Genomic DNA, 57,671 nt, shown 5'->3' with positions numbered 1-57,671 from the left:
CGATGAGCGCCGCGCTGAGAATATGGCTTTACTTAACGACCTTTGCGACACCATGGTTGATGGATCTTTATGTGCAATGGGCAGTATGACCCCAATACCAGTACGTAGTGCTTTCACTGATTTCCCTCAAGATTTCTATTTAACGACACAGGTAAACAATCATGATTAATTATTTTGATCCGGCAACAAACACAACCTCTAATAAGCCAATCGATTTTAATAAGGATTATGGCACTCCTGCCAGCACTTCAACACAAAAAGTGTCTATCGAAATTGATGGAGTAACAATAACAGTTCCTGCAGGTACCTCCGTTATGCGTGCTGCTGCAATGGCTGATATTAATATTCCTAAACTGTGTGCTACAGATAACATTGAAGCATTCGGTTCATGTCGTTTATGTGCTGTACAAATTAAAGGTATGCGAGGCTACCCAACATCTTGTACGACACCAGTAAAAGAAGGCATGGTAGTGTCTACTGAAAATAATGACATTGCAAAACTGCGCCGTAATATTATGGAGCTATACATCTCGGATCACCCACTTGATTGCTTAACCTGCTCAAGTAATGGAGATTGTGAATTACAAGATATGGCCGGAGCCGTTGGCTTACGTGAAGTACGTTATGGCTTTGATGGTGATAATCATCTTGACGCTAAAATTGATGAGTCGAACCCTTATTTCACTTTCGAACCGAGTAAATGTATTACCTGTTCTCGTTGCGTTAGAGCCTGTGAAGAAGTCCAAGGTACCTTTGCCTTAACTATTGAAGGTCGAGGTTTTGCTTCAAAAGTGAGTGCTGGTACTAGCGAAAACGACTTCTTATCTTCTGATTGTGTCTCTTGTGGTGCCTGTGTACAAGCTTGCCCTACTGCCACACTCACAGAAAAGTCAGTTATTGAAAAAGGCCAGCCAGAACATAGCGTTATTACAACATGTGCATATTGTGGTGTTGGTTGTTCATTTAAAGCTGAAATGAAAGGCGAAGAAGTGATACGAATGGTGCCCTACAAAGGCGGTAAAGCTAATCAAGGCCACTCTTGTGTAAAAGGTCGTTTTGCTTTTGGTTATGCTACCCATAAAGATCGCGTCACCGAACCTATGATCCGTGACAGCATTGATCAACCTTGGAAAGTTGTTAGCTGGGACGAAGCATTAGCGTTTTCAGCTAACAAAATTAAAAACATTCAAACTAAATATGGCCGAGAAAGTGTTGGCGGTATTACCTCATCACGCTGTACTAATGAAGAAACCTATTTAGTACAAAAGCTTATTCGCGCTGCTTTTGGTAATAATAATACCGACACCTGCGCACGTGTATGTCATTCGCCTACCGGTTATGGACTAAAAGCTACTATTGGTGAAGCAGCAGGAACACAAACCTTTGACTCAGTGATGAAGTCTGATGTGGTCATGGTTATTGGCGCAAATCCAACTGACGCCCATCCAGTATTTGCTTCACAACTACGTAAACGTTTACGCCAAGGGGCTGAGTTAATTGTAATAGATCCAAGAAGTATTGACTTACTAAATACCGCTCACATAAGTGCTAATCATCACTTACCATTAAAACCAGGCACAAACGTTGCCATGATCAATGCCATAGCACACGTAATACTTAGCGAAGGTTTAGAGGACAAAAACTTCATTGAACAACGTACCGATGAATACAACGAGTGGCGTGAATTTATTCTTGATGAGATCAATTCTCCTGAAGCAATGGAAAGTATTACCACCGTAAGTGCTGAACAAATTCGTATTGCTGCTCGTGCGTTTGCTAAAGCAAAAAATGGTGCTATCTATTATGGTTTAGGCGTTACCGAGCATAGCCAAGGTTCAACCATGGTAATGGGTATTGCCAACTTAGCATTAGCTACCGGCAATATTGGCCGAGAAGGCGTGGGTATTAACCCTTTACGTGGTCAAAATAATGTTCAGGGTTCATGTGATATGGGCTCATTCCCACAAGAGTTACCAGGTTATCAGCATGTTAGTGATGATGTATTACGTGCAAAATTTGAGAAAAATTGGGGAGTAACCCTAGACAACGAACCAGGGTTCCGTATTCCAAATATGTTTGATGCAGCTATCGAAGGAACGTTCAAGGCCATGTATGTACAAGGTGAAGATATTTTACAATCAGACCCTAATACCCAGCATGTACAAGCCGCACTAGCATCGTTAGAATGCTTAATTGTTCAAGATATTTTTCTAAATGAAACAGCATTATACGCTCATGTATTTTTACCTGGCTCTTCATTTTTAGAAAAAGATGGTACTTTTACCAATGCAGAACGACGTATCAATCGAGTGCGTAAAGTAATGAAGCCATTGGCTGAATTTGCCGACTGGGAAGTTACCCAAAAGTTATCTAATGCATTAGGCTATCCGATGAATTATCAACATCCATCTGAAATAATGGATGAAATTGCATCATTAGTACCAACGTTCAGTAAGGTTAGTTACGAAAAACTGGACAAGCAAGGTAGTATTCAATGGCCTTGTAACGACGAGTTTCCTGATGGCTCACCCATCATGCATGTGGACAACTTTCCAATTGGTAAAGGGCGTTTTGCGATCACGCCATACCTTGCCAGTGAAGACCGTGCTAATAAAAGATTCCCACTATTACTCACTACTGGGCGAATACTCAGTCAATATAATGTAGGAGCACAAACACGACGTACCGACAATCAAACTTGGCACAAAGAAGACCTACTTGAAATACACCCTAATGATGCCGAAGAAAGAGGCATTAATGACGGTGACTGGTTAGGTATTACGAGTCGGGCTGGCGATACTGTCTTAAGAGCTAAAGTTAGTGAACGTATGCAAAGTGGTGTGGTATTTACTACTTTCCATCACCCGATAAGTGGAGCTAACGTTATTACCACCGACAGTTCAGATTGGGCAACAAATTGTCCTGAATATAAAGTTACCCCTGTACAGGTTGAAAAAGTCACCTCTCCATCAGATTGGCAGACGCGTTATAAAAAGTTTAGTGCTCAACAAAAAGAGCACTTTAAACGTTCACCTAAAAAACAAAAAGCTAGCATAGGAAGTTAAGTGTGACACTGGAAGATGAACCAAAATTACAAGCGAGCTATTTAACACTACCGGTAACTTATTGGAAACAAGGTAGTGGGCAAGAGCAAGTAAATCTTGACTGTATCGCCGAAGAAGTCCCTATTGCAATGGTTTACAATGGAATTTCTCACGCGGTTATGATGGCCTCGCCTGCTAATTTACATGAATTTTCTTTAGGTTTTAGCTTATCTGAAGGCATTATCAATAACGTAACAGAAATGTATGATATTGAGCTTGTAACCAGTGAAAAAGGGATAGAAGTACGTATTGAAATTAGTTCTGAACGTATGATGTCTTTGAAATCACACCGACGTAATCTTACCGGCCGAACAGGCTGTGGTTTATGTGGGAGTGAATCACTGGAAACAGCTATTCGGCCGATTAAGAGTGTAACGCCACAACCGTTACCTTCTTCCCAAGTCATTCAGTATGCCCTGTCACAATTAAGTGAACATCAAAAACTACAAGCGCTAACTGGCGCAGTTCATGGTGCAGCCTGGTGTGACGCAGCGGGGAAAATAACTTTATTATGTGAAGATGTGGGTCGACATAATGCTTTAGACAAGTTAATTGGTAGTTTAGCACTACGTAAAATCAATACCCAAAGTGGCTTTGTTGTGATTTCAAGCAGAGCAAGTTATGAAATGGTACAAAAAGTGACAAGTGTCAATATAGCTACCTTGGTCGCAGTTTCGGCACCAACAGGGCTAGCTATAACCTTAGCAAACCAAGCCAATCTTAACTTGATTGGCTTTGCTCGACCAGGTAGACATACTTTTTATACCACATTCGATAAATAGTTAAAAATAGGAAGATATAGTGATGAGTAGTTCTCAAATTGAAAACTTAGTTAGTATGCTCAATCAAATTGCTAATAATAATAATTATAAAAAAACAGATGAAGAAACGGCAAAAGTCGTAGCTAATCATGTAAAAAGGTTTTGGGCACGTTCCATGAAAGAAAACATACTCAAGTATGCTGCTAATGATGGTTCACAGCTATCTCCCACCATAAAACTAGCATTAGCTCAACTATAACGTTATCCCTCGACTTAATAGAGGGAATATTATCAGTTCAACTTTAATGTTTTTATCAGACAACCAATTTGCAACCTAATAAATAATTGTCTGATAATAACAACCAATAGATTATTTGCATTCATATAACAGTATATTTAAGTTTCAATAGTTGAAAACGAGCGAGTGAATACTTATTCGAAGTAAAATATAAAGAAGAGTTTTAGAAAACCGTTTGAGCTATTTAAAATAATTCAAACGGTTACTAAAATTTGTGAGATGACACATAAGCCGGGTTTTGTATCTTCCATAGGAAGTGACAATCATTCGTCTAGGCCTTAAATCACTCTAAGGCTCAAGCAACCTACCCGGTTTCCACGCGAGCCACGCTTATATTACCAAAACTTGCGTTTTAATAATCATGAAACCCTATTTGGTCTTGCTCCAGGTGGAGTTTACCCTGCAATTACTGTTACCAGCAATCCGGTGCGCTCTTACCGCACCCTTTCAGCCTTACCTGTTCTATATTAATAAATTAAGATAGCCATCGGCGGTCTTCTCTCTGCTGCACTTGTCGTCGGCTTGCGCCGCCCAGGCGTTACCTGGCACCCTGCTCATCGGAGCCCGGACTTTCCTCCCCCCACTAAATAAATTCAGTAAGCAGCGATTGTCTAGTCAACTCGAGCGCATTTTACCTGTTAGTATTCTAATGAGCAAGGATCTGTTTCTCTAAACGCACTTATAACGATAAAGAAATATAATAATGAACACTCAATATAGCGATGTAATGCTTTATAGCTCTATACTTTTAAACTTAGTGCAATATCATAAAGTGCATTCTTTTTTACACCATAAATTTCAGCAACAATAGCACAGGCTTTTTTCGGTTTCATTTCAACTAACAATAACTTTAAGGTTTTAATGACTTCTGCAGAGATTTCATCTGGATCAGCTTTATAACCTTCAATAATTAACACCATTTCACCTTTAAGTTGATTAGCATCTTGTTCGAGCCAAGCAAGAAAATTTTCAGCGGTATCTGAATGGATAGTTTCAAAAGTTTTTGTTAATTCGCGAGCAATAACCACATAACGTTCGCCACCTAATGTAGCCACTATGTCTTTTACTGTGTCAATAGCTCGTCTAGGAGCATCATAAAAAACCATCGTTCTCGGCTCATTAATTAATGCTAATAACGTACTTTGTCTTGCACCAGACTTTGAAGGTAAAAAACCTTCAAACGAAAATCGATCTGTCGGTAGCCCAGCAACACTTAACGCAGCAATAGCAGCACAAGCACCAGGAATAGGCGATACAGGTAAATTTAAGCTACGACAATGTCGAACTAAATGAAAGCCAGGATCACTAATTAACGGCGTTCCCGCATCAGAGACTAAAGCAATACTTTTTCCTTCTTGCAATAGTTGCGCAATATAATCTTGTCGTTGGCGTTCGTTATGATCATGCATTGATAATGTTTTATTCTTAATTGCATGCGCAGACAATAGTCTTTGTGTATGGCGAGTATCTTCACAGGCAATAATATCAACTTGAGTTAATACCGATAACGCTCTTGAACTGATATCACCTAAGTTTCCAATAGGCGTAGCCACTATATACAAAGTACCGGGATTTATTATGTTTTCACTCATTTCAACTTACTTCTTTCATTGATACTTATTAAGGTGCAGGATTTAGTTGAGACTCACTGCAATGGCGTTTATTATAACCCTACACAGAGTTAAAAATGCATGGATTTTTCCACTTGAGTCAAACTAATTTTCTAGTGTTTAATTTATTTAAACAAAAGCACGCCAATGTATCTTTTATACTATTGATATTGATAGCCTTATTTATTTCGGCTTGTAGCTCGAAACCTACAACCCAAAAAGAAAGTACGCCAGTTTCTCAAGCGACGCTTAAGGAAGTCAAAACAACTGCAACAGCGGAAGAAAAACTCGCTGCGGCACAATCATTAAATGCTAAATTGCCTCGTGATGAAGAGTCATTACTTGCACAACAAGCAGTCGTTAATAAATTATTAATTGAAGCAAGTGAGCTTTTTCTTCAACAACAGAATTATGCTAAAGCACTTTTGTTAGCAAATGAAATTACAGCGTTTTATCAGGAAGACTATCAAAAAACTTACACATTATTAGTAATAAAAGCTCGTAGTTTATTCGCATTAAATTATTTACCGCAAGCTCTACAACAATTAGAACTAGCTAATGAATTGGTGACCTACACTACTAATGAGAGCACAATTCCATCACTACAACCATCTTTTGAATATTACCAAGTATTGGGTCAAGTATTAGCGAAAAAAGGATACAATGTATCAGCACTTACTGCGCAATTGAGTGCTTTCACTTTAAACGCTACCCCTACAAATGATGATATTCAAGCTATTTGGCATAACCTTGAAGTATTACCACAGTGGCAATTAAAACAACTTATTAACAATAAGCCACCATTAATTAAAGGCTGGGCAAGATTACTCAATTATAGCCATCAGTTCGGTGCTAATCCCGAACAGTTTTCACGTTATTTAAGTTTATGGCAGCAACAAAACCCTGAACACCCTGGCATCAACATAATAGAGCAATTAAAAGCAACCAATTCCGCGATCCATAGCCCTGAGCGTATTGTCGAAAACAACATTGAAGATATCTCTGAAAATCGAAATAAAATTAACAACATAGCTATCTTGTTACCACTAAGTGGCAGCCAACAAAAAGCAGGCCTAGCCGCCCAACAGGGAATATTAGCCGCTTATGAAAGTGATAATCAAAACAACGCTGAAAATCACTTGAACAGCCATGAAAAAAGTAATATTTACTTTATTGACACTAACCAACTTGACTGGGAAAACTTAGCAGCACAATTTTCTGAACTTAATATTAATCAAGTCATTGGTCCCTTATTAAAACCAAATGTTGAACTATTTTTAGCATCAAGCATGCAAAATTTAGCTCTTCAAGTGCCAACATTATTATTGAACTTGCCCTTTGAACATCAACTTTCTGAAATTCAAGTTGCCTTATCTATGCGCCCAGAAGATGAAGCGGTTCAAGCTGCTGCCACACTCAGCCAGCAAGATTATCATAACCCAATGATATTAAGTCATAACGATAGAGTATCAAAACGTATAGCTCACGCTTTTAGACTACAATGGCAAGCCTCTACAGGAAAATCGGTAGAAATAGTTTATTTCACTCAAGGTAAACAAATGCAGGCAAGTTTGAAAGAAAATCTAGATATTAATGCTAGCCAAGATCGCATAAAACAATTAAGTAGCAGCCTAAAAAACAATATAAAATCAGAAACAAGAAATCGTCGTGATATTGATATGATTTATCTTATTGGTAGTGCTGCTCAAACTCGCTTAATTAAACCTTATATCGATGTAAATATCAGTCCATTCGCTAAAGTCATCCCTGTATATGCTAGTTCTAGAAGTCATAGTAATTTTAATGATAAATACAATGCAAGTAGTACTAATGATTTACATGGCCTTACTTTTACCCAAATACCTTGGTTGCTAGCATCAAAAGAGCAAAATAAGTCATTAAGCGAACTTAGCGATAGTTTATGGCCTAAACGTTCAGATAGCTTATCAAGAATATTTGCTATGGGATTTGACAGTTATCAACTTTTAAATAAACTCCCACTTATGAAAAAAGCGCCTTATATTCGTCATTTTGGTCAAACAGGTGAGTTGACTTTAAATGATGAAAACATACTTACTCGAAGTCTTATATGGGGTCAGTACAAAAATAACAAGGTGACACAAATTGGCATGGAATAAAACGCCAACAAGTCAGAGTAAAGGCAAAGCTAGTGAAGGCTTTGCCCAGCAATATCTAACCCAACAAGGTTTACTTTTTATAGATAAAAACTTTCACTGTCGAAAAGGTGAAATAGATCTTATTATGAAAGACGGAGATACACTCGTCTTCATTGAAGTAAAATATCGTAAAAATAACAACTTTGGCGGTGCCATTTCTGCCGTTTCTCAATCAAAACAACAAAAAATTAAACATTGTGTTGCATTTTTTCTGCATAAAGCCAATTTAAATGAATATAATACCCCTTGTAGGTTTGACGTTATTGCTCTAGAAGGTGATATTAACCAACCACAAGTTACTTGGCTAAAGAATGCTTTTTAGTCAATGTTTAAGCGATAGCAAAATACTGGAGTTATTTAGCCCACATGTTAGAACAGATCCAAAATAATTTTACCGAAAGTATTCAAACACAAATAGCAGCAACAGAGGCTATTTCTAGCGCTATAGAGCAAGCAGGCATGATGATGGTGCAATGTTTGTTAGCGGGTAATAAAATGCTTGCTTGTGGTAATGGTGGTTCAGCTGGACATGCTCAACACTTTTGTTCGCAATTACTGAATCGTTTCGAAGCAGAACGACCAAGTTTACCTGCTATATCACTCGTTTCAGGTAGTGTCGTAATAACTTCTATCGCTAATGATGGCCAGTATAATGAAGTCTTTTCAAAGCAAATTCGTGCCATTGGTAATAATGGTGACATTTTACTAGCTATCTCAACCAGCGGAAACTCACAGAATGTAATTAAAGCAGTTGAAAGTGCAGTATCTCGTGACATGCCTATCATTGCATTAACAGGTCATGACGGGGGTGATATTGCCGGTTTATTAGGTGAAGGAGATGTTGAAATTAGAGTACCATCTTCTAGAACTGCGCGTATTAACGAAGTGCACCTCATTGTGCTGCACTGTTTATGTGAAATTATTGATACAACATTATTTCCACAATCGGAGCTTTGATTAACTATGGCTATTTTATCTAAAATTTCGAAGAATCGACCAACAAAAATTGTTAGCACACTACTCCTATTAGGTATTTTACAAGGTTGTACAGCAGTCACAGTAGTCGCTATTACTGCTGGTGCAAGTATGGCAACAGATCGTCGTAGTATAGGTAATCAAATTGACGACCAAACTATTCAAGTTAATGCTTATAATCGTATCGCAAAAAATAAAGCCTTAAGTGACAATACAAATTTACACCTAACAAGCGTAAATGGTTCGGTATTGATTATTGGGCAAGCACCTACCACTTACCTTAAAGATCAAGCAATCAAGATTATTAGCGAAATTGAAGGGGTAGTACGTGTACATAATCAAATACGTATTGGTAGTATTACTTCGGTAACTACACGCACCAATGATATATGGCTAACTTCAAAAGTAAAAACGGCCTTATTTTCTGATAGTAGTGTTAATGGTAAGAACATTAAAGTTATCACAGAAAATGGCGAGGTTTTCTTAATGGGAATTGTATCTAAAAAAGAGGCTGATGCTGCGGTAAATATTACTCGTAACATTAGTGGAGTTAATAAGGTATTTAAAGCGTTTGAATATATTTAACCGTTAACTGTATTGTTAACAACCCAAACATTAATCAATGCTGATATTCGTTATAAGACGATGTATTCTGTCGGTTACAGAATACATCGTATCTACGCTTTGAGAATGCTTTTATCATTAGTAACTAAAGCATTATCCTCTTAAATAAAGACTTATGGTGTAAATAAGATTCTTTACTCAAACTAGAGTCCATCATCCTAATATAATTAAAAACCTTACTATTTAAAGTTCAATAAAAAGGTTTTATATAAACAAGTTATAGAACGAGAGCCCTATTTTTACTTAATAACTTTTAAACTAGCTTTACTTTTAGACGACTTTTTCAATTCTGCTGGTTTATCACCAGAGGAAACACTACTCAGACTCGGCTTAATTTTTGCCTTGGCTTCAGTCTCATCAGTAATCAAACTATCTTTAGCATTAATCTCATCATCACTTGGGTGCTCTACTGCAAATGAAGTACCAGCACCATTTTCTTTAGCATAGATAGCTGAAATTGCGCCATAAGGTACGGTCATATGCTCGAGTTTTCCGCCAAAACGCGCACTAAACTCAATAGCTTTTTCACCCATAGCAATACTGCCAACAGCAGGTGATGCTATATTTAATACAATTTGACCATCATTGACATAAGACATAGGCACCAAAACACCGTAAACACTCACATCTACTACAATGTATGGCGTTAAATCGTTGTCTGAAATCCAGTCATAAAAAGCCCCAACTAAATAAGGCTTATTAGAAGTCATTTTTATAGAAGTCGCGTCAACCATATTAAGCAGGATGACCAAAACGTAATTCACGTTCATCTTCAGTTAATGAAGCTTGAAATGATTCACGTTCAAATAAGCGTAACATGTAAGTTTTCAGCTCTTTTGAGCCATCAAGACCTTCAAGTTCAATACCAAAAGCAGGTAAACGCCATAGTAATGGTGCTAAGTAACAATCAACTAAGCTGTACTCTTCACTCATAAAATAAGGAGCTTCATTTAATATTGGAGCTACACTCAACAAGCTTTCTTTTAACTCTTGACGTGCTTTTTGCGCTTGCTCAGCACTACCCGTTAAAATAGTTTTTGCTAAGCTATACCAATCATTTTCAATACGGTGCATCATTAAGCGACTACGGCCACGTGATACTGGGTAAACAGGCATTAATGGTGGATGAGGAAAACGTTCATCTAAATATTCAATAATAATTTTAGCTTCATAAAGGGCTAATTCACGATCAATCAATGTTGGCACTGTTCCATAGGGATTTAAATCAATCAAATCTTCCGGTAAGTTTGCCAAATCAACATAATTAATATCAACACCAACACCTTTTTCTGCTAATACTATACGTGTTTGATGACTATACATATCATCAGCATGCGAGAATAACGTCATTACTGAACGTTTATTTGCTGCTACGGCCATAGGGCCTCCTATTCTTTATAAAACAAAAGCGCGATGAAGTTTCCTTACGTGGAAACCCGTCGCGCTATAATATCACCTTAAAGTAAGCCTAATTACTTTCTTCAAGTTAACCGTCTACATTGTTATTAATGTATGTCTTTCCAATATTCTCTCTTAAGGAAATAAGCAATAATAAAGAAGACAAACAAGAAAATTAATACTTTGTAGCCTAAGCTTTTACGTTCTAACTTACTTGGCTCACCAACGTATTCTAAAAAGTTAGTTAAATCACGAACAACAACATCATACTCTTCTGTTGTTAAACTACCACCCATCGCAGGTGTCATGTGCCCATGTTCGTCAAGTGAACTAACACCTTGCAGATCTTGTAACACATGTGGCATACCAACATCTTTAAATACTTTGTTATTTACACCAAATGGACGACTATCATCCATATAAAAAGAACGTAAATAAGTATATATCCAATCTGGGCTACGTAAACGTGCTTCTAACGTTAAATCAGGTGGCGCTGTACCAAACCAACTAGCGGCTTCTTTTTTAGGCATAGTGTTGGTGATATGATCACCAACTTTTTCGCCTGTGTACATGTAATTTTCAACACCATCTGCATTATCAATACCTAAATCAGTAAAGGTACGATTATAACGTTGATACCCTAATTGGTGACAACCTAAACAATAATTAACATACGTTTTAAAACCATTTTTTAATGATTCTTTATCTGATAAATCATTATTTGCTTTGTCTAGTTGCATACTTGGACCTGCCGCCGTGGCAAATAATGGAACAAGCGCACATAAAATTAACAGTAATTTTTTCATTAGTGAGAAATCCTCGTTGGTACAGGCTTACATTTTTCATTCTTAGAATAGAACCAAAGTGCTACGAAGAAACCAAAGTAACCAAAGCTTGCAATAGTACCAATTAAATTAGCTACAGGTGTTGCTGGTAAAGTACCTAATACACCTAGAATAATAAAACAAATTGCAAATTGAATTAAATTAAACAAGTGCCATTTAGAGCGATACTTAACAGATTTCACTACACCACGATCAAACCATGGTAATAAGAACAATACAATAATGGCACCAAACATAGCAATAGCACCTAATAACTTATCAGGAACAACACGTAAGATTGTATAGAAAGGACCAAAGTACCAAACAGGTGCGATATGTTCAGGTGTTTTTAACCCATTAGCAGGTTCAAAGTTCGGAGCCTCAATAAAGTAACCCCCACCTTCAGGCGCAAAGAACATCACCCAACAGAATAAAATTAAGAAACCAGCAACACCCATAATATCTTTTACAGAGTAATAAGGGTGGAATGGTATTGCATCCACAATATCGTATTTATCCGTATATTGCTTATGGAATTTAAACTTGCTTAATTCTTCAGGTTTAACACTACCTTTAGGTTGTTTTACATCTGTACCTTCAGGGTTATTTGAACCAACTTCATGTAAAGCAAGAATATGTAAGAACACTAAAATAACTAAAACTAATGGCATCGCGATAACATGTAGTGCGAAAAAGCGATTTAATGTAGCACCTGAAATAACATAATCACCACGAATCCATAATGTTAAATCATCACCAATAACAGGAATAGCACCAAAGAGGGAGATAATAACTTGTGCTCCCCAATAAGACATATTACCCCAAGGTAATAAATAGCCCATAAAAGCTTCAGCCATTAATACTAAGAAGATCAACATACCGAAGATCCACAGTAATTCACGTGGTTTTTGATACGAACCATACATAAGGCCACGCATCATGTGTAAATAAACAACCACAAAAAATGCTGACGCACCGGTAGAATGCATATAACGTAATAACCAACCATAATCAACGTCACGCATAATATATTCAACACTGGCAAATGCACCATCACCAGATGGTTCATAGCTCATGGTTAACCATACGCCGGTTAAAATTTGATTTACAAGTACTAACATAGCTAAAGAGCCAAAGAAGTACCAAAAGTTAAAGTTTTTCGGCGCAGGATATTGTGCAACATGCTTATTCCAAGCATCCGTTACTGGTAAACGCTTATCTATCCAAGCCATAAAGTTTGCCAACATTATGCTTCTCCTTCACTAACACCAATTAATAATGTGTTGTCATTAGTAAATGAATGCTCTGGAACCATTAAGTTTAATGGTGCAGGAACCCCTTGAAATACACGCCCAGCCATATCAAATTTACTACCATGACAAGGACAAAAGAAACCATCTTTCACGCCGTCAACAAACTGTTCGTAGTCGCCACCATGATAAGTTGGAGCACAACCTAAATGAGTACAAACTCCTAGCGCAACTAAAAATTCAGGTTTAATAGAACGATAAGCATTAGTAGCATAATCTGGCTGTTGAGCTTCTTCTGAATTAGGATCACGTAGTTTATCATCATGCTTGGCTAAGCTATTAACTGTTTCTTCAGTACGTCGTACGACATAAACAGGTTTACCACGCCACTCTGCACGGATTAATTGACCTGGCTCTATTTTACCTACATTGACTTCTACTGGAGCACCCGCAGCTTTCGCGCGAGCACTTGGATTCCACGAACCAATGAAAGGCACAGCCACACCGACCACACCGGCACCACCAACAACAGCAGTAGCCGCCGTTAAGAAGCGTCTGCGGCCGTTATTTACAGGCACATTGCTCATTCACACTCTCCAATTCATATTGATTACCAAACAATTATTATTAGCCTTATTGCTCATCCATTATCTCAGGATGAATAAGCAACATGCCTTATTTTTGTTTGATCAAGTTTATACCAAGGGGTACATCGACAAAAAATTTTTATGATCATAAAGAAATAGGTCGTTTTTTACAAGGTAAAAAGTCAGCTAAGTGTGGTAGATATCAAAATATTTTGATATTGATCATCATAAAAAGTAACTTACACGAAAAAGATTGGGATATTAATGAATAAGATTTTGAATCAAGTTACAGGTGACAACAGTCTCCCTTACAGAAATGCCCTACGAAAGAATTGAATACCAACATAGTAGGGGCGAATTTATTCGCCCCTACTACGCCTACTAATAATGGGATATAACATAATACAGATGTTATTGACGTGTATTTGTGTTCAGGCTACTGAAGTTGCCCCTACAAAACGCTCCACAAAACACCCATGAAAGAATTGATTACCAACATAGTAGGGGTGAATTTATTCGCCTACTACGCCTACTAATAATGGGATATAACATAATACAGATGTTATTGACGTGTATTTGTGTTCAGGCGCTTGAAGTCGCCCCTACAAAAACGCTCCACAAAACACCCATGAAAGAATTGATTACCATCATAGTAGGGGCGAATTTATTCGCCCCTACTACGCCTACTAATAATGGGATATAACATAATACAGATGTTATTGACGTGTATTTGTGTTCAGGCGACTGAAGTCGCCCCTACAAAAACGCTCCTACAAAACACCAATGAAAGAATTGATTACCATCATCGTAGGGGCGAATTTATTCGCCTACTACGCCTACTAATAATGGGATATAATATAATACAGATGTTATTGACGTGTATTTGTGTTCAGGCGCTTGAAGTCGCCCCTACAAAAACGCTCCACAAAACACCCATGAAAGAATTGATTACCATCATAGTAGGGGCGAATTTATTCGCCTACTAAATTTATTCGCCTACTAAATTTATTCGCCTACTAAATTTATTCGCCTACTAAATTTATTCGCCTACTAAATTTATTCGCCTACTAAATTTATTCGCCTGCTAATTAATGGGATATAACATATTACAGATGTTATTGACGTGTTTTGTGATCAGGCGATTGAAGTCGCCCCTACAAAACGCTCCACAAAACATCCATGAAAGAATTGATTACCAACATCGTAGGGGCGAATTTATTCGCCTACTACGCCTACTAATAATGGGATATAACATATTACAGATGTTATTGACGTGTATTTGTGATCAGGCGACTGAAGTCGCCCCTACAAAAACGACCCTACAAAACACCAATGAAAGAATTGATTACCAACATAGTAGGGGCGAATTTATTCGCCTAATTCGTGATTTCGTTGTTCACCTAAACGCAGCGCTATAACGCTATAACGCTGTAAAATTGAGGATAACGCTGCAAACCTCACGAGGGGAAAAATAAATAATTTACCGAAAAATTAATATAAAAAAACCGACACAAGGTCGGTTTTTTGAATTCGATATATAAAATATAAAGAAATTAACGTTTTGAGAATTGTGGTTTCTTACGTGCTTTGTGTAAGCCCACTTTCTTACGTTCAACTTTACGAGCATCACGAGTAACAAAACCAGCCGCGCGTAAACCGCCACGTAAAGTTTCATCAAACTCCATTAATGCACGAGTAATACCGTGACGAATTGCGCCAGCTTGACCAGAAATACCACCACCTACTACAGAGATATTAAAGTCAAACTTTTCTAACATTTCAACTAACTCTAACGGTTGACGAACAACCATACGAGCTGTTTCACGTCCGAAATACTCAGAAATGTCACGTTTGTTAATTGTGATTGCACCGTTACCAGCTTTCATGAACACACGAGCAGTTGAGCTCTTGCGACGACCAGTACCGTAATATTGATTATCAGCCATTGCTTAAAGCTCCAAAAGTTGTGGTTGTTGTGCAGTATGCATGTGCTCAGAGCCTGCATACACTTTTAATTTGCGGAACATTTCACGACCTAAAGGACCTTTAGGTAACATGCCTTTCACTGCAAATTCAAGAACACGTTCTGGTGCTTTTTCAATTAACTTTTCAAAGCTAATTTGCTTAAGACCGCCAGGGAATTCAGTATGCGAATAGTAAATTTTACCTTTCGCTTTGTTACCAGTTACACGTACTTTCTCAGCATTAATTACAACGATATAATCGCCAGTATCAACATGAGGTGTATATTCTGGTTTATGCTTACCGCGTAAACGGCTTGCAATTTCAGTAGCGATACGACCTAAAGTTTTATCTTCGGCGTCCACTAAGAACCATTCGCGTTGTACGCTTGCTGGTTTAGCTACAAAAGTTTTCATTAAAAAACCCAAATTAAAAAATGTTACTTAAATGACAAAACAAACTTATGTTTTATTTGTCGGTTAATAATAGACTACGCAATTACCCCTTCGAGTATCGAGCCTAACGCCTTTAAACCACCCACATCTAAGAATCAGCTATATAATTAAAGCAAAAATCTAAAGAAACAGACTATTTAAAAGACAGTTTGTAACGTAGGGAGCGCGGATTATACAGAAGATTAATAAGAAGATCACGCCCCTTTTCAAAAAAAGCACAAAAAAAATACTAAATAGCTATTGTTACACTATAAAGTTTGAACTATTTAAATAACGAAATATATAAAGCTATTGTTGAGCAATGAATCGTACATAGAAAATAGTTAATAAACTGTTAACTATTTTCCTTAGTGTTAATTAACTTCATCGCCTAAGTAAAGAAAAGATTAAATACTTAATTTAAGTCAAAAAAGTTGCAACATTATTTTACATTTATAAATATATGTCGCATATTAAATGTAGCCCCCATATAAATTAATGGAAATTATGACAATGAAAAACTTAAATACAATGAAGAATATATCTAAACAAGCACAACAAGGTTTTACCTTAATTGAATTAATGATCGTTGTTGCGATTATTGGTATTTTAGCAGCTGTGGCGTTGCCTGCTTATCAAACGTATACAGCTAAAGCACAGTACTCAGAGGTTATACTCGCATCTGGCCCTTATAAAAACGCTGTTGAAATTTGTACTTTAACTCGTGCACTAACTGAGTGTGATGGAGGTGCACATGGTATACCTGCGACAATGTCATCAACGGTAGTTTCAAGTGTATCAGTTACGAATGGGGTAATTCTTGTAACACCAAAAGCTGTTGGAGGTATTACTGCTGATCATACCTATCAACTCACACCTACAGGTGGAAATGGTGCAGCCGTAGCATGGGCAACAGCTTGTGCCGCACCTACTGGCGGTACTCCTCTTTGTTAGGGCAAATAAGTGGGATAAGAGTAACTTTTACTTATTTTATTTGAATTAATTTTTAAAAGCTCCTTCGGGGGCTTTTTTATTGTCTATAATTAGCCAACATTTTTTGAGCTTTAACATTAATTCTACAACTAAGTAAGTTGCTGTAATAAATTTTTGTTATTTTATAGTCTTTTGCGCTACACTGAAATTTGACATTTTCATTGAATTTATTCAAAAGGTTATCTGTAAACATTATGAAAGGCAATCACCAGCAATCCAGTGTTTTATCGGCTTTGTCTACAGAGCATCTTATACCGCTTACTAATGTCGATGATATTTTTAATGACTTCACAGGGAAAGATAAACCTTTTATTCGCTACTTAGTTGAAGATAAAAAAATCGACAGCAAAAAGATTGCTGCTATTTTATCTTATAAGTTCGGTTATCCTTATATACAACTTAGTAATTTTGATACAACTTTGGTGCCTGATGGGGTTCGTAATGAAAAACTCATTACTAAACATAATGCCTTGCCGTTATTTTTACGTGGCAAAGTGCTTTTTGTCGCCATGTCAGATCCTACCGACCTTGATGCCTTAGAAGAAATACAATTTAATACTGGCTATAGCACTGAACTGATATTAACTGATGAGCTTGGCTTACAAGCTTGTATTGAAAAAGTATTAGAAGATGAAGGTGGCTCCCTTAATATTACTGATATTGATTCTAATGAGTTATCGGGTATAGACGTTCAAGAAGATCAAAGTGACGATGATCCGGTTAGTACAGGTGAAGATGACGCACCTATTGTTGTTTTTATCAATAAAATTTTATTAGATGCCATCAAAAAAGGCGCCTCTGATTTACATTTTGAACCTTATGAAAAGTCTTTTCGCATTCGTTTTCGTATTGATGGCATTTTAACTGAAATTGCGCGTCCACCAGTAAGTCTATCATCACGTATGTCAGCTCGTTTGAAAGTGATGGCAAAACTTGATATCGCTGAACGGCGCGTACCACAAGATGGCCGCATAAAGTTATCACTTTCTAAGAAAAAGTCTATTGATTTCCGAGTCAGTACCTTACCCACAATGTGGGGTGAAAAAATAGTAATGCGTATTTTGGACTCTTCCAGCGCTATGCTCGGTATTGATATGTTGGGCTATGAACCAGCTCAGAAAAAAATATACATGGAAGCACTAGAGCAACCACAAGGCATGATTTTAGTCACCGGACCAACAGGCTCGGGTAAAACTGTTTCGCTATATACAGGGTTGAATATTCTCAATACCGCTGAACGTAATATTTCTACCGCAGAAGACCCTGTAGAGATTAATTTAGAAGGTATTAACCAGGTACAAATTAATAACCGAGCGGGTTTAACATTTCCTAGCGCGTTACGTTCTTTTTTACGTCAAGATCCTGATATTGTTATGGTTGGTGAAATTCGAGATTTAGAAACCGCAGAAATCGCAATAAAAGCCGCACAAACAGGGCATTTAGTATTATCGACCTTGCATACTAACTCGGCTGCAGAAACCTTAACTCGTTTACTTAATATGGGAGTGCCTGCTTATAACGTTGCGAGTTCAGTGACTACTATTATTGCACAACGATTAGCAAGGCGTTTATGCTCACAATGTAAAACCCATGAAGTACTTTCAGAAGCACAACTTGCCGAACAAGGTTTTCCTATAGATAAGTTAAGTGAAATAAAACTGTTTAAGCCTGTTGGTTGTGAACACTGTACTGGTGGTTATAAAGGGCGAGTGGGTATTTATGAAGTGATTAAAATTAGCCCTGAAATTGCCTCTATTATTATGGAAGGTGGTAACTCGTTAGATATTGCTGAGCAGTGCCAAAAAGAAGGTTATAATAATTTACGTCAATCAGGCTTAGAAAAAGCAATGGATGGCATGACTAGCCTAAAAGAAATAAACCGTGTAACCAGCTCCTAGACGATATTTTATATAAATCAGTTATAAACAGTAGGTAATTTTATGGCGACAGCAGTAGCAAAAAAAAAAGCTCCGAAGGTTAAAGCATTAGATGTTTTTACTTGGCAAGGCGTTAATCGAAAAGGTAAAAAGATTAGCGGTGAGCTGCCAGCAAATAATATTATCGAATTAAAGGCGCAATTACGTAAACAAGGTATTACGCCTAGTAAAGTAAAGAAAAAAGCTAAACCACTTTTTGGTTTAGGAGGCGATAAAGCCATTACCCCAGGCGATATTGCCATTATATCTCGACAAATTGCCACCATGTTAGGTGCTGGTGTGCCTTTAGTACAAACTATTGAAATGATTGGCAAGGGTCATAACAATGGAAAAATGCAAAAATTACTCGGTGAAATAGCTCATAAGTTATCATCAGGTATTCCGCTATCTGACTGTTTACGTGATCACCCAAGACACTTTGATGACCTATATTGTGATTTAGTTGCCTCAGGTGAACAATCGGGGTCGTTAGAAACCATTTATGACCGTATTGCAACCTACAAAGAAAAAGCTGAAGCGTTAAAAGCAAAAATAAAAAAAGCAATGACCTACCCTATCGCTGTATTAGTTATTGCCGCTGTTGTAACCTCAATATTACTAATTTTTGTGGTACCAGTTTTTCAAGAAATTTTTGCCGGCTTTGGTGCTGAATTACCTGGCTTTACTTTGTTTGTTGTTGGTATTTCAGACTTTATGGTCGCTTATTGGCATTTAGGTTTAGGTGCTATTTTTGCCTTTATCTTTCTATTCAAACGTGCTCATAGAAACAGTTTAAAATTACGCGACCAAGTTGATAGGCAAATTCTAAAACTCCCCATTATTGGCGATTTACTTGAAAAAGCGGCGGTTGCTCGTTACGCCAGAACACTTTCCACCACTTTTGCTGCCGGTGTCCCATTAATAGATGCTCTAGAATCAGCGGCTGGCGCTGCTGGCAATGCAGTATTCCGAGATGCCATTCTAGAGGTTCGCACTGAGGTTACCTCAGGTATGCAAATGAATCTAGCTATGCGTAATAGTAATATATTTCCTGATATGGTTATTCAAATGGTTGCCATTGGTGAGGAGTCTGGCGCAGTTGATGATATGCTATCAAAAGTGGCTAATGTCTATGAAGCCGAAGTAGATAATGCCGTTGATAATTTAACAGCATTATTAGAGCCAATGATTATGGCTGTATTAGGCGTGGTGATTGGCGGTTTAATTATTGCGATGTATTTACCAATATTCCAAATTGGCATGATTGTTTAGTTTATTAAGCTCAAGATAACAATACAACAAGCAAGTGAACAATGTAGTACTCAAGTTACTGACAACATGGCATGCCGTAAGCAGTTTGCGACAAAATTTCCAAAGTGAATATATTATTTTTAGATTACGAGTAGTTTATGTTTGAACAAACGTTATTATTTTTTCAACAATCTCCCCTTTTATACTACATTTTTGTCGCCTTATTTTCATTGATCATCGGTAGTTTTTTAAATGTTGTGATCTACCGCTTACCTCAAATGATGCACAATACTTGGTATACAGATTGTCGTGAGTTTTTAGCTGATGAATTAAAAGATATACCGGCGAAAAAAATTACGCCACTTAGCTTATCTATCCCTAACTCAACTTGTCCAATGTGTGATCATAAAATACGATTTTATGAAAATATTCCAGTAATCAGTTGGATACTACTTGGTGGAAAATGTAGCCAATGTAAAAATAGTATTGCTGCCCGTTATCCTCTAGTGGAAGTGGCAACGTCCGTGTTAAGTGTCATAATTGCGTTAAAGTTTGGTGTGTCTATAGAGACCTTATTACTGCTTATACTAACGTGGGGCTTGATATGTTTAACCTTAATTGATTTCGATCATATGCTGTTACCAGACCAAATCGTCATGCCTCTATTATGGCTTGGCTTGTTAGTTAACTTACAAGGGATTTTTGTACCGCTAGCTGATGCTGTTATTGGTGCTGCAATAGGTTACATGAGCTTATTTAGCATATTTTGGCTATTTAAATTACTAACCGGTAGAGAAGGCATGGGTCATGGTGACTTTAAACTTTTTGCCTTATTTGGCGCATGGGCTGGTTGGCAGCTATTACCACTGTTGATATTAATGGCATCAGTAGTGGGTGCATTAGTTGGCATTTCATTAATGCTATTTAAAAATCATCGGCGTGAACAAGCTATTCCTTTTGGGCCTTACCTAGCTGTTTCGGGTTGGATAACATTATTATGGGGTCAAGGTATTTGGGTTTGGTATATCGCTCAAATCAGCTAGTACTATCAGTTGCATTTATTACAATTTATGCACATTTAGCTAAATTAAACAGCTCCCTTATTTTATTAAGAGAAAACTAAATATGTCTGATTTTATTGTCGGTCTCACTGGTGGTATTGGTAGTGGTAAAACAACGGTCACTAATATCTTTGCTAAGTTAGGTATCGATATTATAGATGCTGATATTATTGCTCGGGATGTGGTGGCAAAAGGTAGCCCTGCGCTAACTTTGATTGAAGCGCATTTCGGCAGTGACATCCTTCATAGTGACGGGCAATTAAATCGCGCAATGCTTCGCACAAAAATATTTACCAATGAAGTAGATAAACAATGGCTAAACGCGCTGTTACACCCTTTAATCAGAAAACAAATTGTTACACAAGCACAGGTGTCATTAAGCCCTTATTGTATTATTGTAGCCCCCTTGCTAATTGAGAATAATCTAACTACATTAGTAGATCGCGTGTTAGTTGTTGATGTAAACGAAGCAACCCAAGTCTCTCGCACAATAGCGCGTGACAATAACTCTAAAAAACAAGTAGAAGCTATTATTAAGAGTCAAGTTAGTCGACAAGTTAGACAGTCACATGCCGATGACATATTAAATAATGATGATTGTTTAATTGAAGATTTAACCAGTGCCGTAGCTCAATTACATCATGCTTATTTAGCGTATGCAGCACAAAAAAAAGCAAACAAAACATAAATAATAACCATATACTGTATCGCTACAGTTACTGAACAAAAAACAAACAACAAATGATTCGCCATTTCTAATGGCTATAGGTAATATAGCCAAATCAATAAAATCTAAATCTACGATCTCAATTTAATTCCTTAATTTAAATAATGTAATACTCCCATGACAACTATTTTATATGAACACCCTCTTAATGAACGTATTCGTCACTATTTAAAACTTGAGCAACTATTCAAACAAGTTGAGAGTTGCTCTGCTTCAGATATACTTACTTGTCATCACGTTTTTTTTAATTCATTATTTTCTATAATTGATATACTTGATCGTAGTGATATTCGAGGAGATTTAATTAAAGATTTAGAAAAGTTACAGCAAAATTTAGTCGTGTGGTCTCAAGCACCAAATATAGATACTACAGCACTGGAATTCAATTTAAAGACATCTGTAGCCCTCGTTAGCCAACTAAGAATTGGTAGTCAGGCTTGGTGCCAATTAAAAGAAGATGTATTGCTAGCCAGCTTAAAACAACGCTTTGCGATACAAGGTGGAACCTGTAGTTTTGATCTACCTCAATTACACTTTTGGCTTCATCAACCTGAAACTATTATCAATAAAAATATTTCCCAATGGTTATCTCTACTAAGTAGTATTAAAGGAGCATTGGTTTTAATATTAAAATTTATACGTCAACGAGCTGATTTTAAATTTATTGAAACTGAAAGTGGCTTTTATCAAGATAATGGTGAAGGCTTATTGTTATTACGTATTAAAGTTGCGCAAAGTGCCCAATATTTTCCAACAATTAGTGGTAATAGGTTCCGTTACTCTATCCGTTTCAAATTGTCTTGTGAACAAAATGGTCGCCGGTATTCAAACCAAGCGACTAAATTCGAATTAGCGCGTTGTTAATCGCGATTTTCTTTAATCCTCATTGGCTATAACTTTCTCTACAAGATCAATTAACGTATAATCTCTTTATCAATTTACTAAATACTTAGCTTAATATCATGACTTTAAAAGTACCCTGTCCTAACTGCACCAAAGAAGTAGTTTGGGAAGCAAGCAGCGAATTCCGTCCTTTCTGTAGTAAAAGATGCCAATTGATTGATTTAGGTGAATGGGCTGAAGAAAACCATAAAATTAGCCAGCCAATATCAGGAGCAACCCCGTTAACGGAAGATATGCTTGATGCAATGGAAGATGAATTCTTACTAAATAATAAGTTTTTTGTAGAGCCTGAATAACAAAGAGTTCGTTAGGTTTTTTATTAATATTGATTTATTAGTTAAATCTTACGTTCAACCAATGCTGAAATAATATCCTGATTTGCTTCTGGAAAATCTAAGCTTTGCAGCTCAACAAGTGAAAACCAACCTTCGCCTTGCCCTTCTTGCGCACTTGGCTCTCCTGCATAGTTATCAACAATAAAAACCTCTAAACACACTTTTTTATCAACACCCTCTTTTTCATGGTAAAGGTGATTAATAGTGATTAATGGCTGGCACGTTAACACATCTATATTTATTTCTTCTTTAAGCTCTCTAGCAAGCGACTGTGCAACACTTTCACCCTCTTCTACTTTACCACCAGGGAACTCCCACTTTCCGCCTTGATGAGCGTCAGCAAGGCGTTTTGTAAGAAAATATTGAGTTTGTTGTTGCTCGTTGGTTGAAATAATCACCCCAACGGCAACAAGGATAGTTTTAGGCATACTTTGAAGCACGTTAAGTCAATTTACCATGACACTGCTTGTATTTCTTACCTGAGCCACAAGGACATAACTCATTACGCCCAACACGAGGCACAGGCTTTTCTTCTATTCCTTCAGCACTTTGGTGTTGAAATTCAGCAGGCACTTCTGATTTTCTATGTTGCTCTTCTACTGCTTCAACATCAGATTCTGCCTGTATTTGAACTTTTGAAAGAATACCAACAACGTCATATTTCAAATTATCTAACATTTCAGTAAACAATTGGAATGACTCGCGCTTATATTCTTGCTTAGGATTTTTCTGGGCGTGAGCACGTAAACCAATCCCCTGACGTAGGTGATCCATTGCCGCTAAATGCTCTTTCCAATGTGAATCTAAGCTTTGTAACATAACGGCTTTCTCGAATTGACGAAGTACGTCAGCACCAACCACAGCTTCTTTATCTTTGTATGTTTTCTCGAATTCAGCAACAATCTTCTCACGTAAGCTTTCTTCGTGTAACTTTTTATCTTCTTCAATCCACTGTGCAATAGGTAAGTTGGTGTTGAATTCACCTTTTAGCTGCTCTTCTAAACCAGCAACATTCCACATTTCAACTAATGATTGACGCGGAATATGCTGATCAATAACACTATTGATAACATCAGCTCTGATATTATCGACAACTTCACCAATGTCAGCTTCATCTAATAACTCATTACGTTGTTCGTAAATTACACCACGTTGATCATTAGCAACATCATCATATTCTAATAGTTGTTTACGCATATCAAAGTTACGGCTTTCAACTTTACGTTGAGCATTTTCAATACTACGAGTTACCCAAGGGTGTTCTATTGCTTCACCATGCTCCATGCCTAATTTACGCATCATATTTGAAATACGTTCAGAAGCAAAAATTCGCATTAATGAATCTTCCATAGAAAGATAGAATCGTGTTGCACCAGCATCACCTTGACGACCTGAACGACCACGTAATTGATTATCAATACGACGAGATTCATGACGCTCAGTAGCGATAATTTTTAAACCACCTAATGCCAACACATGTTCGTGATCAATTTTCCATTGTTCTTTTACTTTTGCAATTTGCTCTTCTGTCGGTTGTTTATTACCTTTAGATAACTCTGCAATTGCAGCATTTAAATTACCACCAAGTACAATATCGGTACCACGACCAGCCATGTTAGTAGCAATAGTTACAGCAAACTCTTTACCGGCATCAGCAACAATTTGAGCTTCTTGTTCATGAAACTTCGCATTCAATACTTTGTGTTTAATTTTTTCTTTCTTAAGAAAATCAGAAAGGAATTCAGAAGTTTCAATAGAAATAGTACCAACTAATACTGGCTGACCGCGTTTAACACAGTCTTTAATATCAGCTAGAATCGCTTCAAATTTTTCTTCTGCTGTTAAATATATTAAATCAGCTAGATCTTTTCGGATCATAGGGCGATGCGTTGGAACAATAACAGTTTCCAAGCCATAAATATGTTGAAACTCAAAAGCTTCAGTGTCTGCTGTACCTGTCATACCCGACAATTTATCATAAATTCTGAAGAAATTTTGGAAAGTAATTGAAGCAAGTGTTTGATTTTCATTTTGAATTTTCACACCTTCTTTCGCTTCAACAGCTTGATGTAAACCTTCAGACCAACGACGACCTTCCATTGTACGTCCGGTGTGTTCATCAACAATAACTATTTCACCATTTTTTAAAATGTAATCAACATCTTTTTGAAATAGTTTATGAGCACGTAACGCGGCCATTACATGATGTAAAAGCGTTATATTAGCTGCTGAAAACAGTGTATCGCCTTCTTGCAACAGGCCTTTTTCAACCATAATTTCTTCAATGCGAATTTGACCACGTTCAGTTAAATATATTTGCTTCGCTTTTTCATCAATGGTGAAATCACCTTCAACGAAGTCTTCAGACTGACCAGTATCCTCGTCTTTATCTTCTTCATTTTGTACTTCAAGTACCGGCACTATTGCGTTTATTGCTTTGTATAGTTCAGAGCTATCTTCTGCCTGCCCTGAAATAACAAGCGGTGTACGTGCTTCATCAATTAAGATTGAGTCAACTTCATCAATAATTGCAAAGTTTAATTTTTTCTGTGTACGCTCTTCTGGTGAAAACACCATATTGTCACGTAGGTAATCAAAACCAAATTCGTTGTTGGTACCATAGGTTATATCAGATTGATAAGCAGCTTGCTTACTTTGCGGTGACATGCCGGCAATATTACAGCCTACTGTTAACCCTAAAAATTCAAATAATGGACGACACCAATCTGCATCACGTGTAGCTAAATAGTCATTGACAGTAATAACATGTACGCCATTACCTGTTAACGCATTTAAGTATGAAGGTAAGGTTGCCGTTAACGTTTTACCTTCACCAGTACGCATTTCGGCAATTTTTCCATCATGTAATACCATGCCACCAATCATTTGCACATCGAAATGTCGCATATCGAACACACGCTTACTGGCTTCACGTACAACAGCAAATGCTTCAGGTAAAATTTGGTTTAACGTTTCACCTTTAGACAATCGTTCTTTAAACTCACTGGTTTTTTCTTTTAACTCATCGTCACTTAGCGCTTCTAGAATGGGCTCTAACGCATTTATTTTCTTTACTTCTTTGTCCATTTTTTTGATTAGTCGATCATTACGACTGCCAAATATTTTTGTCAACAAATTTACAAACATCTTATTAAACCATTTTGTGAGATTTAGCGCCCAAAACATTTGGAACACTGAGTGAATATTATTATTGTAGTTATACCGAATTATCAGCGCTAGCTACACTTGTTTTTTATTACCGGCTTTACGATATACAAATTTTAACGGATCAATTTGTTTATCGTTATGCAAAATTTCATAATTAACATTAACAATGTATATTTTTGTTGTGAGCATAACGTGTTTTCAACGCATCTCCATGGTTAATTGCAATTAAATAACCATGTATTTCATCTGCCCAACTAACAACGTCCGATGCGGTACTAATGATATCGCCATCTTCTTTACCGGCAAAGTCAATTCCTTTATGTATGGCCGCTCTTCCATTAAAAGGCTCTTTACGCACACCATGATATGAAGATAACCAACCTTTTGTAATAGGTCGACCAGAAAAATAACGTGTATTTTCTATATGGAGACCCAAAGTCAAAGATTCAAGCATTTCCACCTTATTTTCTTGATGCGCTAATAAATTTTCTAATTGTGCTATTTCAACCAGCAATTGGCCAAAAGATTTTTGGTTGACATCGCCAGTGGTTAATGACGGTCCAACATGTGCAGCCAATTTGTCAAAACTAGATTCTTGTTCAGGTATATGAACACTTTTGGCTAAACGCTCACCTAAAAAAACCGAACGTAAAACATGACTTTTTAGCTCAGCAAGCTTTATGGTCAGTACCGTAATCTGTTGCTTTTTAAGTACTATTTTTTTCAAATAATTAGAAGGTATCGTTAGATCATGACTCGTTAAATAACCCGTGTTGTAATTTGACTCTTCACTTCTTGATAATATCAAGTAAACAATAGCCGTAGAAAATAGTGCAAAAGCCAACACAACAGAAAACCAATACAACTTATTTAAGCGCATTGAAAATCTTACATTCTTTCCACGGTATAGTAGTGTTAAACTCATAGATGTTTCTTAATACTTTATCACTTATATTTAACTTTCAAGCTTAATTAATCATTAAAGTAGATTAATTATTTACGGTATAACTATGGCACGAAGACCAAAAGCCCCTAAAGACATGTCTACGTTATTTAATTCGACGACAGGCACTTTGGCACAAATTAAATCAAAAACCAACTCTTTGGGCTTATTGTCGGATATTGTACGTCAAATATGCCCTGACCTGCCAGAAGATGCGTTTAATATTGCTAATTTTGTACATACAACATTAATTATTGAAGTTAAATCACCTGTTTGGGGACAAAGATTACAATTTGAACGTAATACTATTTGCAATCAACTGATGATACAAACCCAAGGGAAATTTTCACACATAGAAATCAAAGTGAATCCTCAAGGCCATCGACAAATACCAAATCAAGGCACATATCAACAGAATACGCTTGAAAGCAGCTCAATTCAAACTAACTCAATAAAAAACCGCTCTTTTTCAGAAAAAAAAGGCTCTGTACAAAGTATGTCGACCGCCACTGCTGAAAATTTATTAAAAATTGCTAAAAATGCACCTAAAGGACTAAAGGAAACATTAGAAAGACTGGCTGCAAATGTAATGAGCAATAAATAACCTGAAGTCAAATTAACGCTATTATCTATGTAATATTAAGCAGCCGGATATAAAGAGAAAGACGACATAATTAAGCATGACTATCAATAAGAATAACAAGCAATAAAAAACCGAGGATCTACTCGGTTTTTTGTATTTGACTTATAATAATCGTCTGTGAATTAACACTAAAAAGCAGTCGCGTTAATTTCCTGATATTCTATTGGTGAGGTTAGCTTATCATCTTCATAAGTTACCCATTCCCACGCATCTTGTTGCTTAAAGACTTCTCTAAGTAACATATTATTTAAACCGTGGCCTGATTTAAAGGCATTTAGCTCACCTAATATACTGGCACTTCCCATATAAAGATCACCAATTGCATCAAGTATTTTATGTTTTACAAACTCATCATCGTAACGTAATTCATTTTTGTTAAGCATACGATATTCATCAAGAACAATTGCATTTTCTAAGCTACCGCCTAATGCAAGATTATGAGATCGGAGAAACTCAATATCTTTCATAAAGCCAAAAGTACGAGCGCGACTAATTTCTTTGATAAAAGAGCAACTAGAAAAATCCATACTCATTGTTTGACAAGTATTTGCAATAACAGGGTGATTAAATTCAATAGCAAAATTAACTTTAAAACCTTCATAAGGTAGCAATTCAGCCCATTTATCTCCCTCTTCAACGCGTATCGCTTTTTTGATTCTAAGGAATCGCTTAGCAGCATTTTGTGTTTCAATACCGACAGATTGAATTAAATAAACAAAAGGTAAGGCACTGCCATCCATAATTGGAATTTCAGGTGCATCAACATCAATAATTAAGTTATCAATACCTAATCCAGCAACTGCTGACAATAAATGTTCAACAGTAGATACTTTAACTTGTTGCTCGTTAACTAAACAAGTACACAAGGTTGTTTCACCAACGGCATCAGGTGTTGCTTTTATATCAACCACAGGGTCAAGATCAACACGACGGAATACAATGCCAGTGTTAGCGGGAGCAGGACGGAGAGTAACCTGCACCTTTTCACCTTTATGTAATCCAACACCTACGGTTGAAACGCTTGTTTTTAATGTACGTTGCTTAATCATATTAGCCTCGATTTTGCTGTTTTCACTTATGTATTGCTTGCGCATTAATTTGCCTATGCACTAACGCAGCATCTTATAAAAGAGTCTTACTAAGAGCCTCTTATTAAGATAACTTGCTAAAGAGCAACAACACAGAACACGCCACCTAATTCGGCGGGCACATAATATAACAAAAAAAAGCAATAAATTCAAAAATCATTGATTATTCGTTATTTACACACGCAGTTTAACTTCAGTAATTAATCTAAATAACAATCGCAAAAACTAGTCATCCTTGGATAGTTAGTGCTGTAATTATTTATAAATTAACTAGTGTTGTTTAATACTAGTCTGCCTGTTTACGCAAAAATGCAGGTATATCCAGATAATTATCCAAATCTGCATGCGCTACTTTTTGTGCATTGCTGTCAGTCATAGTAATTGTTTCCGCAGCAACTTCTGCTTGTGGTGCTGCTGATGGCGCATAATCAGAGCCAACAACTCTTTGCTCAACCATAGGTGTCGGATTCACTAAAGTGATATCTGGCTTAACCTCTGCACCAATACCTGTAGCAACTACTGTTACACGTAACTCTTCTGTCATATCAGGGTCAATTACAGCACCAACTACAACCGTAGCATTTTCACTAGCAAAAGCTTTTACTGCATTACCAACGGTTTCAAATTCATCAATACTGATGTCCATACCCGCAGTAATGTTCACTAAAATACCGCGAGCACCAGCTAAGTCTACATCTTCAAGTAATGGGCTTGAAATAGCGGCTTCTGCTGCTTCTTCAGCTCTATCTTCACCAGATGCAATACCAGAGCCCATCATAGCGGTTCCCATTTCTGACATTACTGTACGTACATCGGCAAAATCCACGTTAATTAAGCCAGGACGAGTAATTAATTCAGCAATACCTTGCACAGCACCTAATAAAACATTATTTGCGGCTTTGAAAGCATCTAATAAACTTGTACCAGGGCCTAATACTTTTAATAATTTCTCATTAGGAATGGTGATAAGTGAATCAACGCTTTTAGATAATGCCTCTATACCTTGATCAGCATAGTTCATGCGTTTTTTGCCTTCAAATGGGAAAGGTTTAGTTACTACCGCAACCGTTAATATTCCCATTTCTTTAGCAATTTCAGCTACAACTGGCGCAGCACCAGTACCTGTACCACCACCCATACCAGCGGCGATAAAGATCATATCTGCACCCTTTAAGGTTTCCATGATGGTCTCACGATCTTCCTCAGCAGCCTGTCGACCAATATTAGGGTTAGCGCCTGCGCCTAAACCTTTAGTGACATCATTACCTAATTGTAAGGTAACGTCGGCAGATGAATTACGTAGCGCTTGTGAATCAGTATTCGCAGTTATAAATTCAACACCTTCAATGGTTTGGCAAACCATATGCTCTACAGCATTACCACCACCACCACCAACTCCGATGACTTTAATCACCGCTTCTTCATTATGATCTTCCATTAATTCAAACATTTTTCTCTCTCCGTTTTCTTCTAAATTAGTCAGAAAAATTCTGACTTACAAAACAACTTCTGTGCAGGCGATTATTAAATTACTTAAAACTCACCTTTAAACCATGAACAAAAACGTGACCATGCTCCGGTCACCCCTTCTGATTTATTATTTTCCTTTAAGCCCGATTCATGAGCTTTCATACCATAATGCAGTAAACCTACAACTGTGGCATAAGTTGGGTCATCTACATATTCTTTCAACCCTTGAACTGCTATTGGTGAAGCAATACGCACTGGCATTTGAAAAACTTCTTCAGCAAACTCTTCTACCCCTTCCATTTTCGATGTGCCGCCGGTTAATACATAACCCGCTGCAATTTGGTCTTCTAAACCAGCTTCACGTACTTCATCTTGAATGAGTTCGAATAATTCTTGGTATCTTGGCTCTACAACTTCCGATAATGTATGGCGAGACATAGTTCGTGCTGGACGACCACCAACGCTTGGTACATCTATACTTTCTTCCATACTAACTAAGTGCCTTAATGCACAGGCATATTGCACTTTAATATCTTCTGCATGACTCAATGGTGTTCTAAAAATTTTAGCAATATCACTAGTGACTTGATTTCCTGCTACAGGAATAACTGCCGTATGGCGTAATGCGCCACCCGTGAATATTGATATATCCATAGTACCTGCCCCCATATCAACGACACAGATACCTAATTCTTTTTCATCATCGGTAAGTATTGAATAGCTAGAAGCTAATGCTGAAAATATCAGTTGATCAGCAGTTAAATTACAACGCTCAACACATTTTACCAAATTTTTAGCCATGTCATTCGCACAAGTAATGATATGTACTTTGGCTTCCATTCGCACACCAGACATACCAATAGGACTTTTAATACCGTCCTGACAATCTATACTATACTCTTGCGGTAACACATGTAACATACGACGTTCTGCCGAAATAGGCACACTGCGAGCGGTATGAATTACGTTGTCGACATCTTCTTGAACCACTTCTTTGTCATTAATTGGCACCATGCCATTTTCGTTTTGACAACTAATATGTTTTCCAGAAATATCTAAATAAATTGAGCTAATTTGACAATCGGCCATCAGCTCAGCTTCATTTATCGCTCTCTGAATTGACTGAATCACTAAGTTCAAGTCATTAACACCACCTTTATCCATACCACGTGCAGGTTGATTACCAACACCAACAATACTTAATTGGTTGTCGGGAGTAATTTCACCAACCGCGACGGATATTTTAGATGTGCCTATATCTAGTCCAACAACTAAATTTCTTTCTGTAATTTTAGACATTCAGGGTCAACTCTTCTGTGTGTAGCTTATTACGGCTAAATAAATCATCTCGAAACTTATAAATTGGAACCATAGACTCTTGCAGCACATGCTTTTTAAGCATTCCAATACGGCTTTTTCTTTGCTGCTTTTCAACACTAATACTCGATGACAAATCGTCTTTTTCCTTCCAACCAACAGCCAGCCCGGTATCATAACGTAAATCGATATAATCAACCGCTTGTTTTAACTCTTTTTTGCTTTTATTTTGCTCAAGTAAGTGTTCGTTGATTAAAGGATATACATCCATAAACCTTTGTACCCGCTTCACCCTCTCTTCACGACCTAAATTCAGCCTGATACCGTTGTTTAAGGTAAGTTGCCATGAGAAACGCTCACCAAGTATTAATTCATCAATCGCTAAGTCTCTGTACTCTAATAAATCATTCAAATTGTTAAAATTCTGTAATGCTAATAATTCGCTTCCTTCAGGACCAAAAAATTGAGGTAATGTTTGTTTAATAGCCTTTTGCTCTGCTTGAAACGCTTTACCAAATTTATTTAATATAAAATCACCATTCCAGAGCGCAATAGGGGTTTGATCAACAACATATATTCTCACCTCATTAGGCCATTGTTTTCTTACTGCAACTGAATAAACCCACGGTAATTTAGATACTTGAGATTGTATTTCATTAACATCAACTTGAAAAAAGTTGCCTAAATCAATGTTACTCATCGACTCTAATACTTCGGTACGTTGGGTATATGGCATCTCCCCCATAATCACAATAGAATTTACCGGTGAACGTTCTCGCTCAATAAAAACTTCTGATAACCACCAACCTAAACTAAATAAGCCAATAAGTACGCACACGAAAAACGCCAAACCTACGCCAAAAGCGATAGTTTTTTGATTTTCCGGTGTTAACTGCTTATCGTTCATTTAGTTACCTATTTCCAATAATACGGTGTTTACAAGCTTATATTTACTATACGTTCAACCAAATCACTAAAACCTATACCATGCACTTTTGCCGCTTTAGGGACTAACGATGTTTCTGTCATACCTGGTACCGTATTTACTTCTAATATTTGCCAATTACCTGCACTGTCTTTCATTAAATCAACACGTCCCCAGCCACTAGCACCTGTTGATTTAAAGGCTTGTAATGATAGTGCTTTAATTACTTCTTCTTCTGCTTCTGGTAGCCCACATGGACAATGATATTGCGTACTATTAGATTGATATTTTGCTTTATAATCATAAAACTCCCGTGGAGTTTCCATATGAATAGCAGGTAACGCTTCATCGCCTAAAATTGCCACGGTATATTCAGGTCCATCAATCCAGGCTTCTAACAATACGTCGCCATCAAAACTAAAAGCTTCGATTAATGCGTTATGTAATTTTTCTGGAGAATCAGCCATTGCCATCCCAATACTTGAGCCTTCATGAGCAGGTTTTACCATCACTTTCCCACCTAAATCTTTAAGCTGTTGCTCAACATCAAGTGACGTAAACTCTGCCTTAGTAACAACGGCAAAGGGTGCTGTTGGTATGTTAGATGCTTTAAATATTTGCTTACTACGGACTTTATCCATTGATAAAGCAGAGCCTAAAACATTCGATCCTGTGTAAGCAATACCTAAGTACTCTAATGCCCCTTGTAAACAACCATCTTCTCCCCCTCGACCATGTAAGGCGATAAACACTCGCTTAATATCCTGCGTGACTAACTCTGTTAACAGCGTGTATTTGGTATCAATTAATACCACATTAAAACCTGCTTTTTTTAATCCTTGAGCAACAGCTGCTCCTGATTTAAGAGAAACTTCTCGCTCTGCCGAGTTACCACCATAAAGCACAGCAATGACGTCTTTTTTGATCGATTCTTTCACGGCTACAGTATTCATTTACTTTGTCTCTTCTGTTACTAACAAAGGGTTGTTTGATAAGTCTCTCGCAACCGTACCAATACTACCTGCCCCCTGAGTTATCACCATATCGTCATCTTTTAACTGTGCTAACAATAATTCAGGAAGCATCTCTACATCACTCACGTAAACTGGTTCAATTTGCCCACGTTGACGAATAGAACGAGCTAAGCTTTTACTATCTGCTGTGGCAACAGGAGTTTCGCCAGCAGCATAAACATCAAGTAAAAACAAACAGTCAACTTCGGATAAAACTTCAACAAAGTCTTCGTATAAATCACGGGTTCTTGAATAACGATGTGGCTGAAAAATCATAACTAAACGTTTATTTGGCCAACCGGTTCTCATTGCCAATATAGTTGCTTTAACCTCACTTGGGTGATGACCATAATCATCAACAAGCACCATATTTCCTGCTGGTGTTGTTAAGCTAGCAAGTTGCTCAAAACGACGCCCTATACCTGCAAACTCAGTTAGCGCTTTACAAATAGACTCATCATCAATACCTTCATCTTTGGCAACGGCAACACCTGCAAGTGCATTTAATACATTATGCTGGCCAGGTAAATTTACACTCATATCAAGCGGAGGTTGGCCATCTATCTCAACAGTAAAGTAACTAACGCTACCATCTTGTTGATAATTTGCTGCACGAATATCTGCATCTTCAGAAAAACCATAAGTAATAACTTGGCGACTAATACGTGGTAATAATTCACGCACAACCGGGTTATCAATACAAACCACAGCTAAACCATAAAATGGCAAGTTATGTAAAAACTCAATGTAGGTGTCTTTTAATTTTTCAAAATCACCTTGATAAGTCTCCATATGATCCGCATCAATATTGGTGATCACCGAAACCATCGGCTGTAAATGCAAAAATGATGCATCACTTTCATCGGCTTCAGCCACTAAGTAACGACTACTGCCCAAACGAGCATTAGTGCCGGCACTATTAAGTAAACCACCAATAACAAACGTAGGATCTAACTGTCCTTGCGCAAAAATACTAGCAATCAAACTTGTTGTTGTCGTTTTTCCATGCGTACCTGCAATGGCAATACCATGTCGAAAACGCATAAGCTCAGCGAGCATTTCTGCGCGGCGAACAACAGGAATACGTAGTGCTTTAGCTGCAAGTAACTCTGGATTGTTTTTTTCTATTGCAGTTGAAACAACAATGACACTTGCCTCTTCAACATTTTTACTTGCATGGCCTATGGTGATCGTTGCTCCAAGAGCAAGTAAACGTTTTACGACTTGATTTTCGCCAATATCAGAGCCTGATATTTGATACCCTTCATTTAGCAGTACTTCAGCAATGCCGCCCATACCTGCGCCGCCAATACCAACAAAATGGATACGTTTAACTCGACGCATTTCAGGTACATTCATTTTATTCTTACTCATTACTTTTGGGCTCATATAATTACTCATATTCTGTTCTAAGCAGCTGCGAGTTGCTGACAAATACTCGCGACTTTATTCGTTGCATCGGCATCCGCAGCAGCAAAGGCTGATTTTGCCATTTTTTGCAAAATTTGCGGATCACTAAATAGCTCATTTAATTGTGTAGTTAGCATCTCATTGGTTAATTCATTCTGCTTAATCAAAATACCTGCCTCACGAGACACTAAATATTGAGCGTTTTTGGTTTGATGATCATCAACAGCATGAGGTAATGGCACAAGGATGGACGGCTTTGCAGCCATCGCTAATTCAGATACAGTTAAAGCACCCGCTCGACAAATCACAATATCTGCCCATTGGTAAGCACTCGCCATATCATCAATAAACTCAGTCACTTTTACCTTGCCATCAGCTAAACTCTGTTGGTTATAGCTATTGATAACATTGTCTTTTTTTCCTTTACCCGTTTGGTGCCAAATATTAAAAGGCAATAATGTCTCCTTGTGGATATCGTTTATTGCGCTACTTTTATTGTGATTTTTATCACCAATATTCACTAATTTTTCAAAGCTTATTGGTACAATTTCATTTAATACTTGAGCACCTAAACTGCCACCAACAACTAAAATGTTGTGGCTACTTTTAACTGTTTCTTCATTTTTATTTTTAGTCGCCTTATTACCAATGCTTGCTCTAAGTGGGTTACCAACAACTTGTGCTGTTACTCCTTGTTTAAAGGCATTCGGAAATGCACAGCAAACTTTAGTAGCAATTCGTGCTAATAAACGATTTGTTAACCCCGCAGCTGCGTTTTGCTCATGTAAAACTAGCGGCTTATTCATTAACCACGCAGCTAATCCTCCAGGACCACTAGCATAACCACCCATGCCTAGTACCACATCAGGTTTAACTTTTCGAATAACACGTAAAGCCTGCAATAAAGAGTTCATGAGTTTAAATGGCAGCTTTAACCACGTGATCAACTTTTTATTACGTAAGCCACTAATCGTAATAAATGATATTTCAAAACCACTAGCAGGCACAATTTGCGCTTCCATACGATCAGATGTACCTAACCAATGAATAGCCCAACCTTCATTTTTTAATTTTTCAGCAACTGCAAGACCAGGAAATATATGCCCTCCTGTACCACCCGCCATGACCAACAAAGTAGGCTTTTTTTTCAAACTAGAATACACGTTAGTTTTCATTATCGCCTCCTAGCTTTTTTGTTTTTCTTTTTGAAGAAGTCGCTTGAATACTCTGCATTCTCAATTCATGATCAATACGAATTAAAATAACCACAGCCAGAGTCATAATGATCATAGAGCTGCCACCATAACTAATGAGTGGCATCGTTAAGCCTTTAGTAGGAACTATACCCGCACTCGCTCCAATATTAACCGCAGCCTGAAAGCACATCCAAATACCAATTGCGTAAGCAAAAAAGGCTTCAAAAAACTTCTCTTTAACTAAAGCTTTCTTTCCTAAAACAAGTGCTTTACATACTAATGTCATACTAAGTAGCAAAATAACCGTAACCCCAAAGAAACCAAATTCTTCGGCTAAAACGGCCATAACAAAATCGGTATGAGCTTCAGGTAAGTATTCTAATTTTTGAATACTATTTCCTAAACCTTGACCAAAAACCTCTCCTCGCCCATAAGCCATTAAAGATTGTGTTAATTGATAACCGCTACCAAAAGGGTCTTGCCAAGGATCTAAAAAGCTTGTAATTCGACGCCAGCGATAAGGTTCAAATATTGCTAACAATGTTAACAGTAATAAGCCTACCGAAGCTAAACTTACGAATTGCCAAAGCTTTGCACCAGCTAAAAATAATAAACCGAAGGTTGTGACAAACATCACAATAATGGTACCCAAGTCAGGTTGTCTTAATATTAAGCCCGCCAATACAGCAAAAACGACTAAGGGCTTAGCAAAGCCTCTCCAATCTTCCATAACTTGATCACGACGACGCACTAAATAAGCAGCCAAATAACAAAAGAAAAATAGTTTAGCTGGCTCTGCCGCTTGCAGTGTAATAGGGCCTAAGGCAATCCAACGTGTTGAACCATTTACAGAACGACCAACAAGCAGTACTGCCACTAACAGCACAATGCCAAAGATTAATAAATAACTGCTATTTTTTTGCCACCACGACATGGGTATTTGTAAAGCAACAGCGGCAATACCTAAGCTCAGTACAATATAAATGCTATGACGAATAACAAAATGAAATGGATTATTAAAAAGTCGCTCAGCGACAAGCATAGATGAGCTTGCCACCATAATTAATCCGATCATGTACATTAAAAGTGCTATAACAACAAAACTTCGGTCAAAAACCATCCCTTGTTGTGGCGTAGACTCACTATTAAAAACTTTCATGACATTACTACTAATATTCGCAGTAATATCTGACAAAATAGAGAATCTAGCGGTTTTTTCAGTATTATCTAAGTCTATTGAAGCGCCTTTCATAAGCCCTCCTTTGCTAGCTGAGTAACCGCTGCCATAAACTGTTCACCACGGTCAACAAAACTCTTAAACATATCTAAACTAGCACAGGCAGGTGAAAGTAGAACAACATCACCTGCTTTAGCATACGCATTAGCGACTTGAACCGCTTCTTGCAAACTTACAACTTTACTGACATTGGCCTGATTAGTAACGATGTTAGCAATACTATCGCCATCTTTACCTAAAGTAATCACTTGGCTAACATATTGTGCTAAAGGTGCAGATAAAGGTGTAAAATCAGCACCTTTACCATCACCACCAGCAATAAGAATCAAGCGCGGTTTTGTATCGTTTTCTGAACTCAACGTTTGTGCCAAGCCATTAATTGCCGCAAGTGTCGCACCTACATTTGTCGCTTTAGAGTCATTAATCCACGTGATATTGTCTTGAGTCTTAATACGTTGACATCGATGTGCTAAACCAGTGAAACCAGCTAAATTATCAACAAGCTTAGTCAATGACCAACCCGCACAATAACCAAAGGCTAACGCGGTTAAATAATTGAGTGCATTATGCATTCCAGCTAAAGGAAGTTCTTCTAATGCAATCAAATTTTGCTTGCCAAAAGCTAAGTAGGCTTTGCTGTTTTCAACAGTAACCCCAAACTGATTTTCAGCTGGAGCATCACTACCAATTGAAATTGTTGGTTGTGATGGATTAGGTGTATTTGTTGTGGCATCGTCACGATTAATAATCGCTACCTTACCTTGGTGGTAGATACTTTGCTTAATCCGTATATAATTTTCCATTGTTTGATGTCGATCAAGATGATCATCACTTACGTTTAAAACACTCGTGGCAATGGCTTTCATACTGGTAAGCGTTTCCAGTTGGAAACTTGATAACTCTAGAATTAAAAATTCAGGTAACGCATTGTTTTTTGAAAAGCTAGTACTCACTATTTTATCGGTAAATATATCTAATACTGGCTGACCTATATTTCCACCAAGTTGTGCTTTAATTCCCAAACAATTAGCTAAATAGGCAAGTAATGAAACCACGGTGGATTTACCGTTTGAGCCTGTTAATGCTAAAATATCAATTGGTTTATTATCTTCTTCAAGACCGTATTCTTGATTCAATTGACAGAATAATTCGACGTCACCCATCACCTGACAATTCGCACTAATATATTGAGCAATATTATTAGCAACACTATCAATGCCAGGGCTGATTAAAATGATATCTGCACTGGTAATTAAGTCAGTTTGCCACTTACCTAGATATAAACTAGCGGTAGGAAAATCTTGAGAAAATTGCTGTTCGGTATAATCTCCAGAAAATGGGTTTGCACGTGAGTCATTAACAGCAAAACACAAACCTAGAGCGCTAAGGTAGCGAGCACAGGATAACCCTGTGATACCTGCACCCAGTACTAATATTTGTTTATGTTTCATGTCTGATAACAATGCCATTCTCTGTCTCTAGTTGTGTTGATATTTAAATATTTTAAGTTGTTTATCGCACGCTAGTTATCTTAATTTTAATGTTGCCAATCCAACCAACACTAAAATAAATGAAATAATCCAGAAGCGCACAATCACTCTTGGCTCTGGCCAGCCTTTTAATTCGTAATGATGATGAATAGGTGCCATACGAAATATTCGTTGTCCGCGCATTTTATATGACCCAACCTGTAAGATTACAGAAACAGTTTCCATAACAAACACACCACCCATAATAAATAATACTAATTCTTGTCTGACTAATACTGCTATTACCCCTAATGCTGCACCAAGTGCTAAAGAACCAACATCTCCCATAAAGACTTGTGCTGGATAAGTGTTAAACCACAAAAAACCTAGTCCGGCACCGACAATAGCGGTACAAACAATAACAAGTTCAGAGGTCATCGCTATATAAGGAATATTCAAATAACCAGCAAAGTTTACGTTGCCCGTAACGTAAGCGAAAAAAGCAAAAGCACCGGCAACCATAATGGTGGGTACTATCGCTAATCCATCTAATCCATCGGTTAGATTGACGGCATTACTGGTTCCAACAATAACGAAATAAGTCATTACAATATAAAAGATACCTAATTGAGGCATGACATCTTTAATGAAAGGTATCAGTAAAAAAGTTTGATCAGGGTGAGATATTTGATATAAAAATATTGCTGTCGTTAACCCGGCAACTGTCTGCCAAAAATACTTCCACTTAGCAATTAAGCCATTAGAATCTTTACGAACAACTTTACGATAGTCATCAACAAAACCAATAAGACCAAAGCTTACAACCACAAATAACACAACCCAAACATAAATATTGCTCAGGTTTGCCCATAATAAAATACTAACCACAATCGCAGCGAGAATAAGTATCCCCCCCATGGTTGGTGTGCCTGATTTTGATAGATGACTTTCAGGACCATCATCACGAACAGTTTGACCTATTTGCATTTTTTGCAAATAGCGAATCAATTTAGGACCAAAATACAAGGAAATAAATAACGCAGTTAACGTGCTAATAATGGCACGAAATGTTAAATATGAAAAAACATGAAACACACTATAATACTGAGTTAAATATTCCGCTAACCAATGTAACATTAAGCATTATCCTTTTTGTGTGAGCTAAGTGTACTTTCATTTAAAATTTGATCTTGTTGTTGCTTTGCATGCCAGTTAAGAATATCTTCCACAACATTTTCCATATGCGCACTACGTGAGCCTTTAACTAATACTTTGTTTTTTTGATCGGTATTGCTCTCATTTTCTAATAGATTCGCCAAATAGGCGTTAAGGGTATCTTTATTATCAAAATGTTCACTAATTGCTGTATTATTCATTGCAAAAGCATCGCGCGTATTTTTACTTAAAACACCTAATGTTAATAAAACATCAATTCCTTGATTTTGAGCATATTCACCAATTTCTTGATGATAACTAGCAGCATCGCTACCTAACTCACCCATATCACCTAACACCAAAATTCTTTTTCCTGAATAACTGGCAAGTAAAGCCACTGCCGCTTTAATCGAATCGACATTGGCATTATATGTGTCATCAATCAGCCTAATTTCGTTACTCACTTTTGTTTTAGCTAAATGATGAACATTTAAACGTCCTTTTACCGGCGCCATATCAGCTAAACCCAGTTGAATATCTTTCAATGTTGCACCGCATTCAATCGCGACTGCTGCTGCTGCTACGGCATTACACACATTATGTTTTCCAGGAATGGGCAACTTAATAACACATTGTCCAAGGGAGCTTTGTAAATCAAAACTTGCACAACCATTCTCGTCTAACGATGCGTTTTCACTATAACAATCTGCCTGAGAGCTTGTTTTATCATCACTAACTCGGGTACATGAGAAAGTGCGTACTTGCTTGTCAGTTAAACGCCACTGCCATTTATCAGTGTATTTACTCGCATGGTTATATAACGCAACACCGTTACTAGGTAAGCCTGAAAAAATCTCACCTTTAGCACGAGCAACCCCACATAAATCACCAAAACCTTCTAAGTGGGCAGCAGCAATGTTGTTAATCATCGCGACATCAGGCTTGACTAATTCTGTGGTATAGGCGATTTCCCCCATGTGATTAGCACCCATTTCAATTACAGCAAACGCATGTTTATCTTCTAAACGCAATAAAGTCAGTGGTACGCCAATATCATTGTTGAAATTGCCATTCGTTGCTAAAACATTACCTAAACGAGATAAAATGGCCGCAATCATTTCTTTTACTGTCGTTTTACCACTACTGCCTGTTATACCAATAGTTTTTGGTGCTACTTGTTGCTTAACATAAGCACCAATTTTTCCAAGTGCGATACGTGTATCATCAACAATAATTTGAGCTACTTTATTGCTATCAATATTCTCAATCTTGTGATCTACCACTAAAACTTGGCAACCATAGTCAATCACTTGCTGTACAAAAAGATGACCATCAAAATTGGGTCCTTTGAGTGCTAAAAATGCACTCTGCTTCTCGGCAGTCTGCTGTAATTTAAATTCTCGAGAATCTGTCACAACATTATTAACTTCAAGCATCTTCATCGAATCATCGCAAATTAAATCGCCATTTATTGCGGTCGAAAATGTAGATAATGCTATGCTAATCATTGTAATTCACCAACTACTGAAGAGTCTGCACTGTGATAATTTGCAAAGAAATTTTTCACAATATCGCGTTCGTTATAATCAATTTTTTCACACCCTAAAATAATATAATCTTCATGGCCTTTACCCGCTAATAGCACCACATCATTTGCTTGTGCTTTTGCTAATGTTGCTAACACTGCTTCTTTTCTATCAACAATTACCTGTACTTTGCACTGTTCATTAAGCCCAGCAAGTACATCATCAATAATGTTCATGGGCTGTTCAGTACGCGGATTATCATTAGTAACAATTAACTGGTCAGCATATGTTTGCGCCGCTTGCGCCATTAGTGGTCGTTTACCTTTATCTCGATCACCTCCACAGCCAAAAACAACAAATAGATTACCGTCACAATGCTGTCGACATGCTATTAATGCTTTCTCTAATGCATCAGGGGTATGTGCATAATCAACCACAGCGGTAGGTGATGGAGCATAAGTAGATGAAAAAGCTTCCATCCGTCCAGAAATAGGTTTTAATACTTTAACTTGCGCGGCTATAGCAGTTAACGACACGTCTTCAATTAACATCACAGCAATCACGGCGAGTAAGTTGTCAATATTGAAGTCACCTAGTAACGGGCTATGTATGTCAATATCGCCAAGGTGTGTACACAAAGTAAAATCAACACCTTGATGATGGTGTTTAATATTTTGACAAGTTACAAACTTTGCGTGTTGGCGTATATTTTTACTACGACCATAAAGCCAAGTATTATACAGCGATAAGTTTTCACTCGTGGGCCAATTAGCTAACCAACGTTGCGTTTGTTCATCATCACCATTTAATACTGCAATTTGTTTTTCATTCGGGGTAAATAGCTGTCTTTTAGCGGCAGCGTAAGCAGCCATAGTGCCATGATAATCTAAATGATCACGGCTTAAATTAGTAAAAATAGCTATATCAAAGGTATTTCCGGTTACTCTGCCTTGCTCAAGCGCATGAGAGGAAACTTCCATAGCAATATGAGTAATGCACTCATCATTTAGCTTTTTGGGGCTAATGTCATTGTGGCTAAAACGGAAGAATAATTGCATTAAATCTGTAGCACTAGGCGTGGTATTATCTAATACTTCTAAATTATCAACCATGCCAGCGCCATTTGTGCCTATAACACCACAAGGTTTGTGACAATTTGTTAGCGCTTGTCCTAACAGTTGACTAATACTGGTTTTCCCGTTTGTACCGGTAATACCAATCATAGTCATGCTTTTTTCAGGTGACTGATAATAGGCACTCGCTAGTGCGAAAAGCTTTTTATTAAGCTGATAAAAACTAATAATCGCTACTTGCTTATTAGTTGATTCACTAAAATAACTATTACCGTGCTCTTCTTCAGTTTCACATTCCGATAAAACTAGCTTGGCACCACGTTTAATAGCTTGCTCAATATACTGACGACCATCTTGAGCATAACCAATAATGGCACAAAAAATATCACCACAACTTATCATGCGGCTATCATTTGTTAAATGACCTTGGTCACCATCAAAGTTTAACTGTGTAGGTAAAACAATAGAAAAGTCTTGTAATACTTGTTTGATAAAAGCAGTTGAAGGCTTATTGATTGATAAATTAGACATCATTAGCCTCCCTATACAAAATATTTGGCTGAGCTTCGCTTGTTATAGATCCTTGTCTTAACGCTAATTTATCATCAGCATCAGGAGCAACATTTAAAACACGTAATGCACCTTGCATTACTCGCGAAAATACTGGCGCAGCTACTTCACCACCGTGATACAAATCTCCACCTGGATCATTGATGACCACGACAACAACTATTTGTGGATTACTAATAGGCGCAACGCCTGCAAATAATCCAACATAATCATTACCATACCCACCAGCGACAGCTTTAAAGGAAGTTCCTGTTTTACCACCGACACGGTAACCTTCAACTTTTGCTTTTTGTACATGTTTATCTACGACCTTTTCGAGCATTTGAGTCACGGCTAATGAATTTTTTTCAGAAAAGACCCGTTCACCTTTTGGTTGATCATTTCTTTGAACCAGTGATAACTCACGCTTAATACCGCCATTAGCTAAAGTTGCATAAAATCGGGCTAGCTGTAACGGTGTAATTGCTAAACCATATCCCCAAGATAAAGTTGCCAATTCAAACTTTGACCAACGTTGCCTGTCATGCATCATACCTGAGCTTTCACCCACTAAATTGGTACCAGTACTATCAGCAAACCCGGCATCAAAAAACTTATCTAATAAGAAATTTTTAGGCACAGAAAGAGCTAACTTAGTCGTGCCCATATTTGATGAAGTAACTAAAATATCTTCAACCGAAAGCTTTCCTCTATCAATAGGATCATTAACACGTCTACCACCTAGACGCATCCAGCCTGGGCTAGTATCTATAATAGTTTTAGTATTCGCAGAGCCAAACTCTAATGCGGTTAACACTGTTAATGGCTTCATGGTAGAGCCAGGCTCATAAACATCGGTGATTGCACGATTTCTAAAGCGATGAATTGCCGTATTACTACGATTATTTGGGTTATATGAGGGGCTATTAGTTAACGCTAGTATTTCACCTGTATGAATATCAACCACCACCACAGAGCCTGAAGTTGCTTTAAATGCCTGTACTGCGCCTTTTAACTCTTTATAGGCTATCGCTTGAATACGTTGGTCAATAGTTAATTTAACATTTTGCGCTGCTTGTGCTTTTTCTACTGACAGTATTTCAATTTTCCTGCCAGAAGCATCTTTTCTAAAACGCTTATTACCGCCTTTACCCGTTAAAACTTCATCATATACGCGCTCAATACCTTCAATGCCTTTATCGTCAATATTTGTAAAACCAACTATATGAGCGCTGATTTCACCTGTAGGGTAAAAACGCTTTGACTCTTTACGTAAATAAATGCCTGGTATTTTTAATTCACGAATATATGTCGCCATTGCTGGAGAAATTTTTCGTTCTAAATAAACAAATCGCTTACTCGAACTACCAGCAACACGCGAGGTAAGCTCTTTAACATCTTGTCCCAAAACATCAGCAAGGGCTTGCCAATGCTCTTTCATTGACAAAGCATTGTTATCCATAATAATTTTAGGATCAGCCCACACCGTTTCTACTGGCACACTAATCGCTAATTTATCACCGTTTCTATCAACAATGGTGCCTCGTTGTACCGTATTAGCAGCAACACGCATAGAACGCATATCACCCTGCTTTTTTAACATATCGGGTTCGATAACCTGAATATAAGCACTACGCGCTAGTAATCCACTATAAATCAAGACAACAACACCTATCACAACGTAATAACGCCATGCTGTTGTTGTAGGTTGACTACTGCGGTTATTTACTTTTTTATTCATTTAACTAACGTGCTTAATGGTTGTTTTCTTTCGGACTAAAGCCCAACCGATAAAGGATTATTTTAAGGTGACAATTATTTCTGAATCGGCATCAGCTCGCTTCATGTTTAACATTTTATTCGCTCTACTTTCTATGGCGCTGTGCTCTGCCAAACTATTTTGCTCTAACAATAAATTACGCCATTCAATATCTAATTCATCTCGTTGTGTATATAACTGCTCTAATTCACTCGTTTTATGCCTATTCATATGTGTGTAATAAACAACTGAAAATGCTGACACCACCACTAATAACAATAAAATATAAGTGATAAAATGCTCTACAATATCTTGCCAAATATCCAGTACTAGTACCTGGCTTGATGTTGTTTTTTTGAGCGCCACGTGTTCATTTACCAAAATTAGTCAACTGAGTGGGATAAACGTTTAGCAATACGTAATACTGAACTACGTGAACGAACATTTTCTTCCACTTCACTTTTACTTGGTTTTAATTTGCGACCAATCAATTCAAGTTTTTTGCCTTTATTTAATTCTTCTTCTTTAATTGGCATACCTCGAGGAACTTTCTTACCCTGAGAGTGCTTTTTCATAAATTGTTTTACTAGTCGATCTTCTAACGAATGAAAACTTATTACGACTAGACGACCATCTTCGGCCAAAACCGATAAAGAAGCTGCTAAGGCTTTTTCTATTTGCTCCAACTCACTATTGATATACATTCGAATAGCTTGAAAGCTACGTGTAGCTGGATGTTTTTTAATTTCTCTTTGTGGCGCGGTGGTTTTGATTAATTTAGCTAACTCACTAGTGCGTGTGAAAGGTGTTTCTTCACGAGCATCAACAATCGCATTTGCAATACGCCATGCATGTTTTTCTTCACCAAACGTTCTAAGTACCCAAGTAATATCTTCAACATCAGCAACAGCTAACCATTCTGCTGCTGTTTGCCCACGCGAAGTATCCATTCGCATATCTAACGGACCATCTTTCATAAAGCTGAAACCTCGTTCAGCCTCATCAAGTTGTGGGGAAGAAACACCTAAATCCAGTAAAATCCCATTAACTTTACCGGTTAATTCATGCTGTTCAGCTATTTCAGCGAGATTAGCAAAACCTTGATGTTCAATATGAAAACGCTCATCACTGCTAAACTTTTCTGCTGCAGCGATTGCACTAGGATCACGATCAATCGCAATCAATCGACCATTGGTAGATAATTTAGATAAAATCAAAGACGAATGGCCGCCACGACCAAAAGTACAGTCGATATAGCAACCATTAGGATCAATGTCTAAGCCATCAATCGCTTCTGTCAATAAAACAGAAATATGTGCTTTATCTAATTCCATGTTGTTTTTTATAACCTTATTAATTTAATTATTTTATAAAGATAAATCTAACAAACGATCAGTCAGTTCAATTTCACCTGATTGAATTTTATCTATACCTTGCTGTAATTGTGCTTGCCATGCTGACTCGCTCCAAATTTCAAACTTTTTCAATTGCCCAACCAACATTACTGATTTCTCTAAACCTGCATGCTTTTTTAATGGCCCATTAAGTAATAAACGACCATTTTTATCCATATCACAATCTGTCGCATTACCTAACAAAACTTGCTGCAATAAACGCTCTTGCTGATTCATGCTTGATAAATTACACAACTTTAATTCAATTTCTTCCCATTCAGGTAAGGGATACAGCAATAGGCACGCATGTTGAATATCAACAGTGCACACCATTTTCCCTTGGCAATCGGCAAACAATTCCTCACGATACCGTGTTGGTATTGTGATTCTATTTTTGCTATCAAGCGTAATTGCGCTAGCGCCTCTGAACATAGTTGAATACTTGCCTTATTGACTAAAGTTATTCGCTGATAATTTACTCGTTTATTTATAAGGTAGCTGCCATGATCCACAATTACCCACTTTTTACCACAATGATACAGTTTAGTGACTAAAGTAAAGTTATGTCAAGTGAATAATAGTGAAAACCAAGATAGGAACACGGGTCAAAACACTAGTAAAATTAAGGCCTAGATAAAGATATTTAGGAAGTGGATGAATTTGTGGGTTTTTGTGGATCTTTCATCCCAAAAAGTTATAAAAAATGATCATCAAAAGATTTTTATGAGTAAACTGAGGTTTATAATTTATGTAACAAGACTTTACTTTGATGATTAAATTAACAACACCAGTAAAGCTTAATTAAATTAGATCTAAAATAAGTATCAGTATTATTGAATAAATACGTGTAAGTTAATTATTAAATGAAGTTATAGTCAGCAATTGAAGTCCATAGATCAAGCTCATAATTAACACCGATAAGTTAATAAATATGTTAATTATGATTTTTTATTTCGCTTTCCTTACTACCATCAACTACACAGTTTCGACCATTATCTTTAGCTAAATATAGACGTCGATCCGCTTTTAATAATAGATCATCTAAGCTTAAGCCATCATTACCATAGGTAGCAATGCCTGCACTGACAGTCATAGCTAACGTTACTTCATCATAAATAAAAGGCGTATCCTGTAATTGTTGTCTTAGTGAATCTACCTGCTTGTAACAATCTTGATCTTTAGAGCCAACAATAAGCAAAACAAATTCTTCACCGCCAAACCTAGCTAATAAATCAGTTTTTCTAACTCTATCTTTAATAAAGTTAGCGATATAGCATAAAGTTGCATCCCCAACGTGATGACCATGTTCATCGTTAATTTTTTTGAAATAATCTAAATCAAAAATAGCAACGGCTAAGGAAGATTTATGGCGTTTGGCATATTCGGCATATAAGGTAAAATTTTCTTTTAACTTCATACGGTTTGCTAAACCCGTTAATGTGTCTGTACTTGCTAACTCAAGCAAACGTTCTTCATTTTTTTCTCTATTCACTTCATATACGTGAGCTAGAGAGATCATCAAACAAGCGCCAAGAATTATATTCAATGAATCAGCAATATCTATCACTGAGTTGCCTTCTATAAAACGATAGTGATAAACAGAAACACCACTAACAATAAAGAATATTGAAACCCAGAAACCTTGTACACGTCCCATCATAAGATATGAAATCATGGGAATAGCGATTATCCAAACAAAAATAGATACCGATGTGTTTGGTACATACATGGCATAAACCATAGTAGTAAAAAACGGTAACAAGAAAATACTAACCCACCGTTGAAAATTAGAAATATATAAAATTTTACGCCATAAAAAAAAAGAAAAAAATGCAAATATCATTTCTAATATTGCTAACGACCAGAGTCCACGATAAAAATTAATAACAGAGAACGTTGCCCCGCCTACCATTACTAACAGTAACATTACACGCATAACACTACGTCTATATTGTAAATTTTGATCTAAATTATTCAGCATATAACTTCTCTTGTTACAACACTTTACGGCACGGCAACTATTTTTCATCTGTTGTTTTAACCAATGTAAAATAAACGATGAACACCAGCACGAAAAAGATTAAATATCTGTTAATTTTTTCGAGTTGAATTCATTTATTTTACAAATGGTAGAGTGGAACTCTTAAATAACCTTGCTTTAATATCGGTATAAAAAAACTAATATTGGCTTCCTTCACCAAGAATTAAACCAAGACATTATTATTGTAATTATTAACAAAACTCTGTTAATAATAAGTTTAACTATATTAATAAAAGCAGTTAATTTACTGTTTTTCAAGTTAATATTAGACATTAAGTCAAAATATTATAGCGAAATGATACCTTTTTATATACCAAACGGTAAAGTAAACTTTGTAAAAGACTATGAATGAGTTATGGGATACGATATAAAAAACCCCGCACTAAGGCGGGGTCTACATACGTCAATTGTGGTTTATATAGTGAAGTAATTAAAACAATTCATCATCAATATTAAATAAGCAATCACAACCTGATTTAGCCGAAGCAATTAATGAAATACGACGAGGAAGTATACGTGAAAAGTAATAGCGTGCTGTATGCAACTTACTTTGATAGAAATCACTACCACTTTCACCATTATTTTCTTGCTGAGCTAAAGAAACATCAGCCATTCTAGCCCATATATAAGCCATTGCAGTATAACCAAAAACATGTAAATAATCGTTCGCTGATGCACCAAGTTCATTAATATTAGCTTGTGATTTAGTTAATAAATCATCAGTAAGCTCAGTTAAATCATCAACAGCCAATGTTAGCGGAGTAATAAACTCCCCCATGGCTGCATTATTTTTAATGGCTTCAATATAAGTGGTCACTTCATCAATGAATACATTTAACATAGCACCTTTAGAGGTAGCTATTTTACGTACTAATAAATCCATTGCTTGAATACCATTTGTTCCTTCGTATATTTGTGTAATACGTGCATCGCGTACTAGTTGCTCTTGCCCCCACTCACGAATAAAGCCATGTCCACCAAAAACTTGCTGCCCAGCAACAGTGTTTTCAAAACCTAAATCAGTAAAAAAGGCTTTGGCAACAGGTGTCATTAATGCCGCTAATGTTTCACCCTTAACTTGTTCTTCACCTTCACCATAGGTAGCATAATCTAATTGCATAGAGATATAACTTGAAAGCGCTCTAGAGCCTTCATTAAGTGCTTTCATGTTCAAGAGCATACGGCGAACATCACCATGAACCATAATAGAATCAGCTTCTTGGTTAGGATTTTTAACGCCATTAACTTTACTATCAAGCGAACGCCCTTGTAATCTATCTTTTGCATACTCTAGTGCGTTTTGATATGAACGTACTGCTGCACCTAACCCTTGAATACCAACGCCAATACGCTCGAAATTCATCATGGTGAACATACAAGCTAGCCCTTTATTCAATTCACCCACTAAATAACCTTTAGCGTCATCAAAATTCATAACACAAGTTGCAGAAGCATGAATCCCCATCTTGTGTTCAATAGAGCCACAACTAACATTATTACGCGCCCCTAAAGTTTCGTCATCATTAACATGAAATTTAGGTACTAAGAATAATGAAATACCACGAGGACCAGCAGGCGCATCAGGTAGTTTTGCTAATACTAGGTGAACAATATTTTCAGTAAGGTCATGCTCACCACCAGTGATAAAGATTTTATTACCAGTAACTTTATAGCTACCATCTTCTTGCGGTATCGCTTTAGTGCGTATAATGCCTAAATCTGAACCTGCGTGAGATTCAGTTAAACACATTGAAGCTGACCATTCACCTGAATACATACGAGTAAGGTAACGTTCTTTTAATTCTTCACTGCCGTGTTTTGCTAACGAAAGTGCGGCACCAGCAGTCAATACAGGATAAAGTGCAAACGAAATATCTGCACTACAAAGCATTTCTTCATGTAAAGCAGTTAGCATTTTTGGCATGCCCATACCGCCATAATTTACATCACCACCAAGTGCTGTCCAACCACCGTCAGCATAAGTGTTAAAAGCCTCTTTATATCCTGGCGCTGTAGTGACAACGCCTTCCTTAAAGCTCACTCCAGTTTCATCACCTTCTCGAGCGATAGGCGCAATTTCTTGCTCAGCGATTTTGGCGCATTCTTGTAAAATTGCTTCGGCTGTATCTTTGTCAACTTGCTCCGCTAACTTAGGTAATTTCTGCCACATTTTATCCGCTTGAAATACTTCATAAAGCAAAAAGCTCATGTCTTTTAATGGAACTTTATATTCAGCCACAACAACCCCTTAAAATTTCTTAAATTTAATAATTAATTTCATTAGTGCTATTTCAATAAGAAGAGTACTAAATCAAACGACCAATTCAAACAAGTGTTTTAATTCTACATTAATAATGATTAAAGTAAAGTTTCACGATAAATTACTACACTAAATTTGGTGTTTTACTTCTCTTAGGTTAGTGTTAAATAATGACTACTGAGTAAAGTATAGAAAATTTACTAGGAATTGCTGTGAACCCCTTCAAAATTACATTTTATCTCTTTTTATGCTGCGCCAGTTTTGTTGATGCGAAGCAAGTAAGCTTTTCTAAGTCTGCCGACAAGAATTATTATAATTTCAACTATCAATGGCTTGATCATAGTAACCAACAGCAATCGATCAGTTTTGCTTTAACTAAATCTGCATTATTTGAGCACTTTCGCGACCTAAAACCGTATCAAAGTGAATTCGCCCACAAAACGATTATGCATAGATTAAAAAAACAGTTAGATGAAGAGCCGTTAAATGCAGCTCAAGCTTTTTTCTTACAGAAAGATGGCGAAACGATAGTGCAAATTAAAGGGCAAGAAGATCAACAAATTGCACTTGCCTACAAAAAAGTAAAAGCAATAAAACAGGAAGCAACTAAACAATACCTCCAAGAAAATTATTATCAATTATTCAACACACATGATGGCGAAACAGGAATAAAAATAAATCATGCCGATGTTGCTAATGATTCACTCGTAGATTTCAAGCACTTAAAACCGATCATATTGGATAAGATTACTGCAAAAACCATTAGAAAAGTAACAGATTACGTGCTTGGATTCGTACAGTCTATTCCTTATTCTACGTTGGAATCACGTGTTACATCTTCAGGATCAGGCTTTAATTCACCAGCTAAATTATTATGGGAGAATCAGGGGGATTGTGATAGTAAAGTAACATTAACTGCCACTATATTGCGTACCTTGATGCCAAACGTTGAGATGGTAATGGTTTATATTGATAAACATGCTTTCATGGGAATTGCTGTTCCCGCTAAAGCTGGGGATACAACCTTAATACACCAAGGAATTACTTATCTATTAGCCGAACCAACAGGCCCTGCACTTTACAAACTTGGTAAAATAGCCCCTGAGTCTGAATTAGCTATCGATCAAGGGCGCTATGTTGCTGAGGTTTTTTATTCTGACAATAATAACTCGTAAATACCAAATAGCTACGCACTACACGAAATAGCTATACGGAAATATTTCCAAGTGCCGTTAAAAAAGTTAAGCTTGGGGCAAAAAAAGCGGCACCTGTTTCAGCTTGAGTATATTTAAGTAAATGATCTACGTGGCCATGACCGTCACCATAAATCATGCTTTTTAACATTTTCTCAAATGGTTCAGGTGAATGACAATAAGAGACAAAGAATAGCCCTTGTTCCTTTACATCACCGTAAGGCATACTTTGTCTTAAAATTTCAATACTTTTACCATTTTCATCTTTTAAGCTAGTGCGCTTAGTATGAGCTGTTAATGGTTTTTTATCACTTTCATACTCAATATTATCTACTTTCGTACGCCCATAAACATCCTCCTGTTCTTCATTTTTCAACGAACTCCAGAGTGTTAAATTATGCTTGTAACGCTGAATGTGTAAATAACTACCGCTTGCAAAATTAGCGTCATCAGATTCTTGCACTAACGCAACATTTCTACGGTGCATACCTTGAGGGTTTTCAGTGCCATCAACAAAGCCGGTTAAATCTCGACCATCTAAGAAACGAAAAGCCTGAACTTGTTCAATTAGCTCAACACTATCAGCAAGTAGCTGACACACTTTAGAGCAAACAATATGATTAACATCAGAGCGATCACTACGGATTTCGATATAAATATCAACATTATTACTAGGGGCGACTCTGTCATCATTATCCATTGAAGGAAACGCTTTCAACAGTGCAGGACGTGCTTGCGGGTAGAATTCGTCCCAATAATTTGCACCTATAGCAACAACACCCGTTAAATTAGCTTCTGAAAATTGATCTGCATAATCATCAAATAATTCAGGTAAGCGAGACAAAGCAGTCCGAATAAATGCATTTCTATTATCTAACACATTAAAAAGTAAATAACTGCCATGTAAGTTTGGCTCTGCACAAACACCAAATTGTTCTCTAGCCATTTGAAATCCTGATAGTAATTTTATGTTTTATTAGAAGAGTATATACCTAAATCCAATCAAAATGCGAGTATCTATAGAGCTGTTAAAACTATAAATAAAATACAGTTTTATAACTGACTTACAGTCTATTAAAATTAGGTAAATTAATCTTTATCTTTATCTTTATCTTTATCTTTATCTTTATCTTTATGAGAATTGCTTAGAACAAGATTTATTTCATCAATTAAGCAATGAGTCAAGTCGTCAACAATCTCTAATTTTTGTTTCTTAATAGCACTTTCAAGTTCCATAGCACTTTGTGATATTTCTATAAAACCAAACATTTGTGCCGCACCTGAAATTTTATGTGCTAATTTAGCTAACGCTTTATATTCATTATTATGACGATAATCTATCAATTCTTGCTTATCTTGCGATAAATTATTTATAAATGACTTAGTAATATCCGATATATCTATGTCATCTACTTTTTGTTCAAGTAATACATTAGCTTCAAAATTCGCGGATCCGATGTTACCTTTTTCAACATTGTTGTTGTCAATACTAGCCTTCTCAGGATAATGCTGAGCAATAGTGGCAATAAAAACCTCTCGTTCAATAGGTTTTTTAAGATGCCCAGCAAAACCTAACGCTAGGTATTGTGCAATTTCATGTGCCATAGCATTAGCGGTTAATGCATAAATAGGGCGATCACAGCCCTTCTCTCGCAACGCTTCTAATGCTTGTATGCCATCCATTCTAGGCATTTGGATATCTAATAACGTTATTATTGGTTTATGCTCATTACATAACTCGACTGCCTCTATTCCATTAGATGCTTCAAGCACCTCTAGACCTAAGTTAGTGAGTAAACGAGCAATTAAACGGCGGTTATCATCATGATCATCTGCCAGTAATATTTTACCGGTATACTGCTTTTTGTTAACACGAATACCGAGTGCTTGTTCATTATTCTCAACACCATCTAAAACAGAATACACCTCGCCAAAAGGTAATTTGAGAACAAAAGTACTGCCTTGATTCAATTGACTAGTAACCGTTATTTTTCCTGACATTACTTTTGCTAGTTGATCAGATAAAAATAGCCCTAATCCTGAGCCAGAAAAACGTCGGCTAATACTATTATCACCTTGGGTGAATATATTAAACATTTTTGCCATTTGCTTTTTATTCATTCCTATTCCTGTATCGGTGACAGTAAATAGTAATGTTTTATCTATAATGGCAATATCTAACGAAACCCAGCCTTCTTTGGTAAATTTAATAGCATTAGAGCATAGATTTATCAAAATCTGTTTTAACCGTAAACCATCGATATCGATAATAAAGGGAGTTGGTAGATGATGGCTTACTGTAAATGATAAATTTTTACGTTGCGCTTGCTCAGTAAACATATCATTTAATTTATCTACGATTGTATGTAAATCTTGACGTCTATTCTCGAGTTCAAATTTATTCGCTTCTATTTTACTTAAATCTAAAATATCATTAATTAGTTGTAGTAGATGTAAGCTATTATTATGAATAACTTCAACTTCATGGAGCAAATCTTCATTATCGAAATCGCCATGAATAATCGCTTCTGCTTGTCCTAGAACCGCGGTAAGTGGTGTTCGAATCTCATGACTCATATTGGCTAAAAATTGGCTTTTAACCATACTGGCATCTTGTAATTCTTTTGTTAGAAACTCTAACGCTTCAGTACGTTGTTTTACTCTATTTTCTAGTTTTTTGGTTAACCTTCTTTCCAAATAGCGTCGATATATCAAAAACAATACCGTTAATAAAAAAGCGAAGATAAGTATAATAAATTCGCGCTGTTGATCTGCCTTAGTAGACTCTAACTCCTGTAGCTTCTTACTTTGCTGCAGACTTTTTACTTGTTGGCTAAGTTGTACAGATTCAAATTGTGCTATTTGCTCATTAAGTGTTTCGTTTGATAACTTTAAACGTTCCTTTTGGTAAGCTAATTGAGTCATTAATGCTTTTGCTGTCTCTCCATCTGCAGCATAAAGCAACGCACTTAATCCTAAATTACCATTAATTAGCTGTTGGAAACCCATTTTTTTTGCGACCGCATTCGATAGATCTAAATACATATGAGAGCGTTCAATATCACCTTGATAAAAATAAATTTTCGCTAAAGTGTGTAAGCTACCTCCATAGGTCATTTGATGACCTATTTTTTTACTTAATTCCACACCTAAGTTAGCATATTCTGAAGCTTTATCTAGATTAGACAGTTCATAGTTTATTTCTGCTAAATTATGAAATTGTGAAGCAGCATCAATATGGTAATCATTGTTTCGAAAGTATGTTAATGCTTTCATTACATAGCTCTCGGCCTTCTGATATTGGCCTGATTGTTTATAAGAAACCCCAATACCAGCGGAAGCTTTAGCAATGCCGTGTTCATCATTTAAAACCTCCCTCTTGCTAATTACCTCTTCAAACATGTTAATAGCAATATCATAACGACGCAGACTTAAATAAAGTACAGCAAGGTTATAGCGAACATCGATTTTATCAACTTCACTACCATAATATTGATACAACTCATCAGCTTCTTTATAAGCTTTCAATGCTGCAAGCGAATCCCCTTTAGACGTTTGCACCAATGCAATATTGTTTAATAAGTGAGCTTGTTTAATTGCTTTTTCTGCTGAGAAAACTTGCTGTTGAAAATAATTTAACGCTGCTTCATACGCAACTAAAGATTGAGCATATTCACCTTGAAAATACAAGATAATGCCCATTAGTTTGTCAACATCGGCTTGTAGTTGTGACAAACTATTCTCATCAAGTAGGGCTTTCGCTTGTTGAATTATTTCCAACGCTTTTTGTAAATTACTCAAGGTAAAATAAGCATTGCTTTGTTGTATAAGTATTCTAATACGCTGGGTTTTATTCAGTTTTTCACTTTCAAGTAATTGACTGAGTTTAACGATCGCCATAGCTTTATTAGCTTGCTGTCCGATCTCTTCCAACTCATTTTCGATATTTTGCGCCCGAACATTTAATGCAACGGTAAATATTAATATAAATAGCAACAAGATGCGCCACATAGTATGCCTTGAGGAAATAGATGATGAATTAAAGGAAGTACCTTGTTCAGTTATAGCACTAATAATTCTTGAATGTAACTGTTTAGTAATGAGTACGAGCATGATTGAATAATTATACAACTACGACTATGATGCAGCAATGTTTCTTATATAGGCTGTATATCATGTTTAAAAAATTTATTTATACCATATTGTTATCCATTAGTTTTACCACACTTGTAAATGCGACAATTGTTGAGTTTCAAACCTCACAAGGAAATTTTCAAGTTAATTTATTCGATAGTAGTACCCCTAAAACAGTTAATAACTTTCTTCAATATGTTGAAGAGCAGCATTATACTAATTCAGTAGTACACCGTGTTTCATCCAACTTTGTTGTACAAGGCGGTGGATATACATTCGAAGGTAATTTTCCGCTAACTCGAATCGAAACAAACCCGGCAGTGATTAACGAGCCAATATATTCTAATGTCAGAGGCACTATTGCCATGGCTAAGCTTGGCGGAGATCCTGACAGTGCAACAGATCAATGGTTCTTCAATTTAGCTGATAACGCTAGCAACCTAGACTTACAAAATAGTGGCTTTACTGTTTTTGGCCAAGTTATTGGTGATGGTATGACAACCATTGATAACATAGCTCAACTTACTTTATGTAATTCTGCAAATTTAGAAGGCATACCAATGGTTATTGCGGATGATCAACAATGTAGTGATTTAGCAACGCCTGGTATAGAAAACTTTGTGATTGTTGAACAAATTGTTATTGTCGACTCCGCTGAAGTAACTGATGGTGATTTATCTCCTGTTAGAAACACGCTAATCACAGCACCTACTGAACCAACACCTACGCCTGATAATGATAGTAGTGGTGGCGGTACTTTTGCTTGGTTTATTCTGCTGAGCTTAATTCCTTTGTTAATAAGAAGATATTCATAGAAAATTAAAGTCATTCCGAACAAGACAAAAAAAAAGCAGCGAAATCGCTGCTTTTTTTAGTAATAATATTCAGTTATTACTTTAACATATACCAATCTTAGAGTGCTAATATCAGTATATTAATATTAACCTCGAGTGAATTCTGGGTAAGCTTCCATACCACATTCAGCTTGGTCAACACCTTCATATTCTTCTTCTTCAGTTACACGAAGTCCAATAATTTTCTTCAATGCGAACCAAACTACAAAGCTAGTTACAAATACCCAAACAAAGATAGTTGCTGCACCAATTAACTGACCACTAAAGCTAGAACCTGAATTAGTAATTGGAACAATCATTAGGCCAAAGAAACCTACAACACCATGAACCGATATAGCACCTACTGGATCATCAATCTTAGCTTTATCTAAAGCAATAACTGAAAGAACAACAATAATACCACCAATTGCGCCAAATATTGTTGCTTGTAATGGTGTTGGTGTTGAAGGTTCTGCTGTAATAGCAACTAGACCTGCTAGTGCACCATTTAATGTCATGGTTAAATCAGCTTTCTTAAATAAGATTTTAGCGAAGATTAATGCTGCAACTGCACCTGCTGCTGCCGCGGCATTAGTATTTAAAAACACCAAAGCTACTGAGTTAGCACTGTTAATATCAGCAAGCTTTAATACAGAACCACCATTAAAACCAAACCAACCCATCC

50 protein-coding genes and 1 other RNA gene (2 of these 51 running past the window's edge) are annotated in these 57,671 nt (G+C 36.9%); 18 read left to right on the top strand and 33 right to left on the bottom strand.

Features of this window, described 5'->3' with window-relative positions:
- The 4 genes in view from KO509_RS16045 to KO509_RS16030 are tightly spaced (at most 22 nt apart) and all read left to right on the top strand, a layout consistent with a single transcriptional unit that may run on beyond the window.
- Positions 1-169, top strand: the end of a protein-coding gene (locus tag KO509_RS16045) for a formate dehydrogenase beta subunit (RefSeq protein WP_215974270.1). Its footprint begins 1,397 nt before the window's first position; only the last 169 of its 1,566 coding nucleotides appear in the window; the start codon falls outside the window, past its left edge; it ends in the stop codon at positions 167-169.
- The gene (gene fdhF, locus KO509_RS16040) at positions 162-3,065 is read left to right on the top strand and encodes a formate dehydrogenase subunit alpha (protein WP_215974269.1); all 2,904 of its coding nucleotides are present in this window, start codon (positions 162-164) and stop codon (positions 3,063-3,065) included. The genes KO509_RS16045 and fdhF overlap by 8 nt, the downstream gene beginning before the upstream one ends.
- 2 nt (positions 3,066-3,067) lie before the next feature.
- On the top strand, positions 3,068-3,886 hold the full coding sequence (gene fdhD, locus KO509_RS16035) for a formate dehydrogenase accessory sulfurtransferase FdhD (RefSeq protein WP_215974268.1): 819 nt from the start codon (positions 3,068-3,070) through the stop codon (positions 3,884-3,886).
- A 22-nt stretch (positions 3,887-3,908) separates the two neighbouring features.
- A complete protein-coding gene (locus KO509_RS16030) occupies positions 3,909-4,124 on the top strand; it encodes a formate dehydrogenase subunit delta (RefSeq protein ID WP_215974267.1) in 216 nt (71 codons plus the stop codon).
- Between the two features lie 250 nt (positions 4,125-4,374).
- On the opposite strand, the gene rnpB is transcribed toward KO509_RS16030, so the two are convergent.
- An RNA gene (rnpB, locus tag KO509_RS16025) (RNase P RNA component class A) lies at positions 4,375-4,786 on the bottom strand.
- Positions 4,787-4,903: 117 nt separating this feature from the next.
- Positions 4,904-5,755 carry a 16S rRNA (cytidine(1402)-2'-O)-methyltransferase gene (rsmI, locus tag KO509_RS16020; RefSeq protein ID WP_215974266.1) on the bottom strand — a complete coding sequence of 284 codons (852 nt, stop codon included), beginning with the start codon at positions 5,753-5,755 and terminating at the stop codon, positions 4,904-4,906.
- A 113-nt stretch (positions 5,756-5,868) separates the two neighbouring features.
- Here rsmI and KO509_RS16015 point away from each other — a divergent pair, with 113 nt between their 5' ends.
- The 4 genes from KO509_RS16015 to dolP are packed head-to-tail and all read left to right on the top strand — an operon-like array spanning position 5,869 to position 9,510.
- Complete coding sequence (locus tag KO509_RS16015; protein ID WP_215974265.1) at positions 5,869-7,911, top strand: penicillin-binding protein activator; 2,043 nt, start codon at positions 5,869-5,871, stop codon at positions 7,909-7,911.
- Entirely contained in the window at positions 7,898-8,272 is a 375-nt protein-coding gene (locus KO509_RS16010) for a YraN family protein (RefSeq protein ID WP_215974264.1), read from the top strand. Before KO509_RS16015 ends, KO509_RS16010 begins: the two co-directional genes overlap by 14 nt.
- A gap of 44 nt (positions 8,273-8,316) precedes the next feature.
- On the top strand, positions 8,317-8,907 hold the full coding sequence (locus KO509_RS16005) for a phosphoheptose isomerase (protein WP_215974263.1): 591 nt from the start codon (positions 8,317-8,319) through the stop codon (positions 8,905-8,907).
- 6 nt (positions 8,908-8,913) lie between these two features.
- Positions 8,914-9,510 (top strand): division/outer membrane stress-associated lipid-binding lipoprotein, encoded by a 597-nt coding sequence (gene dolP / locus KO509_RS16000; RefSeq protein ID WP_215974262.1) that lies wholly within the window; start codon positions 8,914-8,916, stop codon positions 9,508-9,510.
- Positions 9,511-9,788: 278 nt separating this feature from the next.
- Here dolP and KO509_RS15995 read toward each other — a convergent pair whose 3' ends face one another.
- The 7 genes from KO509_RS15995 to rplM form a co-directional block, all read right to left on the bottom strand.
- The gene (locus KO509_RS15995; RefSeq protein ID WP_252727647.1) at positions 9,789-10,259 is read right to left on the bottom strand and encodes a ClpXP protease specificity-enhancing factor; all 471 of its coding nucleotides are present in this window, start codon (positions 10,257-10,259) and stop codon (positions 9,789-9,791) included.
- Positions 10,260-10,284: 25 nt separating this feature from the next.
- Positions 10,285-10,929, bottom strand: coding sequence for a stringent starvation protein SspA (gene sspA, locus KO509_RS15990; RefSeq protein WP_215974261.1), 645 nt, complete (start codon positions 10,927-10,929; stop codon positions 10,285-10,287).
- Positions 10,930-11,054: 125 nt separating this feature from the next.
- Complete coding sequence (locus KO509_RS15985; RefSeq protein ID WP_215974260.1) at positions 11,055-11,753, bottom strand: cytochrome c1; 699 nt, start codon at positions 11,751-11,753, stop codon at positions 11,055-11,057.
- Complete coding sequence (locus KO509_RS15980) at positions 11,753-13,018, bottom strand: cytochrome bc complex cytochrome b subunit (RefSeq protein ID WP_215974259.1); 1,266 nt, start codon at positions 13,016-13,018, stop codon at positions 11,753-11,755. The genes KO509_RS15985 and KO509_RS15980 overlap by 1 nt, the downstream gene beginning before the upstream one ends.
- Entirely contained in the window at positions 13,018-13,608 is a 591-nt protein-coding gene (gene petA / locus KO509_RS15975) for a ubiquinol-cytochrome c reductase iron-sulfur subunit (RefSeq protein ID WP_215974258.1), read from the bottom strand. Before petA ends, KO509_RS15980 begins: the two co-directional genes overlap by 1 nt.
- A gap of 1,553 nt (positions 13,609-15,161) precedes the next feature.
- A complete protein-coding gene (gene rpsI, locus KO509_RS15970) occupies positions 15,162-15,554 on the bottom strand; it encodes a 30S ribosomal protein S9 (protein WP_114326795.1) in 393 nt (130 codons plus the stop codon).
- A 3-nt stretch (positions 15,555-15,557) separates the two neighbouring features.
- Positions 15,558-15,986 (bottom strand): 50S ribosomal protein L13, encoded by a 429-nt coding sequence (gene rplM, locus KO509_RS15965; protein WP_215974257.1) that lies wholly within the window; start codon positions 15,984-15,986, stop codon positions 15,558-15,560.
- Positions 15,987-16,517: 531 nt separating this feature from the next.
- Here rplM and KO509_RS15960 point away from each other — a divergent pair.
- The 7 genes from KO509_RS15960 (at position 16,518) to yacG (ending at position 23,151) form a co-directional block, all read left to right on the top strand.
- Entirely contained in the window at positions 16,518-16,958 is a 441-nt protein-coding gene (locus tag KO509_RS15960; protein ID WP_289847553.1) for a prepilin-type N-terminal cleavage/methylation domain-containing protein, read from the top strand.
- Positions 16,959-17,191: 233 nt separating this feature from the next.
- Complete coding sequence (pilB, locus tag KO509_RS15955) at positions 17,192-18,895, top strand: type IV-A pilus assembly ATPase PilB (RefSeq protein ID WP_215974256.1); 1,704 nt, start codon at positions 17,192-17,194, stop codon at positions 18,893-18,895.
- A 42-nt stretch (positions 18,896-18,937) separates the two neighbouring features.
- Positions 18,938-20,185 carry a type II secretion system F family protein gene (locus KO509_RS15950; protein ID WP_215974255.1) on the top strand — a complete coding sequence of 416 codons (1,248 nt, stop codon included), beginning with the start codon at positions 18,938-18,940 and terminating at the stop codon, positions 20,183-20,185.
- 137 nt (positions 20,186-20,322) lie between these two features.
- Positions 20,323-21,207, top strand: coding sequence for an A24 family peptidase (locus KO509_RS15945; protein ID WP_215974254.1), 885 nt, complete (start codon positions 20,323-20,325; stop codon positions 21,205-21,207).
- 82 nt (positions 21,208-21,289) lie between these two features.
- A complete protein-coding gene (gene coaE, locus KO509_RS15940; RefSeq protein ID WP_215974253.1) occupies positions 21,290-21,913 on the top strand; it encodes a dephospho-CoA kinase in 624 nt (207 codons plus the stop codon).
- 156 nt (positions 21,914-22,069) lie between these two features.
- A complete protein-coding gene (zapD, locus tag KO509_RS15935) occupies positions 22,070-22,816 on the top strand; it encodes a cell division protein ZapD (protein WP_215974252.1) in 747 nt (248 codons plus the stop codon).
- Positions 22,817-22,914: 98 nt separating this feature from the next.
- A complete protein-coding gene (gene yacG / locus KO509_RS15930) occupies positions 22,915-23,151 on the top strand; it encodes a DNA gyrase inhibitor YacG (RefSeq protein WP_215974251.1) in 237 nt (78 codons plus the stop codon).
- A 41-nt stretch (positions 23,152-23,192) separates the two neighbouring features.
- On the opposite strand, the gene mutT is transcribed toward yacG, so the two are convergent.
- The 3 genes from mutT to KO509_RS15915 all read right to left on the bottom strand — a co-directional run bounded on the left by mutT (position 23,193) and on the right by KO509_RS15915 (position 27,283).
- Positions 23,193-23,618 carry an 8-oxo-dGTP diphosphatase MutT gene (gene mutT / locus KO509_RS15925; RefSeq protein ID WP_215974250.1) on the bottom strand — a complete coding sequence of 142 codons (426 nt, stop codon included), beginning with the start codon at positions 23,616-23,618 and terminating at the stop codon, positions 23,193-23,195.
- Between the two features lie 13 nt (positions 23,619-23,631).
- Positions 23,632-26,337, bottom strand: a complete 2,706-nt coding sequence (secA, locus tag KO509_RS15920) for a preprotein translocase subunit SecA (protein WP_215974249.1) — start codon at positions 26,335-26,337, stop codon at positions 23,632-23,634.
- A 181-nt stretch (positions 26,338-26,518) separates the two neighbouring features.
- On the bottom strand, positions 26,519-27,283 hold the full coding sequence (locus KO509_RS15915) for a peptidoglycan DD-metalloendopeptidase family protein (protein ID WP_252727646.1): 765 nt from the start codon (positions 27,281-27,283) through the stop codon (positions 26,519-26,521).
- Between the two features lie 85 nt (positions 27,284-27,368).
- Here KO509_RS15915 and KO509_RS15910 point away from each other — a divergent pair, with 85 nt between their 5' ends.
- Entirely contained in the window at positions 27,369-27,905 is a 537-nt protein-coding gene (locus tag KO509_RS15910) for a DciA family protein (RefSeq protein WP_215974248.1), read from the top strand.
- 167 nt (positions 27,906-28,072) lie between these two features.
- Here KO509_RS15910 and lpxC read toward each other — a convergent pair whose 3' ends face one another.
- The 18 genes from lpxC to KO509_RS15820 form a co-directional block, all read right to left on the bottom strand.
- Positions 28,073-28,993: a UDP-3-O-acyl-N-acetylglucosamine deacetylase gene (gene lpxC / locus KO509_RS15905; RefSeq protein ID WP_215974306.1), complete on the bottom strand. Its 921-nt coding sequence runs from the start codon at positions 28,991-28,993 to the stop codon at positions 28,073-28,075.
- A 325-nt stretch (positions 28,994-29,318) separates the two neighbouring features.
- On the bottom strand, positions 29,319-30,482 hold the full coding sequence (gene ftsZ, locus KO509_RS15900; RefSeq protein ID WP_215974247.1) for a cell division protein FtsZ: 1,164 nt from the start codon (positions 30,480-30,482) through the stop codon (positions 29,319-29,321).
- An 83-nt stretch (positions 30,483-30,565) separates the two neighbouring features.
- On the bottom strand, positions 30,566-31,801 hold the full coding sequence (ftsA, locus tag KO509_RS15895; protein ID WP_215974246.1) for a cell division protein FtsA: 1,236 nt from the start codon (positions 31,799-31,801) through the stop codon (positions 30,566-30,568).
- Positions 31,794-32,726: a cell division protein FtsQ/DivIB gene (locus tag KO509_RS15890; RefSeq protein WP_215974245.1), complete on the bottom strand. Its 933-nt coding sequence runs from the start codon at positions 32,724-32,726 to the stop codon at positions 31,794-31,796. Before KO509_RS15890 ends, ftsA begins: the two co-directional genes overlap by 8 nt.
- Before the next feature lie 29 nt (positions 32,727-32,755).
- Positions 32,756-33,697 carry a D-alanine--D-alanine ligase gene (locus tag KO509_RS15885; protein ID WP_215974244.1) on the bottom strand — a complete coding sequence of 314 codons (942 nt, stop codon included), beginning with the start codon at positions 33,695-33,697 and terminating at the stop codon, positions 32,756-32,758.
- Entirely contained in the window at positions 33,698-35,146 is a 1,449-nt protein-coding gene (gene murC / locus KO509_RS15880) for a UDP-N-acetylmuramate--L-alanine ligase (protein ID WP_215974243.1), read from the bottom strand.
- Positions 35,147-35,166: 20 nt separating this feature from the next.
- Positions 35,167-36,342 carry an undecaprenyldiphospho-muramoylpentapeptide beta-N-acetylglucosaminyltransferase gene (murG, locus tag KO509_RS15875; RefSeq protein ID WP_215974242.1) on the bottom strand — a complete coding sequence of 392 codons (1,176 nt, stop codon included), beginning with the start codon at positions 36,340-36,342 and terminating at the stop codon, positions 35,167-35,169.
- Positions 36,332-37,615, bottom strand: a complete 1,284-nt coding sequence (gene ftsW / locus KO509_RS15870) for a cell division protein FtsW (protein ID WP_215974241.1) — start codon at positions 37,613-37,615, stop codon at positions 36,332-36,334. Before ftsW ends, murG begins: the two co-directional genes overlap by 11 nt.
- The gene (gene murD, locus KO509_RS15865) at positions 37,612-39,069 is read right to left on the bottom strand and encodes a UDP-N-acetylmuramoyl-L-alanine--D-glutamate ligase (protein WP_215974240.1); all 1,458 of its coding nucleotides are present in this window, start codon (positions 39,067-39,069) and stop codon (positions 37,612-37,614) included. Before murD ends, ftsW begins: the two co-directional genes overlap by 4 nt.
- A 57-nt stretch (positions 39,070-39,126) precedes the next feature.
- Complete coding sequence (gene mraY / locus KO509_RS15860) at positions 39,127-40,206, bottom strand: phospho-N-acetylmuramoyl-pentapeptide-transferase (protein WP_215974239.1); 1,080 nt, start codon at positions 40,204-40,206, stop codon at positions 39,127-39,129.
- Complete coding sequence (gene murF, locus KO509_RS15855; RefSeq protein ID WP_215974238.1) at positions 40,206-41,732, bottom strand: UDP-N-acetylmuramoyl-tripeptide--D-alanyl-D-alanine ligase; 1,527 nt, start codon at positions 41,730-41,732, stop codon at positions 40,206-40,208. Before murF ends, mraY begins: the two co-directional genes overlap by 1 nt.
- Complete coding sequence (locus KO509_RS15850; protein ID WP_215974237.1) at positions 41,729-43,354, bottom strand: UDP-N-acetylmuramoyl-L-alanyl-D-glutamate--2,6-diaminopimelate ligase; 1,626 nt, start codon at positions 43,352-43,354, stop codon at positions 41,729-41,731. The genes murF and KO509_RS15850 overlap by 4 nt, the downstream gene beginning before the upstream one ends.
- Complete coding sequence (locus tag KO509_RS15845; protein ID WP_215974236.1) at positions 43,347-45,113, bottom strand: penicillin-binding transpeptidase domain-containing protein; 1,767 nt, start codon at positions 45,111-45,113, stop codon at positions 43,347-43,349. Before KO509_RS15845 ends, KO509_RS15850 begins: the two co-directional genes overlap by 8 nt.
- Before the next feature lie 57 nt (positions 45,114-45,170).
- Positions 45,171-45,497: a cell division protein FtsL gene (gene ftsL / locus KO509_RS15840; protein WP_215974235.1), complete on the bottom strand. Its 327-nt coding sequence runs from the start codon at positions 45,495-45,497 to the stop codon at positions 45,171-45,173.
- A gap of 17 nt (positions 45,498-45,514) precedes the next feature.
- On the bottom strand, positions 45,515-46,465 hold the full coding sequence (gene rsmH / locus KO509_RS15835; protein WP_215974234.1) for a 16S rRNA (cytosine(1402)-N(4))-methyltransferase RsmH: 951 nt from the start codon (positions 46,463-46,465) through the stop codon (positions 45,515-45,517).
- Between the two features lie 33 nt (positions 46,466-46,498).
- On the bottom strand, positions 46,499-46,957 hold the full coding sequence (gene mraZ / locus KO509_RS15830) for a division/cell wall cluster transcriptional repressor MraZ (protein WP_215974233.1): 459 nt from the start codon (positions 46,955-46,957) through the stop codon (positions 46,499-46,501).
- 502 nt (positions 46,958-47,459) lie between these two features.
- Complete coding sequence (locus tag KO509_RS15825) at positions 47,460-48,506, bottom strand: GGDEF domain-containing protein (RefSeq protein ID WP_215974232.1); 1,047 nt, start codon at positions 48,504-48,506, stop codon at positions 47,460-47,462.
- A 490-nt stretch (positions 48,507-48,996) separates the two neighbouring features.
- The gene (locus tag KO509_RS15820) at positions 48,997-50,805 is read right to left on the bottom strand and encodes an acyl-CoA dehydrogenase C-terminal domain-containing protein (protein ID WP_215974231.1); all 1,809 of its coding nucleotides are present in this window, start codon (positions 50,803-50,805) and stop codon (positions 48,997-48,999) included.
- A gap of 233 nt (positions 50,806-51,038) precedes the next feature.
- Here KO509_RS15820 and KO509_RS15815 point away from each other — a divergent pair, with 233 nt between their 5' ends.
- Positions 51,039-52,001 (top strand): hypothetical protein, encoded by a 963-nt coding sequence (locus KO509_RS15815; RefSeq protein WP_252727645.1) that lies wholly within the window; start codon positions 51,039-51,041, stop codon positions 51,999-52,001.
- A 31-nt stretch (positions 52,002-52,032) separates the two neighbouring features.
- On the opposite strand, the gene KO509_RS15810 is transcribed toward KO509_RS15815, so the two are convergent.
- On the bottom strand, positions 52,033-52,965 hold the full coding sequence (locus KO509_RS15810; protein WP_215974230.1) for a Dyp-type peroxidase: 933 nt from the start codon (positions 52,963-52,965) through the stop codon (positions 52,033-52,035).
- 143 nt (positions 52,966-53,108) lie between these two features.
- On the bottom strand, positions 53,109-56,132 hold the full coding sequence (locus KO509_RS15805; RefSeq protein WP_215974229.1) for an ATP-binding protein: 3,024 nt from the start codon (positions 56,130-56,132) through the stop codon (positions 53,109-53,111).
- 62 nt (positions 56,133-56,194) lie between these two features.
- Between KO509_RS15805 and KO509_RS15800 the strand changes: the two genes are divergently transcribed.
- On the top strand, positions 56,195-56,968 hold the full coding sequence (locus KO509_RS15800) for a peptidylprolyl isomerase (RefSeq protein ID WP_215974228.1): 774 nt from the start codon (positions 56,195-56,197) through the stop codon (positions 56,966-56,968).
- 125 nt (positions 56,969-57,093) lie between these two features.
- On the opposite strand, the gene KO509_RS15795 is transcribed toward KO509_RS15800, so the two are convergent.
- On the bottom strand, positions 57,094-57,671 hold the end of the coding sequence (locus KO509_RS15795; RefSeq protein ID WP_215974227.1) for an ammonium transporter. Its footprint extends 703 nt past the window's final position; 578 of the gene's 1,281 nt are visible here — the last part of the coding sequence; the start codon falls outside the window, past its right edge; the stop codon is at positions 57,094-57,096.

This window comes from Colwellia sp. C2M11 (genome assembly GCF_018860915.1).
Classification (GTDB): Bacteria; Pseudomonadota; Gammaproteobacteria; order Enterobacterales; family Alteromonadaceae; genus Colwellia.
This window is presented reverse-complemented; position numbering and strand designations above follow the sequence as displayed.

Excerpts from the sequence above, each read along its gene's own strand:
- KO509_RS15960 (WP_289847553.1), top strand. The coding sequence starts at position 16,518 with ATGAAAAACTTAAATACAATGAAGAATATATCTAAACAAGCACAACAA.
- KO509_RS16005 (WP_215974263.1), top strand. The coding sequence starts at position 8,317 with ATGTTAGAACAGATCCAAAATAATTTTACCGAAAGTATTCAAACACAA.
- KO509_RS15915 (WP_252727646.1), bottom strand. The coding sequence starts at position 27,283 with ATGAGTTTAACACTACTATACCGTGGAAAGAATGTAAGATTTTCAATG.
- rplM (WP_215974257.1), bottom strand. The coding sequence starts at position 15,986 with ATGAAAACTTTTGTAGCTAAACCAGCAAGCGTACAACGCGAATGGTTC.
- KO509_RS15825 (WP_215974232.1), bottom strand. The coding sequence starts at position 48,506 with ATGCTGAATAATTTAGATCAAAATTTACAATATAGACGTAGTGTTATG.
- petA (WP_215974258.1), bottom strand. The coding sequence starts at position 13,608 with ATGAGCAATGTGCCTGTAAATAACGGCCGCAGACGCTTCTTAACGGCG.
- lpxC (WP_215974306.1), bottom strand. The coding sequence starts at position 28,993 with ATGATTAAGCAACGTACATTAAAAACAAGCGTTTCAACCGTAGGTGTT.
- mraY (WP_215974239.1), bottom strand. The coding sequence starts at position 40,206 with ATGTTACATTGGTTAGCGGAATATTTAACTCAGTATTATAGTGTGTTT.
- murD (WP_215974240.1), bottom strand. The coding sequence starts at position 39,069 with ATGGCATTGTTATCAGACATGAAACATAAACAAATATTAGTACTGGGT.
- secA (WP_215974249.1), bottom strand. The coding sequence starts at position 26,337 with ATGTTTGTAAATTTGTTGACAAAAATATTTGGCAGTCGTAATGATCGA.
- mraZ (WP_215974233.1), bottom strand. The coding sequence starts at position 46,957 with ATGTTCAGAGGCGCTAGCGCAATTACGCTTGATAGCAAAAATAGAATC.
- murG (WP_215974242.1), bottom strand. The coding sequence starts at position 36,342 with ATGAAAACTAACGTGTATTCTAGTTTGAAAAAAAAGCCTACTTTGTTG.
- KO509_RS15945 (WP_215974254.1), top strand. The coding sequence starts at position 20,323 with ATGTTTGAACAAACGTTATTATTTTTTCAACAATCTCCCCTTTTATAC.
- KO509_RS15985 (WP_215974260.1), bottom strand. The coding sequence starts at position 11,753 with ATGAAAAAATTACTGTTAATTTTATGTGCGCTTGTTCCATTATTTGCC.
- KO509_RS15850 (WP_215974237.1), bottom strand. The coding sequence starts at position 43,354 with ATGTCTAATTTATCAATCAATAAGCCTTCAACTGCTTTTATCAAACAA.
- mutT (WP_215974250.1), bottom strand. The coding sequence starts at position 23,618 with ATGCCTAAAACTATCCTTGTTGCCGTTGGGGTGATTATTTCAACCAAC.
- coaE (WP_215974253.1), top strand. The coding sequence starts at position 21,290 with ATGTCTGATTTTATTGTCGGTCTCACTGGTGGTATTGGTAGTGGTAAA.
- rpsI (WP_114326795.1), bottom strand. The coding sequence starts at position 15,554 with ATGGCTGATAATCAATATTACGGTACTGGTCGTCGCAAGAGCTCAACT.
- KO509_RS15890 (WP_215974245.1), bottom strand. The coding sequence starts at position 32,726 with ATGAACGATAAGCAGTTAACACCGGAAAATCAAAAAACTATCGCTTTT.
- rsmI (WP_215974266.1), bottom strand. The coding sequence starts at position 5,755 with ATGAGTGAAAACATAATAAATCCCGGTACTTTGTATATAGTGGCTACG.
- rsmH (WP_215974234.1), bottom strand. The coding sequence starts at position 46,465 with ATGGAATTAGATAAAGCACATATTTCTGTTTTATTGACAGAAGCGATT.
- pilB (WP_215974256.1), top strand. The coding sequence starts at position 17,192 with ATGAAAGGCAATCACCAGCAATCCAGTGTTTTATCGGCTTTGTCTACA.
- KO509_RS15805 (WP_215974229.1), bottom strand. The coding sequence starts at position 56,132 with ATGCTCGTACTCATTACTAAACAGTTACATTCAAGAATTATTAGTGCT.
- ftsA (WP_215974246.1), bottom strand. The coding sequence starts at position 31,801 with ATGTCTAAAATTACAGAAAGAAATTTAGTTGTTGGACTAGATATAGGC.
- KO509_RS15980 (WP_215974259.1), bottom strand. The coding sequence starts at position 13,018 with ATGTTGGCAAACTTTATGGCTTGGATAGATAAGCGTTTACCAGTAACG.
- ftsZ (WP_215974247.1), bottom strand. The coding sequence starts at position 30,482 with ATGTTTGAATTAATGGAAGATCATAATGAAGAAGCGGTGATTAAAGTC.
- ftsW (WP_215974241.1), bottom strand. The coding sequence starts at position 37,615 with ATGAAAGGCGCTTCAATAGACTTAGATAATACTGAAAAAACCGCTAGA.
- yacG (WP_215974251.1), top strand. The coding sequence starts at position 22,915 with ATGACTTTAAAAGTACCCTGTCCTAACTGCACCAAAGAAGTAGTTTGG.
- zapD (WP_215974252.1), top strand. The coding sequence starts at position 22,070 with ATGACAACTATTTTATATGAACACCCTCTTAATGAACGTATTCGTCAC.
- dolP (WP_215974262.1), top strand. The coding sequence starts at position 8,914 with ATGGCTATTTTATCTAAAATTTCGAAGAATCGACCAACAAAAATTGTT.
- murF (WP_215974238.1), bottom strand. The coding sequence starts at position 41,732 with ATGATTAGCATAGCATTATCTACATTTTCGACCGCAATAAATGGCGAT.
- KO509_RS15950 (WP_215974255.1), top strand. The coding sequence starts at position 18,938 with ATGGCGACAGCAGTAGCAAAAAAAAAAGCTCCGAAGGTTAAAGCATTA.
- KO509_RS15800 (WP_215974228.1), top strand. The coding sequence starts at position 56,195 with ATGTTTAAAAAATTTATTTATACCATATTGTTATCCATTAGTTTTACC.
- KO509_RS15810 (WP_215974230.1), bottom strand. The coding sequence starts at position 52,965 with ATGGCTAGAGAACAATTTGGTGTTTGTGCAGAGCCAAACTTACATGGC.
- KO509_RS15910 (WP_215974248.1), top strand. The coding sequence starts at position 27,369 with ATGGCACGAAGACCAAAAGCCCCTAAAGACATGTCTACGTTATTTAAT.
- KO509_RS15885 (WP_215974244.1), bottom strand. The coding sequence starts at position 33,697 with ATGAATACTGTAGCCGTGAAAGAATCGATCAAAAAAGACGTCATTGCT.
- fdhF (WP_215974269.1), top strand. The coding sequence starts at position 162 with ATGATTAATTATTTTGATCCGGCAACAAACACAACCTCTAATAAGCCA.
- murC (WP_215974243.1), bottom strand. The coding sequence starts at position 35,146 with ATGAGCCCAAAAGTAATGAGTAAGAATAAAATGAATGTACCTGAAATG.
- KO509_RS15995 (WP_252727647.1), bottom strand. The coding sequence starts at position 10,259 with ATGACTTCTAATAAGCCTTATTTAGTTGGGGCTTTTTATGACTGGATT.
- KO509_RS15845 (WP_215974236.1), bottom strand. The coding sequence starts at position 45,113 with ATGAATAAAAAAGTAAATAACCGCAGTAGTCAACCTACAACAACAGCA.
- KO509_RS16030 (WP_215974267.1), top strand. The coding sequence starts at position 3,909 with ATGAGTAGTTCTCAAATTGAAAACTTAGTTAGTATGCTCAATCAAATT.
- sspA (WP_215974261.1), bottom strand. The coding sequence starts at position 10,929 with ATGGCCGTAGCAGCAAATAAACGTTCAGTAATGACGTTATTCTCGCAT.